We start from the raw sequence: 57,671 nt of genomic DNA on the forward strand, positions 1-57,671 counted from the left end.
GCCTACCCGGGCGAGGACCCCATGAGCCTGCGGACCGCAGAGGACATTATGCCGACCTATCTGTGGCTGATGGGCCCTGACAGCAAGGGCCGCAACGGGGAAGCCTTCGACGCCCAGCCGCCGAGAAGCTGACGTCACAGGCAAGCGAAGCGAGCAACGAGCGTTGCAAAAGGAACGGCGAGCCAATAGGCCCGCCGTTCCTTGCGTCAAACCGCCGAAACTGCCGATCCCGACCCCAGCGCCAGCGAAGCGACGCTCATGGTCGCTCAGCTCGCGCCTCGTGTCGTCGTGCAGCGCCGCCCTGGCCTCGTCGACCTCTGGCTTCCAGCAACGTCTCAGTGGCCTCTCAATGGCCTCTCAACGCCTCTCGGAGTCCTCTCATTGGACTCTCAGGGCCGTTTCAGCGCCTCGAGAACCGCCTCCGCGGTATCGAACCAGCGGTCGGCCGGCCAGTCCCGGTAATCTTCTTCCTCGGCAATGTAGCCATAGCCCACGGCGATAGCCGGCATGCCCGCGGCTTTTGCCGCCTGCATGTCGCGCACGTGGTCGCCTAGATACCAGCACGCCTCGGGCGCGACGTCGAGGCGCCTGGCCGCCTCCAGCAGTGGTTCTGGATGTGGCTTCTTCACCGGCAGGTCGTCTGCGCAGAGCATGACGCCCGGCGCGAGTCCCAGCGCCTCGACCAGGGGCTCGGCATACAGACGTGGTTTGTTGGTGACGATCCCCCAGGGCCGGTCGAGGCCATCCCAGTGGAGCAGCAGACGGTCGAGCGGCGGGAACACCTGGCTGTGTTCGGCCACCGCTTCGGCGTAGAGGTCGAGCAGCTGCTGACGCGCCGCAGCGTGGTCGGGATGCTCGCTTTCGAGCCCCAGCGCCAGGGTGACCAGGGCGCTGCCACCATTGGACACCTGGGCGCGAATGGCAGGGTAGGGCAGCTCGTCCAGACCATGCAGCCGGCGCAATCGATTGGTGGCCTGGGCCAGGTCAGGAGCGGTATCCACCAGGGTGCCGTCAAGGTCGAACAGCAGGGCGCGAGGTAGCGAATCGTTCACGCGGTCTCCTTGCGACAGATCATCAGGTAGTTGACCGAGACATCGTTGGCGGACAGCGAGAAGCGACGAGTGATCGGGTGGTAGACCAGACCGCTTTGCTCCTCGATCTCGAGTCCTGCATCGCGGCACCAGCGGGCCAGTTCGGCTGGTCGGATGAAACGGGCGTAGTCATGGGTACCACGAGGTACCATGCCGAGCACGTATTCCGCGCCGAGAATAGCCAGGGCGTAGGACTTGGGATTTCGATTGATGGTCGACAGCGCGAGCTGTCCGCCGGGCTTGAGCAGGCGAGCGCAGGCACGCACGATGGCTTCGGGATCGGGCACGTGCTCGAGCATTTCCAGGCAGGTCACCACTTCGAAGCGCTCCGGCGCTTCCTCGGCCATGTCTTCGACGCTGATGTAGCGGTATTCGAGAGCGACCCCCTGCTCATCGGCGTGTTGACGCGCAACCGCGAGCGACGCCTCGGCCAGATCGATACCGGTCACCCGAGCGCCGCGGCGTGCCATGGCCTCGGAGAGGATGCCTCCGCCGCAACCGACGTCCAGCACTTCGCGTCCGGCCAGTCCTACTCTGGCGTCGATGAAATCGAGCCTCAGCGGGTTGATGGCATGCAGCGGTTTAAATTCGCCTTCGGGATCCCACCAGCGTTCGGCCAGCGCGGAGAACTTGTCGATCTCGTTGTGGTCCACGTTGGCGGAAGGGGTATCGGATATGCTCATCTGTATCTCCAGGGCGTTCCATGCCGCCGATGTCAGCGGACCGAGTTCGTCTGGTACGCTATTCTACGCATTCCCTGTTCCGAGTCCCATGGCCCAGATCGCCATGGACGACAGCCGAACCCAATTTCGAGAAGAAGGAAGTCTCATGATCCGCAAGGCCGTTCTCCCCGTCGCAGGTTTTGGCACACGGTGTCTGCCGGCGTCCAAGGCCATCCCCAAGGAAATGATCACCATCGTCGATCGCCCGGTGATCCAGTACGTGGTACAGGAGGCCGTTGCGGCGGGCATTCGTGACATCGTGCTGGTGACCCACGGCACCAAGAGCGCCATCGAGAACCACTTCGACAAGCATTTTGAACTGGAGGCCGGGCTCGAGGCCAAGGGCAAGACCGAGCTGCTCGAGGAGCTGCGTGCCATCGTTCCTGCCGACGTCAACATCATCAGCGTGCGTCAGCCTGAACCTCTGGGCCTCGGCCACGCGGTGCTGTGCGCCCGTCCAGTGATCGGTGACGACGAGCCCTTTGCCGTGCTGTTGCCCGACGTACTGGTCGATGATGATGGCCTTGAGCGCAATGACCTTGCCGGCATGATCGACGCCTTCGAGCGCACCGGACGCTCCCAGCTGATGGTGGAAGAGGTTCCACGCGAGCTGGTCTACAAGTACGGCATCGTTGCGCCCAAGGGCGAGTCCCCCGAGCCCGGTGAGTCCTGTGAGCTGTCCGGCCTGGTCGAGAAACCCAAGGTCGAGGAAGCGCCCTCCAACCTGTCGGTGATCGGACGCTACATGTTGCCGGGTCGTATCTTCCCGCTGCTGGCCAAGACCCCGCCCGGCGCCGGCAACGAGATCCAGCTTACCGATGCCATCGAGGAGCTGCGCGTCGCCGAAGGCGTGGACGCCTACCGCATGCAGGGCACCACCTACGACTGCGGCCACCAGCTCGGCTACCTGGAGGCGATCCTGGCCTATGGTCGGCGCCACTCCCGCTATGGCAAGGGCTTCACCGAGCTGCTGAAACGCTACGCCGCCGAGGACTGAAGCCATGAAGGTCGTGATACATGGAAGTGAGCTTTCGGCAGCCACCGCTGCCGCCGCGCTCTCCTGGGTTGGACATGATGTCTGCTGGCAACCGCTGGATCGCCGCTGGAGCGAGCTCAAGGATAGTGACTGGCTGATCCGTGAGCCTTCGGTACTGCAACGCCTGACGGAGGCCATGGAGGCCGGGCACCTGACCCTGGAGCGGAACAGCGAGGTCGACGGCCCTGATATCGACGTGCTGTGGCTGGCCTTGTCACCGACCCAGCGCGACGATGCCAGCCGTCTGGTGGAGGAGAACGCCTCGTGTCTTGCCGACGGTGCCATCATCGTCAACAACGCGACCTTTCCGGTAGGGGACACCGAGCGGCTCGAGTCTGTGCTCGAGGGCCAGAACGTGACCTCGGTGGCGCTGCCTGACACCCTCGAGGAAGGGCGCGCCTGGGAAACCTTTACCCGCGCCCGCAGCTGGCTGCTGGGCTGCGACGATGACCACGCCGAGCGCCAGGTGCGAGAATTGATGCGTGCCTTCAATCGGCGTCACGAGGTGTTCAAGCGGATGCCTCGACGCGCCGCGGAGCTGACCAAGCTGGCCATCAATGGCATGCTGGCGACCCGTATCAGCTACATGAACGAGATGGCCGGGCTAGCCGACACCCTGGGCGTGGACGTGGAGTACGTGCGTCAGGGCATGGGGGCAGATCAGCGCATCGGCTATGAATACCTGTACCCCGGTTGTGGCTTCGGTGGCCCCAATTTCAGCCGGGATCTGGTGGGCCTGGTGGATGTCCAGTCGGCCAGCGGCCGCCACTCCGAGTTGCTCGACCAGGTGCTCGAGATCAACGAGCACAAGAAGGAGACGCTGTTCCGCAAGCTGTGGGCTCACTATCAGGGGCGTCTGGAAGGCCGTACCGTGGCCATCTGGGGGGCTGCCTTCAAGCCCGGCACCGCACGCATCGATCATGCGCCCGTGCTGACGCTGCTGCGCGCCCTGTGGGCCCAGGGTGTGCACGTCAGATTGCATGACCCCGCTGCGCTCCCTGCCGTACGTGCGGTGGTCGGTGACCACCCGCTGTTGAGCCTGCATCAGGACGACCCGCTCGACGCCTGCCATGGCGCCGATGCGCTGATGCTGGTCACCGAGTGGAAGGCCTACTGGAATCCTGACTGGATGGCGCTGAAACGACAGCTGGAGGGCGCCCTGATCCTCGATGGTCGCAATATCTATGACCCCCAGTACGTCGCCGCCCAGGGCTTTCACTATCGCGGCATCGGCCGACGTGCCGACCCGGCAACCTGATATATCGCTCAGGCCCTGACAGCCGAACCATCGGCCCGGCACCGGGTCTGGCCCGTAAAGAGCGCAGTATTCACTGCGCTCTTTACTTTGGTGTCTTGTTCTGTCTTGGCCAGACCAGGCCTGGCCCGACCTGAGCTGCTCGAGGTGTCATCGGTCAATGACAGTCGCCGAGATTCTGGGCGACAAGGTCCCAGTGAATCAGCGGCCAGAGTTGCTCCACCGGAGATTTTCCACAGCCAAGATCCATGACCAGCAGCGGCCTGCCCGATGCGGCATCAAGCCGCTGGCCACGCGCACTGATCGTCAGGCTCATGCCACGGTTGGAGTGCAGCAGCCACAGCCAGCCTGGCTGCCGGCTCCCTTGCTCCAGTTCGTCCTCGACCCGCCCGTGCATCGCCTCTCTCAATCCTGTAAAGGAACCGAACGTCTGTGTCAGTTCCTCGTTCAGTCGACCCTCCGGTGCTGTCGGGCGCGGTAACAGGCAGTGCCAGAACAGGGTAAGGTTCCAGGCTTCGACAGCGTGTTCGAGCACCTCACCATGGGCCTTTGACATTACGTCCTCGAGGGACCTCGTAGCCGTGCCTGACCCGCTCGCCCAACGATTGAGCGCTGTCAGATGACGTTGATGGTCCCCCTGGTAGCGATCCTCGACCCAGGCCTTCGAGAGGTAGGGTTCCAGTTGGTGGCTATCGAAGGGCAGCGCGGGCAATTCAAGGATCATGGGGACTCCGGGGTCGTGAACGTCATGGTGAAGCGAGGTATGGCAGGTGCCCCACAGCAAGGCGTTGATAGGGATAGCGCTAACGCGTTATCCGTCTGCCGTGCGTAAATATGGTAAAAAACCTTACACTATCAGCCAACTTTGGCCGCCAAGGCCCGTGGCACGTGATCGGCCCTGAGCCAGCGATGCCATCCGGTGCCACAGTGCCACACGCTGAACCGCAAGGAGAGTTTCATGGGGCATCCACCGGAAGTCGGCCGTCCGGGCGCTATCGTACCCGATCCAGGAGAGAGTGTATCCGCCGCTCGCTATCGCCGGCCCCCGGCGCCTAGACTTTGGCCGTTATGGCTACTGGTGCTGTTGATTATCTGTGCAGTGGGGGCCGCTGGCTGGCTGGCCTGGCAGGAACGTCAGCGGCTCGAGGGTGAGCTGACCCGCTTGAGAGGGGAGTTGTCCAACATTCATGCGCGGTTCGACGCCGAGCAGGGAGAAGGGGACCTGGTGGCGGACATCCAGCGTCGAGTGGCCGAACTCGAACAGCGGGACGATGCCCTGGCCCAGCGACTCGAGTCGACCGCCGAGAATATAAGAAACACCGTTTCCGAACAGGCACAGACAACGCTGGACCAACACAGCAACAACGCCGACACTCTGCAGGATGTCGAAGAGCGTATCGCCTCCATCGCCGATACGCTGGCGGCGACACGCACATCGCTGGGTGCCGTTGAACGAGCCGGCGACAATGCCCGAGGTGCCCTGGAGGCTCGCATGGACCGCTTCGATGATGCCCGCGAGTCCTTTGCCGGCCGGTTGGGGTCGCTGACCACCAGGGTCGATGAGGTGGTAACGCGCCTGGATACCCGACTGGGCCAGCTATTGCCGCGGTTCGACACCCTGGAGCAGCGGCTTGCCTCCCTGGACGAGGACGTTGAAGGCCTGCGCCAATCGCGCCAAGATGGTGCGGAGGAACGTCGCGCAATGGAAGCCAGGCTCGAGCAGCGCCTGGATGCGCTGGATGACAGCGCCCGGTCGCTTGGCGCCGATCTTCGCGAACTGCGTCAGTCCCAGCTCGCGTTCAGCGCCCAACTGGAGGCGCTGCGTTGATCCAGCACCCACGTCAGGAAAGCCAGTCTATTATGGAAAATCGCGTTCCCGCTCGTTCGGGTCTGGGTCCGTTCGTCCGTCGATCAGGGGCCGCCCTTTGCCTGGTCTCGGTGTCGGTGCCGGCCCTGGGCATGGATGCCGAGATCGTCGGTATCGAAGGGGATATGGCCAACAATGTCGAGGTCTACCTGCAAGGGCTCGACGGCAGCCAGTATCGTGTGGAGCGGCTGCGCAACGAGGTGGTTCGACTGACCCAGGAGGCGATGCGGGTCTACGGCTACTATGAACCGCAGATCGAGATGCGTTTCGACCGCGATGACGAGCCCCAGGAGGTCTTCCTCACCATCGACAAGGGGGAGCCGGTCAAGCTGGAAGTGATCGATTTCACCCTGGAGGGCGACGCCCGCGATGACGCCCCCTTTCAGTTGGCGATCGACGCCTATCCGCAAGAGGAAGGCGACATCCTCAAACACGCCCCCTACGAGAGTCTCAAGGGCAGGCTGCAGGGCCTGACCGTGGAGCGAGGCTACTTCGATTGGCAGTTCACCGATGAGCGCATGGAAATTCGCCCCTGGGCCAACAGCGCTCGGCTGTACCTGGGCATGGACAGCGGGCCGCGCTATCGCTTCGGCAGGGTCAATTTCAAGGGCCATCACATCGTCGAGGAACGCCTGCGCAATCTGGTGCCCTTCGACTACGGCGATCCTTACCTGGCAAGCGACGTCGCCGAGCTCAACAACCAGTTGAGCGAGACCGAATGGTTCGGCTCGCTGACGGTACGCCCTCGCCTGGAACGCCAGAAGGGCTCCCTGGCGCTGCCCGAGAACGACAACTGGTGGTACTCGGTGGACGTCGCGGAGATCCCGACGCCGTACCAGGGGCCGCGGATCAGCCGCGACGCTCTGGCGGTGGCGCTTGGGCTGTATCCGCCGGAATTCCCGACCATGCCGATCGATGTCAGCGTGACGCCGGCGGATCGTCACCAGTTCGAGGCGGGTATCGGCTTCGCCACCGATGTGGGGCCGCGCCTGCAGTTCTCCTGGGAGCAGCCCTGGGTCAACCGCTACGGCCATAGCTGGACCAATCAGCTATACCTGTCGGCACCGGATCAGCAGTTCAGCGGCACCTACAAGATCCCGCTGGAGGATCCGCTCAACGATAGCTACCGACTGCAGTACGGGCTGCGCAAGCAGGACATCGAGGACACCGAAAGCTTCGAGAGTACCGTCGATTTTGGTCGGCACTGGGTGTTCGAGAATGACTGGGAGCAGACGGTCTATCTGCGCGCCACCTACGAGGACTTTACTCAGGGGGAGCAGTCCGATCAGGTGCTGCTGCTGTATCCCGGGGTAAGCTGGTCGCGTACCCGCACGCGCAACCCTCAGTTTCCCACCTGGGGCGATCGCCAGAATCTCGAACTGCAGTACTCCAGCGACGCCTGGGGCTCTGACGCCGAGTTCTTCCGCATGACCGGCGATACCGCCTGGATCCGCAAACTGGGTGATGACAACCGCTTTATCGGCCGGCTGGGTGTCGGCGCGATCAATACCGACGATTTCGAGAAGATTCCCCCTTCGCTTCGCTTCTTTACCGGTGGTGACTCCAGCGTGCGTGGCTACAGCTACGAGTCGCTGTCGCCGGAAGACGAGAACGGCGACCTGGAAGGCGGTCAGCACGAGTTCACCGCCAGCGTCGAGGCCCAGCGCCGGATCACCGGCAAGTGGTGGGGCGCGGCCTTCTTCGATGTCGGTGACGCCTTCTCCGAGTGGTGGCCTGGCGACCTGAACAAGGGCGCGGGTCTGGGCGTGCGCTGGATTTCTCCGGTCGGCCCGATCCGCTTCGATGTCGCCCATCCCTTCGATGACGAAGACGACAATTTCCGGCTGCACTTCGCCATCGGGCCCGAGTTTTGAACCCGATGCTGCTGGCCCCTGACACGAGGCTTCAATGAGAAAAGGACGCGCCCTGTGGGCCCTGACACGTCTGCTGATCTGGCTGCCGTTGACCCTGGTTGGCCTGGTGCTGCTGATTGGCGGCCTGGTGCTGAGTCCCTGGGGCACCCGAATGGCGCTGGATCAGGGCCAGCGCATGGGCTTTCTCGAGTACGAGGCGGTCGAAGGCGCGCTGCTCGACACCTTTGCGCTGGATGGCTTTCGCATGCAGATGGGCAGCCTGCGGCTGTCGGTGGACGCGTTGTCGCTGTCCTGGGCAGAGGACTGCGTTCTTGATGGCCGGCTGTGTCTTGATTACCTGAGGGTGTCGGGTACCGACGTCCGCCTGGGCGAGAGCGAAGCCGCGGAGGAGCCTCCCGTAGAACCCGAGCCGACCAGCGCCGAGCCGGGGCCCCTGGCGCTGCCGTTTCCCGTCGAGATCCGTGAACTGGCGGTCGAGGACGTCGCCGTGCAACTAGCCGACGGCACTCGACTGGCCTGGGACAGCTTCACCACCGCGGCGGTGGCCGAGGGCGATACCCTTAGCGTTCGACCTACGCGCCTGGCGGGTCTTCATCTGACCCTGCCGTTGACGCCCGGCGCCATGCTGGCCCTGAGCGACGCCGAACACGAAGGGCCCATCGTCAGCGCCGAGGCCATCGACGCCGCCATCGCGGTGCGCTCGCCGTTGCCGAGCGAGGCCGCCGCCGAGATGGAAGGGGCCGCAGCCAAGGCCGATGACATCCCGCTGGATGAGCGTGAGCGTCTGGTGCTGCCCGAGGTCACCTTGCCACTGGCCATTGAAGTACCCGAACTGGTGGTCGAGGACACCACCGTCGACGGTGCCTTCGACTACCACGTCGAGCGTCTGGACCTGAGTCTCGATGCCCGCGGTCAGACCGTTACCATCGAGCCCCTGGCGGTGGCCTCCGCCGATGCCGACGCCGAGCTCCAGGCCCGCGCCACGTTGAGCGGCGACTACCCGCTGGAGCTCAATTTTGCCGCCGATCTGTACCTGCCGGAAATCTTCCCGGCGCTGTCCGGCGAGCGGGTCGAGCTGAGTGCAGCCGGCAGTCTGGCCGACCTGGAAATCGACCTGAAGACCTCGGGCCCGGTGGACACCCACCTGGTCGCCCGACTCGACGCCCTCGACCCCACGTTGCCCTTCAGCGCCACCTTCCAGAGCCCCAGACTGCAATGGCCGCTGCCTGGCATGGACAGCCCCCTACCTGAAGGCATCGAAGAGACTGGCGAGGTGAGCGACGCCGAGACAAGCGCACCAGACAATGCTGAAGCTGGCAATGCCACCGCTGCCACGGCCGAGGTGGAGCCGTGGATCGCCCGCGATCTGGATCTCGCCATCGAGGGTTCCCTGACCGGCTATACGCTGCAACTGGCCCTGGCCGCCGAGGGACCGGATGTACCGCCAACCACCCTGGCCCTTCAGGGCCAGGGGGATCTTTCACAGTTTGCCTGGGCGCCGCTTGAGGTCGCACCGGAGGGCGCCGGCGCTCTCAGCACCGAGGGACGTGTCGACTGGTCTGACGGCGTCTCGGTGGAGGCGGCAGCGACCCTCACGGGCCTTAATCCGGAACCCTTCGTCGAAGGGCTCGCGGGGGATATCGACGGCACCCTGCAGGTGGCGTTCACCCAGACCGATGAGGGTTGGCGGGTGGAGGTGCCGGCGCTGGATATCGAGGGTACCCTCGATGGCCGACCGCTGTCGCTGGAGGCCCAACTCGCCGGCAACAGCAATATGCAATGGGACATCGACAGCCTCGATTTCCGCCAGGGCGACAATCGCATCCAGGCCGTCGGCCAGGTCAGCGAGTCCAACCTCGACGTCGACGCCGAGATATCACTGCCGGATATGGCGAGCCTGTATCCGGGGCTTGCCGGCCAGCTATCCGGAGACATCACGGCCAGCGGCAGCCTCCAGGCGCCCCAGCTTGACCTTGCCTTGAATGGCAGCGGGGTAGCGTTTGAGGAAAATCGTGTCGGCGAGCTGTCGCTGTCCGGCCGTGTGGCCGGAATCGACGACCCCGAGCTCGATATTGGTCTTGAGGCAAGACAGGTCGAAGCCGGTGGCCAGCGATTCTCCGATATCGCCCTGGATCTCGATGGGCGGCTGTCGGATCACCGCCTTGAGCTCACCGTGGAGGGCAGCGAGGACGGGCCACTCAACCGTCTGGTGCTGGCCCTTGACGGGGCCATGAACGAGGCCCGCGACCGCTATCAGGGCACCTTGTCGCCGCTGGAAGTTACGCTGCCCCAGGGCGATATCGCCCTCGATGATCCGCTGAGCTTCGAGGCCGACCTGGCCGCGGGGTCGGTCCAGGCCGAGCCCTTCTGCCTGGCACGTCGCCAGGGCGGCGCCGTGTGCATCAGCGAGCCGCTGAGCGCCTCGGCGGACGCCGGCTCGCTGACTCTCGAGATCAATGAGCTGCCCATGGACCTGGTCAACGAGGCCTTGCCTGAGGGCTGGGCCATCGACGGCGACACCGGCGCTCGTGTCGTCGCTGGCTGGTCGGCCGGCGGCAGTCGCTGGCAGGCCGACGTCCAGGTCGACAGCGAGGTCAGCGTGACCGGCGAGGACGCCTATGGCCAGCCTTGGTCGGTGCCTGCCACCAGCATGTCGCTCAGTGCAGACGCCAGCGAGGCCCGCATCGACATGGACCTGGCGCTGTCACTGGCCCAGAGCGGCGATATCGACCTGGCCCTGGCCATCGACGATCCCATGGGACGCGGTGGCCTGGACGGCACCCTGACCATTACCGACGTGCGCCTGGCACCGTATCAGCCATTGGCGGCCGGCCTCGATGAACTCGAGGGCAGTCTTGGCGGCACCATCCGTATCGCCGGCAGCCGCGAGGCACCCGACCTCAGTGGCGACATCAGTCTGACCGGGCTCAGGGTCCACGGTGGTGATATCCCCCTGGCGGTCACCGACGGACGGCTGGATATCGCGCTGTCCGGCGACAGCGCGCGGATTTCCGGCCATGTGGACGCCGAGGAAGGGCGCCTGAATATCACCGGTGACGCCGCCTGGCCTGACGGTAGCTGGGAGGCCAACATGGCGCTGTCCGCGGTGCAGGATCCACTGCTCGCCGCCATGCCGGCCTTCGGCAAGCTGAAGCTGGCCCCGGACCTGACCATCACCGCCAACCCCTCGCGACTGCGGGTACGTGGCGAGGTGCGGATCCCCTGGGCCAGGCTCAAGGTCGGTGACGTCCCGGCGTCCGCGGTCACCCCGAGCGGTGACGAGATCATCATCACCCGCGAGATGGACGAGGAGGCCAAGGAGGCCGAACGGCGTGCCCAGGAAGACCCGGTAGGAGAATCCACCGCCGAGGCCATGGCCGAGGCGGGCATGGCCATCGACATCCGCGTACGGCTGCTGCTGGGACCCGACATGCGCCTGAGCGCCTACGGTCTGCAGACCGAGCTGGAAGGGGATCTGGAGGTGCGCCAGAACAACGGGCCGCTGCAGTTGTTCGGCGACGTCAGCCTGGTCGATGGCCGCTTCCGCGCCTACGGCCAGGATCTGCAGATTCGCCAGGGCAAGCTGATCTTCGCCGGCCCGCCGAGTCTGCCGACGCTGGACTTCGAAGCCATCCGTAACCCGGCCAGCACCGAAGACGGAGTGATCGCCGGTCTCAAGGTCACCGGTACCGCCAGCCAGCCCGATCTGGAGATCTTCTCCGAGCCGTCGATGGACGAGTCTCGGGCGCTGTCCTACGTGCTGCGCGGCCGGGCGCCGGATGACAGCGGCGACTCCAGCGGCGCCCTGACCTCGGCGCTGATCGGCCTGACCCTGGGCAAGACCGGGGGGGCGGTAGGCGCCATGGGTGAGGCCTTCGGCATCCAGGACCTGTCGCTGGATACCTCCGGCAGTGGCGAGAGCAGTCAGGTGGTGGTCAGCGGCCGTCTCACCGACCGTCTGGAGGTGGGCTACGGCGTCGGCATCTTCTCGCCCATCGCCGAGCTGACCCTGACCTACCAGCTGTGGCGGAGCCTCTACCTGGAAGCGGTCTCCGGCGCCGCCCAGGCGGTGGACCTGATCTACACCTGGAGCCTGCCGGGAGATCCTCCGGAACTGCAGTGACCAAGCGCGCAGCACAGCACGCAACACACTGCGTAAACCACAAGAGCCCCGGCCATGGCCGGGGCTCTTGTGTGTACAGGATAGATAGGGAGACTGACGTTGGGTTTGAAACAGTGGCACTGGCCAGTCTCTTATCATTGTATCCTGTAACGTGTCGCGCTACGGTTACCTGATGATCATCAGCTTTCAGCACAAGGGACTTGAGGCATTCTATCGAACCGGCACCACCCGAGGCATCCAGGCCACCCACGCGTCCAAGCTTCGACGCATCCTGGCGCTGCTCGATGTCGCCTGTCGGCCGGAGGATCTCAACCTGCCCTCGTTCAAGTTGCATCAGCTCAAGGGGGCGCTTAAAGGCTGCTGGTCTATCCGTGTCAACGGTAACTGGCGCGTGACGTTTCGCTTCGCGGACGCAAATGTGGAGTTGGTCAATTATCTCGATTACCACTAGGCGCTGTCCGAAAAGCGCCCGTGGCTATCGACGTCTCGGATACTTCCCCGCTTGGGGAACGCCAAGTCTTCAGTTTCTTCAAGATAAGGAGTCAAGAACATGATGAATGAACCTCCGCATCCCGGAGAGCTGTTGCGCGAGGATGTCATCGAGGAGCTTGGCCTATCGGTAAAGGAAACGGCCGAGCGACTAGGGATGTCACGCGTCGCCTTGTCACGGGTCTTGAATGGAAGAGCGGCAATCAGTCCTGAGCTCGCGTTGCGCCTGGAAACCGCAGGTGTCAGCACCGCTTACGCCTGGCTCGCCATGCAGACAAACTATGATTTGGCACAGGCCCGCAAGAAGCCGCAGCCGACGGTTCAGATGTTGCAAGCAGAGACGGATTCACCCTAGTGGCATCATGGGCAGTCCTGCATAACTGCTTAGTCTGGTGTCAGCGACAGCTCCTGCAGGTAGCGCGCCAGCCGTCGGCCAAGCCAAGGGCGAGGGCGGCGAGGGCCTGGCTCCATGAATCCGACATGGCCGCCGCGTTCGGCGACTTCCAGGGTCACCAGCGGCGAGCGAGCCGGGAAGCGCTCGATTAGGTCGGCCGGCATGAAAGGATCGTCACGGGCATGCAGCATCAGGGTGGGAACGGCCACCCGATCGAGCACCGGGCCGCTGGAGGCGCGGGCATAGTAGTCATCGGCGTCCAGGAAGCCGTGCATCGGCGCCGTGATGACGTCGTCGTAGTCGCGCAGGCGCTTAAGCCGGCGCACCTGCTCGACGCTGACCTTGAGGGAAAGCTCACCGCGTTCGAGCCGAGGTATCACCTTGCGCTTGAGCGAGGCCAGCAGGTGGCGTTCGTAGACCCGTGAAAAACCCTCGCCCAGGCGCTGGGCGCAGGCCGCCAGATCCAGCGGCGCGCTGATCACCACCGCGGCGTCGAGCCCCAACGAGTTCGCGTCCTCTTCGGCGACCAGCCGTAGCAGCATATTGCCCCCCAGCGACACGCCACCGGCGACCTTGGCTGCCTCGGGATAGCGATCGCCAAGTACCTCCAGCAACACCCTGGCGTCCCCGGTATCGCCGCTGTGGTAGGCGCGCGGAAGACGGTTGGGGCGAGAGCCGCAGCCACGGAAGTGCATCAGCAAGGCCCGATAGCCCTGGTCTCTGGCCGCCGCCAGCAGATCGTGGGCGTAGGGCGAGGTGATTCCCCCCTCGAGGCCGTGGAAAAGCACAAAGACAGGGGCGCGGGGGTCCTCGGGTTCCGGTCGCACCCAGCTAAGCTCTACCTCGTCACCGTCGGGCAGCGCGAGAAACTCCTGCCGCCAGTCCACCTCGGCGGGGCGGAGCACGCGTGGCAGCAGCGTCTGGACATGCGGATTGGACAGCCAGCGGGCGGCACGAAAGCCGCCCGGTGTTGCTGCATCCGCGCGAAGGCCCGAGGTGGCCTGGGGCAAGCTTGAATGGGCGTCAGGCTGGGGCAAGGCAAGGTCTCCGGGGGCATCGGGGCGTCATGGTTGAGCCTCGGCGTCGAGGGCGTGAGCACACAGCTCCTGCCAGGCGGCGTCGACCGCCGCGCGACGGGTCGAGAGGTGGCGATACAGGCGAATATCGAAGGATACCGTCCAGCGCGGTGGTCCTGCCGCCACCAGCGCGCCGGAGGCCAGCGCCTCGCCCAGGCTGCGCTCGGGCAACCAGCCCAGGCCATAGCCCAGCGCGACCAGTTCTCGGATATTGCCGCTCTGTACGCTCTCGTTGAGCACCGTCAGGGTAGGGGCGTCGCCGAGTCGGTCCAGATGGGAGCGGATGGCGGCATCGATCATGCCCCGGGGATGATAGGCGATCAACGGCAGGGCGCGCCCCTTGCCGCCTTCCAGCGCAAAGCGAGGCTGGCCGCTGGCATCCGGCAGGCACACCGGCATAAAGCGCTCGCGGCCGATGACGCAATAATCGGTGTCCTCGTTGGCCAGTTCCAGCGGATTGCCGCTGGTCGGCCAGTAGCACAGGGCAAGATCGATCTCGCCGGAGGCAAGTCCCTGAAAATAGTCGCCCACCAGCCAGGCGGTGGCACGCAGGTAGGGCTGCAGCGGCGGTGGCGACTGCCAGCCGCTGAGCCACTGGGGCAGGAACTGCGCCAGCAGGCTCTGGGGTGCCCCCAGGCGTAGCTGTCCGGCCTGTTCCTCGGCCATCTGCGCCAGTCGCTGGCGGGTCAGGTCGACCCGCCGGGTGACGTCGTGACACATGGCGAGGAAGGCCTCGCCGGCCGGCGTCAGCGACAGCGGCAGGGTCTGACGGTTGATCAGGGTGGTGCCCATCTCCTCTTCGAGCAGCTTGATGCGCCGGGAGAAGGTGGGCTGAGTCACGTTCTGTTCTTCGGCGGCACGGGAAAAATGACGCGTGCGGGCCAAGGCGAGAAAGTCTTCCAGCCAACGTATTTCCATGGAAGTGTCACCTGTCCTGCGAAACGTCGATTGTGCCAGATAACCCGATGCCGGGCGTACCCGGCGTCGGCGTGTTGCAGGTGAAGGCGATGGGAGGTCAAGGCAGCGGTCAAGACAGACGACCTTCCTCGACACCATGACAGGCGACCTGACCGCCCTCGTCGGTGGCGATCAGACGGGGGATCTCCCGGCGGCAGCGCTCGTTGGCGTGGGGGCAGCGCCCGTGGAACACGCAGCCCGAGGGCAGGTTCACCGGGGTCGGCACCTCGCCCTGCAGGCGCAGGTGCTGGGGACGGTCGTCCTCCAGGCGTGGAATCGCCGACATCAGCGCCTGGGTGTAAGGGTGACGCGGGCGGGCGAACAGCGTCGCCGTGGGCGCCACCTCGCACACGCGGCCCAGGTACATCACCGCCACCCGGGTACCGAAATGCTCCACCACCGCCAGGTCGTGGGTGATGAACAGGTAGGTCAGATGGTGCTCGCGCTGGGCTTCCATCAACAGGTTCAGCACCTGGGCCTGGATCGACACGTCCAGCGCCGAAATCGGCTCGTCGGCGACGATGAACTCCGGATCCACCGCCAGCGCCCGGGCGATGGCGATACGCTGTCGTTGGCCACCGGAGAACTCGTGGCCGTAGCGCGAGCCCCAGTCCGGGGCGATGCCTACCGAGCTCATCACCTCGTGGACCTTGTCGACGACCTGCTGTGGCTTCCAGTCGGGGTGGTGAAGGCGGATCGGCTCTTCCAGCGTCTGCTGGATGGTCATGCGCGGATTGAGCGAGGCGTAGGGGTTCTGGAAGATCATCTGCATGCGCTGACGGAAAGGCAGCAATGCTTTCGAATCGAGATGATCGATACGCTCGCCGTCGTAATGGATCTCGCCGGCGCTGGGCCGCAGCAGGCCCATCACGGTACGCGCTACCGTCGACTTGCCGCAGCCGGACTCGCCCACCACGCACAGCGACTCCCCGCGGCGGATGTCCAGGTCGACCCCGTTGATCGCGTGCACGTGCTGTTGCTCGCGCACGATACGCCCACGCCGGAACTTGAGCTGCTCGAGGAAATCCCCGGACAGTGAAAAGCGCTTTTCCAGCCCGCGGATCTCGAGCAGGCTGTCGCCTCCAGCGGCTGGGTTCATGTCGGCGGGGCCGTCCTGCTGAATCGGCTCGGTCGGCGGTTTGACGGCTGCCTGAGTGGTCTGGCTCATGAGTTGTCCTCCCTGGCCACGATGCGTTCGGCATCCTGCATCTCGGCGACCATATGGCAGGCCACCTCACAGTTGCCGGAGCGCACGAAGGCCGGTACCTCGGTCTTGCAGGGTGTCCGTTCGCTGCCGTCTTGGCGCTGGGTAAAGTCGCAGCGCGGATGAAATGGACAGCCGCTGGGGAGCTGGCTCAACGACGGCATGCTGCCGCGTATCTGGTTGAGCCGCTCGCCCGGGGTCGCCATCTGGGGCAGGGCGTTGATCAGTCCCTGGGTGTAGGGATGCTGCGGATCATTGATGATCTCTCGAGTCGGGCCCTGTTCGATCACCCGTCCGGCGTACATCACCAGCATGCGCTGGGTCACCTGGCTGACCACGCCAAGATCGTGGGTGATCAGGATCAGGCCGACGTTGTGCTTCTCGCACAGCTCCAGCAACAGCGCCATGATCTCCGCCTGAATGGTCACATCCAGGGCGGTGGTGGGCTCGTCGGCGATGATGATATCCGGGTCGAGCAGCAACGCGATGGCGATGATGATGCGCTGACGCATCCCGCCGGACAGCTCATGGGGATACTGGTCCAGGCGTTTTTCCGGCGACGGGATCTGCACCTGCTCGAGCTTGCGCAGCGAGATCGCGCGGGCTTCCTTGCTGGAGATTCGGCGGTGGGCCTTGAGGCATTCCACCATCTGCTCACCGATGGACAGCACCGGATTGAGCGTCATCATCGGATCCTGGAAGATCATCGAGATGCGGTGGCCACGCACCTTGCGCAGGGCGCGTTCACCGAGTCCGGTCAGTTCCTGGCCATCGAAGGTGATGCTGCCACCGGCGATATAGCCCGGCTTGGCGATCAGATTCAGCAGGCTGAAGGCGGCGACCGACTTGCCGGCGCCGGATTCGCCCACGATGCCCAGACGCTCGCCACGATCCAGGCTGAACGACACATCGCGCAGTGCCTTCACGTCGCCCTGTCGCAGGGCGAAGCGCACGTCGAGGTGATTGACGTCGAGTAGTGCCATGATGTCTACCTCAGCCCTTGTACAGTCGTGGATTGAGCACGTCGCGCAGCCAGTCGCCGAGCAGGTTGATCACCAGCACCAGCACCACCAGCACCAGGCCCGGAATCAGGGTGATCCACCAGGAACCGGACTGGATGTAGTCGAAGCCGGACTTGATCAACGAGCCCAGCGACGGCTGGGTCTCGGGCATGCCGAGGCCGAGAAACGACAGCGCCGCCTCGGAAATGATGGCGTTGGCCACCTGCACGGTGGAGATGACGAAGATCGGCGACAGGGTGTTGGGCAGGATGTGACGGAACATGATCCGCCGGCTGCGCAGGCCCATCACCCGGGCGGCGTCGACGTACTCCTTGGAGCGCTCTGCCAGCACCGAGGCACGCACGGTACGGGCGTACTGGGGCCATTCGGCCAGGCCGATGATCAGCACCAGCAGCCACATGGCATAGTCGGAGTAGGTGGCGCCGCCGAAGATCGCCTTGAACAGGGCGCCCACCACGATGGCCACCATCAACGTCGAGAACGACAGCTGGATATCTGCCAGGCGCATCAGAAAGGCGTCGACGCGCCCACCCAGATAGCCCGCCAGTAGACCGAAGCACACCCCCAGGGTGGCCTGCAGCGCCACGGCGCCGAAGCCGATGACCAGCGACACCCGCATGCCGTAGAGGATGGTCGAGAGCAGGTCGCGCCCCTGGGAATCGGTACCCATCAGGTACTGGGGGTCGGCGCCGTCGATCCAGAACGGCGGCAGCTCGGATGCAAGGATGTCGATCTGGGCCAGGTCGTAGGGATCGGCCGGCGCAAGCCAAGGCGCCAGCAGCGCGGCCAGGACCATCACCACGAAGATCAGAAGACTGGTCTGGGCGATCAGGTCGCGTTTGAAACTGTACAAGAGGTAGGAGTCGCGAAACCGCTCCCACCGGCTGCTCGTCGCAGTGCTCTGGGTGCTCATGCGGGCTTACCTGTCAGCTTGACGGTGGGATTGACCAGGCCATAGATCAAGTCGACCAGGGTGTTGGTGATCACGAAGATCAGGCCGACGATCATCAGGTAGGTCACGATCAGGGGGATGTCCGAGCGCTCGATGGCGTCGAGGAACATCAGGCCCATGCCGGGCCACTGGAACACCGTCTCGGTGAGGATGGTGTAGGCCACCAGGGTGCCGATCTGCACGCCGCCGACGGTGATGACCGGCAACATGGTGTTCTTCAGCGCGTGCAGGAAGTAGATGCGACGCATCGAGATGCCCTTGGCCCGGGCGAACTTGACGTACTCCGACTGCATCACCTCGAGCATCTCGGCGCGGATCAGGCGAATGAACAGCGGCAGCATGATCGAGGCCAGCGAGATGGCCGGCAGCACCAGGTAGGTCAGGCCTTCCAGCGAGGCGAAGTTGGTGGTCCAGGTGCCGAACACGTGGATCGGGTCGCCGCGACCGTAGGCCGGCATGCCGCCCTCGGTGGACAGCAGGCCGTTGAGCCAGGCGCCCCAGCCGGTATCGGCGGGGAAGGGCGTGAAGCTCACGCCGATGGCGAACAGCTGGATCAACACGATAGCGGTGAGAAACACCGGGATGGAGATGCCGATGATCGACACCCCCATGAAGAAACGGGACAGCCAGGCGCGGGGCTTGATCGCGCTGTAGACGCCGATCGGCACCGACAGGAAGATGATCAGGAGGGTCGAGGCGAATACCAGCTCGAGGGTCGCCGGCAGGTGTCGCAGGACCACTTCGGTAGTCGGCTCGTTGTAGATGTACGAATAGCCGAAGTCGAACTGGGCGGCGTTGACGGCGAAACGGAAGTACTGCACCAGGAAGGGATCGTTGAGCCCCAGTTCCTCGCGCAGCACCTCGCGCTCGCTCTCGGGCACCGACTGACCCACCATCTGCTGGATGGGATCACCCAGGTTGTCCTGGATGGCGAAGGCGATCACGCTGATGACAAACATCACCAGCAGCGCATGAAAGAGGCGCTTGATCAGAAATGCGATCATGGGGATTGTCCAGGGTACAGGCGCTCGACTCCGCGACCATGTCACGGAGCCGAGGCAGCTGCTGAATGGGAGCTTGCAGGCACCGCGTGGCGGTGCCTGTCGTCTTACTCTTCGTTGATGACCAGATCCCCGAGATAGGGGAAGTTCAGTACGTTGACCACCGGCTCGATGTCGACGTTGGCCGCCGAGGCCCAGGCCAGGTTCTGCCAGTGCAGCGGAATAAAGGCGGCATCGTCGTAGAGGCCCTGCTCGAGCTCACGCAGCATCTCGCCACGCTTCTCCATATCCACCTCGAGGTTGGCGTCGACCATCAGCTGGTCGAGCTCCTCGTTGCAGTAGTTGCCGGCGTTGTACTGGCCGCCACCGCTGTCGGCGTCCGGGCACTCGGTCAGGTACTGGTGGAAGTTGGCGGAGTCTTCGGTATCGGAGTGCCAGCCGATCATCATCATGTCGGCGGCACGATCATCGTACTCGCCCCAGTACTGGGCCTTGGGCAGGGTCTTCAGGTCCACCGTGACGTTGATCCGCGCCAGCATGGCGGCTACCGCCTGGGCGATCTTGGCGTCGTTAACGTAGCGGTTGTTGGGCGCCATCATGCTGACCGAGAAGCCGTCCTCATAGCCCGCTTCGGCCATCAGTTCCTTGGCCCGATCGAGATCGAAGCGCGGCTCGAGATCCGGGTTGTGGCCGGAGTAGCCCTCTGGTGAGAACTGGGCGGCCGGGGTGGCGAAGCCCTTCATCAGACGATCGGCGATGCCTTCCTGGTTGATCGCGTAGTTGAAGGCCTGGCGAACACGCGGGTCCTGGAAGGCCTCGACCCGCTCCTGGTTCATGTGGAACAGGATGATGCGGGTGCCCGACATGGTCACCAGATTGGTGTCCTCGTCGCTCTCGATACGCTCCAGATCGTTGGGCGGTACCGGCGCGATGAAGTCGACGTCACCGGACAGCAGGGCGGCGACGCGGGTGGCGTTCTCGCCGATCGGAGTCAGGGTGATGGCGTCGACGTTGCCCGGGGACTCGCTGTCCCAGTAGTCATCGAAGCGTTCGAAGTCGACCCGAACGCCCTGCTGGCGGTTGGTCACCTGGAAGGGGCCGGTACCGGAGATGTTGCGCGAGGCGTAGGAGTTGCCGTTCTTGACGATCTCGTCCTTGGCCTTGCCGCCGTCGGTCTCGCCGGAATAGAACTGGCTGTCCATCGGGAAAATGTAGGTGGCCATGTTCAGCAGCAGCGGGTTGGGCCGCTTGGAGATGATCTCCACGATGTGCTCATCGACCACGTTGACCGTCTCGATAGGCTCGAAGATCGCTTTGAAGTCCGGGCTGCGCTTGAGGCGCTCGACGGTCCAGGCGACGTCCTCGGCGGTGAAGGGGTTGCCGGAATGGAAGGTGACCCCTTCGCGCAGGCTGATGCGCATGGTGGTGTCGTCGACCTGCTCCCACTCGGTGGCGAGTCTGGGGTCGAACTCGAAGTCCTTGGTCCAGCGCACCAGCGGATCGAAGGCCATGTGCGACAGTTGCAGGATACCGCCGGAGAGCTGCTCATGGATGTCCAGCGACACCGGATCGGCGTCGTAGGCCATGCGCAGGGTGTTTTCGGCCAGTGCGGTCTGGGGCAGGGCAGCCGTCAGCATGGCGGCACCGAGGGCACCGGCCAGAAGGGTCTTCTTGAACATGGAAGGAGTTCCTGCTTGTTGAGGTTGTTGTAATTGCTAGTCGGACGCCTTGGTCAGAGTCGTATGCGCCGGCTAGTCAATGTCCTGCATCAACATAGTGAGGTGTCGCGTTTAAACACAATCGAAATTGTGACAGCACCCATGCGAGGAACGAATATGGGGCGAGATACCACGCGGCACAGCGTGTGAGAGAAAGTCATGCAGCGATAGCACAACGAGTAATCTCTGCCGGCAGTGAATCAGAAGAAGTAGGGTGGAGATAGAGACCCTGACACCAGCACGCCCCCGAACGAGGTTCGGGGGCGTGAAGACATGGCACCAGGAGATGCACGAAAAGAGCGCCAACACTGGGCAACGCGGCTCGTCGCCTTCCTGGATGTGCGGCGCTGTTCAGATCGGCTATTGGCCCTGGGGCGGGCAGACGCGATCGATACGATAGAGCTGGGCGACCTGATCCAGGCCGTGGACGCTGCATTCCAGGTCGGTGACGCGACCGTCACTGAGGCCATAGACCCAGCCATGCACCGACAGCGCCTGGCCGCGCTGCCAGGCACGCTGGACGATCTTGGTACGACACAGCGTCTTGACCTGTGACTTGACGTTGAGCTCGCACATGCGATCCACCTGTTCGTCCAGCGGCAGATGCTCGAGTTCCGAGCGATGCATGCTGTAAAGCTCGCGCACGCTGTGCAACCAGTTGTCCACCATACCGTTTTCGCCGCCGGTGACCGCAGCGCGCACGCCACCGCAGTTGTAGTGGCCGACGATCATGATGTGACGTACCTTGAGCACGTCCACCGCGAACTGCACCACCGACAGGGCGTTCATGTCATTGTGGTAGAGCAGGTTGGCGACGTTGCGGTGGACGAACACCTCACCCGGGGGAAGGTCGATGATCTGGTTGGCCGGCACGCGGCTGTCGGAACAACCGATCCACAGATACTCCGGGCTCTGCTGCTGCGCAAGACGGGTGAAGAAATCAGGGTCTTCCTGGCAGATTCTGTCGGCCCAGGCCCGATTATTGGCGAGCAGATTGTCGATATCACTCATGAACTTTCCCCGTGCAAGCAGTGGATGGCTAAAGTGGTGCATGTTTTTACCCCCCTCGGTCAAGGTGGTCAAGCACCCTCCCGTGTTAGCCAGCCCGCTGGTATTATGGGAAGGTTTCCCATCCTGGTGGGCCTCGAGGCAGGTCCCTGGTAGGCCAGGCCCCTAATGATCCGAAAGCGGTCCCGACAACAAGGGCCCCAGCAACAGAATCAGGAGACGCAAGTGTCACAATTCGACTATGACCTCTTTGTCATCGGTGCCGGCTCCGGTGGTGTCCGCGCTGCCCGTACCGCGGCGGCAACCGGGGCCAGGGTGGCCGTCGCCGAGGATCGCTACCTCGGCGGTACCTGCGTCAACGTGGGCTGCGTGCCCAAGAAGCTCTACTCCTACGCCGCACACTTCCACGAGGCCTTCGACGACGCTCGCGGCTTCGGCTGGCAGCTCGACCAGGCGCCGAGCTTCGACTGGGCGACCCTGCGCGACAACAAGATCGGTGAGATCAAGCGACTCAACGGCATCTACGGCAAGCTGCTGGACAACGCCGGGGTGCGCCTGATAAACGGTCGCGCCAAGGTGGTGGACGAACACCGTGTCGAGGTTGGCGGCGAGACCATCAGCGCCGAGAAGATCCTGGTGGCGGTGGGTGGCTGGCCCTGGGTGCCGCCGTTCCCCGGCAGCGAACTGGCCATGAACTCCAACCAGATCTTCGACCTGGACGAGTTTCCCAAGCGCTTTCTGGTGCTTGGCGGCGGCTATATCGCCGTGGAGTTCGCCAGCATCTTCAACGGCCTGGGCGCCGACGCCCACCTGCTGTATCGCGGCGACCTGTTCCTGCGCGGCTTCGACCAGGAGGTGCGCGAGTTCACCCGCGACGAGATGGCCAAGAAGGGCGTCAACCTGCACTTCAACACCAACATCGAGTCCCTCGAGAAGGTCGAAGGCGGGATCAAGGCCACCCTGACCAATGGCGAGACCCTTGAGGTGGATGCGGTGCTGTCCGCCACCGGCCGCAAGCCCCATCTGGAAGGCCTGGGTCTGGACCAGCTCGACATCGCGCTCAACGAGAACGGCTCCATCCAGGTCAACGATCGCTTCGAGACCTCGGTGCCCTCGATCCTGGCGCTGGGCGACGTGACCGGCGGTCCTGAGCTGACGCCGGTGGCCCTGGCCGAGGCCATGCATCTGGTCGCACACCACTACGGTGACGCGCCCAAGGCGCCGATGAACTACGACAACATCGCCACTGCGGTGTTCTGCCATCCCAACATCGGCACCGTTGGCCTGTCCGAAGAGAAGGCCCGCGAGGTGTGCAAGGCGGTCCGCGTCTACAGCGCCGACTTCCGTCCCATGAAGCACACCCTGTCCGGCAGTGATGAACGCTGCCTGATGAAGCTGATCGTCGACGACGAAAGCGACGTGGTGGTAGGGGCGCACATGGTCGGCGAGGAAGCCGGTGAGGTGATCCAGGGCATCGCCATCGCGGTGCGTGCGGGCCTGACCAAGGCAGATTTCGACGCCACCGTGGGCATCCACCCGACCGGCGCCGAAGAGTTTGTCACCATGCGCACGCCGACCCGTACCTGAGACCTGCGTCACGATACGACAAGGGCACCTGTGGGTGCCCTTTTTTGTGGCCTTTTCTCGCCGATCCGAAAGGTCCGACTATACTGCTTCAGGCGGACGAAATCGTCTCGTTGGAGAGGCAATCGATTACGCCAAAGGGATAGGGGAGGTGAGCGGCAGCGATCGCTCCGAGCCGCCATGAGACGTGGCCTGGCGCCGTTCGCATAATTTTTTTTTATGCTTCCAGGGGTTAAGAATAATCCAGATTTTGAAATGTCATACTCGACTGTTATAATGGTTGTCCAAATTCGCTACAGCGAAGCATAACGAACATGACCGCAAGCACTGAGCCCTTCACACCATCCGCCGACCTCGCCAAGCCTACGGTGGCCGACGCGGTGGTGGGTCACGAAGCGGCGCCGCTGTTTATTCGCAAGTCCACTCCCGAGGATGGCTGGGGCATCTACGAGCTGGTCAAGTCCTGCCCGCCCCTGGACGTCAACTCCGCCTACGCCTACCTGTTGCTGGCCACCCAGTTCCGTGACAGTTGTGCCGTTGCCACCAACGAGGAAGGCGAGATCGTCGGCTTTGTCTCCGGCTACGTGAAGTCCAATGCTCCGGACACCTACTTTCTGTGGCAGGTCGCGGTGGGCGAGAAGGCCCGCGGTACCGGTCTGGCCCGCAGACTGGTCGAAGCCATCCTGACCCGCCCTGAATTTGCCGAGGTCCACCACCTCGAGACCACCATCACACCGGATAACCAGGCCTCCTGGGGCTTGTTCCGCCGCCTGGCCGATCGCTGGCAGGCGCCGTTGAACAGCCGCGAGTACTTCTCTACCGACCAATTGGGTGGAGAGCACGATCCGGAAAACCTGGTGCGCATCGGTCCCTTCGACACGACGCGTATCTAACGGCTTCCAGGGTGGTGACAGGGCGCCAGCGTCCGTCGCCACCGATACCCGATAACTTCCCCTACGAACCCGACAGGAGGTCGCAATGCAGACCCAGATCCTCGAACGCATGGAATCCGAAGTTCGTACCTATTCCCGTTCCTTTCCGGTGGTCTTCACCAAGGCGCAGAACGCTCGCCTGACCGACGAGGAAGGCCGCGAGTACATCGACTTTCTGGCCGGTGCCGGCACCTTGAACTACGGCCATAACAACCCGCACCTGAAGCAGGCGCTGGTCGACTACCTGGCCACCGACGGCATCATCCACGGTCTTGATTTCTGGACCGCCGCCAAGCGCGACTATCTGGAGACCCTGGAAGAGGTGATCCTCAAGCCGCGTGGTCTCGACTACAAGGTCCACCTCCCGGGGCCGACCGGCACCAATGCCGTCGAGGCTGCCATTCGCCTCGCTCGTGTGGCCAAGGGTCGTCACAACATCGTGACCTTCACCAATGGCTTCCACGGCGTGACCATGGGAGCGCTGGCCACCACCGGCAACCGCAAGTTCCGCGAGGCGACCGGCGGTATTCCGACCCAGGGTGCAGCCTTCATGCCCTTCGATGGCTACATGGGTAGCGAGACCGATACCCTGGACTACTTCGAGAAGCTGCTTGGCGACAAGTCCGGCGGTCTCGACGTGCCCGCCGCGGTCATCGTCGAAACGGTCCAGGGCGAGGGCGGCATCAACGTGGCCGGCCTGGATTGGCTCAAGCGTCTCGAGGGCATCTGCCGCGATAATGACATCCTGCTGATCATCGATGATATCCAGGCGGGCTGCGGTCGTACCGGTAAGTTCTTCAGCTTCGAGCATGCCGGCATTACGCCGGACATCGTCACCAACTCCAAGTCGCTGTCCGCACTCGGCCTGCCGTTCGCCCACGTGCTGATGCGTCCGGAGCTCGACAAGTGGAAGCCGGGTCAGTACAACGGTACCTTCCGTGGTTTCAACCTGGCCTTCGTCACCGCTACCGCTGCCATGCGCAAGTACTGGAGCGACGATACCTTCGAGCGTGACATCCAGCGCAAGGCGCGGATCGTGGAAGAGCGCTTTCAGAAGATCGCAGCCTGGCTCAGCGACAAGGGGTATCCGGCTTCCGAGCGTGGCCGCGGCCTGATGCGTGGCATCGACGTGGAAAGCGGCGATATCGCCGACAAGATCACCGCCAAGGCCTTCGAGAACGGCCTGGTGATCGAGACCAGTGGCCAGGACGGTGAGGTGGTCAAGTGCCTGTGTCCGCTGACCATCACCGACGAGGATCTGATCGAAGGTCTCGATATCCTCGAGCGCAGCACCCACGAGGCGCTGAGCTGAAACAGGATACGCCCGCAGGCTATCTGCGGGCAGGCGCCAGCAGCAAGGTGCCGCTGATCCTGCCCTGAGCAATATGTAAAGCGAGGGCCCGCCCTCGCTTTTTCTGCGGACGCCACCAGCGCTCGAAGCCTCGCACAGGGCCTTTCGATGCCCGGCACCGCCGACGCCCCCGACACCCGACAACGGAGAATTCGATGATCGTTCGCAACCTGGAAGAAGCCCGTCAGACCGACCGCCTGGTAAAGGCCGAGAACGGTAACTGGGACAGCACCCGCCTGATGCTCGCCGATGACGGCGGTCAGTGTTCCTTCCACATCACCCGTATCTTCGAGGGTACCGAGACCCACATCCACTACAAGCATCACTTCGAGGCGGTGTTCTGCATCGAGGGCGAAGGCGAGGTGGAGACCCTGGCCGACGGCAAGATCTGGCCGATCAAGCCGGGCGACATCTACATCCTGGATCAGCATGACGAGCACCTGCTGCGTGCTTCCAAGACCATGCACCTGGCCTGCGTGTTCACTCCGGGCCTGACCGGCAAGGAAGTGCACCGCGAAGATGGCTCCTACGCGCCCGCCGGCGAGTAAGGGTGTACCGCCAGGATTGAACAGGAACTCGCTTCCCGCACCCGACAACGGCGCCCCTTGGGGCGCCGTTGTCGTATCTGGCCAATCGACCGAAGTAGTCGCAGGACGCTGGAGGTAGACGTCACGGGAAGAGCAGCAGGGGACGTGGGGGCATAGGAGGCAGGCACGTCAAAATTGTGCCCAAAAGTCTGGAGCGCTACCTATACTTTGCAGCAAACTCCTCAATGGAACCGTCCCCATGGCCATTTGTCGCCCCCGACTCCTGACCTCCGGTATGTATCACTACCTGCTGGCAGCGCCGATCCTTGGTGCAGCACTGCTGGCCCCAGCGACGGCTCATGCCTCGGAAGGCGGCAGCAGCATCTATGTACCGGGCGCCTATAACGACTTTGCCGCAGGCTTGGCTCCGCCACCCGGGGTCTATGCACGCAACGACCTGGTGCGCTACGAGGGCGATATCGGCGCGCGCCCCCTGGGCGGGCGGCTGTCGGCGGGTCTCGACCAGACGCTGTGGTTCAACCTGCTCAAGCTGACCTGGGTGACCGACGTCGAGTGGCTCGGTGCCACCTACATCGCCGGGATCAATCTTCCCTACGTGTTTGACGTCAGCGTCGATCTCGAGGCCAGCATCCCGGGCCAGGAACGCTTCAACACCGGAAGCAACAGCGGCTTCGGTGATCCGTACCTGGTGCCTGTCGCCCTCAACTGGGCCAACGGGACTCACCACACCACGGCGGCGGTGGGTATCAATATTCCGGTGGGGCGCTACGACGAGGATGATCGGATCAACCTGGGGCGGCACTACTGGTCGATCGATCCCACCATTACCTACAGTTGGCTGCCCGAAAGCGGATGGGACCTGTCGATGACCGCGGGCATCCTGTTCAACTTCAAGAACGATGCCACCGACTACACCACCGGCGACGAGTTTCACCTGGACGTGCTGGCGGCGAAGTACCTGACGCCAAGCTTCGGACTGGGTCTGGCCGGGTACGTTTACGAGCAGCTCGAGTCGGACTCGGGCCCGGTACCGGATCGCCTGGAAGATGGTTTTCGCAGTAGCGGGGCAGGAGTAGGGCCGGCCTTCATGAAGAGCGTCTCACTGGGCCAGGCGCCGGTCACCTTGATCGGCAAGTGGCTTCACGATGTGTCATCCGAAAATCGCTTCGATGGCGATACGGTGTCGCTGTCGGCGGCCTGGGCCTTCTAGCCACCTCCCGACCAGCGCCCGATCCGATGATTCGGGCGCGCCGCCTCGATCCTTCCCCTGAACGAATCTCCGCCATGTTCTCGGGCGCTCAGCGGCGCCCGATTCTCCCGTTATTCTGCATCGATATTGTCTGCGCTGAATGTCTTTAACAGCCGAGGCCTTGCACGTCCCACGAGACTTCCTGCCGCCTATGCAGCTCAGGCGGCACAGGGACACAGCGGGCCACGCGTCACGCCTGAAATTGACAGCATTTTACAAATAAACTGCCGCTGCAGCGGGGCGTCTTTGCACCAGGAACAGGTTTCGGACAGGTCGTTATTGCCTGCGAATAAAGAGCTTTTCCGAAAAATGTCGATCATGTTGGCCGCCTTGGCTAACACACCTCGACAGTGGCATTGCACTTTAGTCAAAAAGTGTTAGGAAGGGGTTGCAGCCAGGAAGTCCTCTCTTCTACTTTGTCATACATAGTATGCCATGGTTTCCAGAAAACGGCTCAGGCCATCGCCATGTGATGGCAGTACGAGAGGGCCGGACACTTGCCCAACCGGGTATGACAACAACGCCAACAAGGTCAACCAGAGGACTCACCATGAATCCCGCCGCTTCACGCAAGCTCACCCGCGCCATCCATCTTGCCGGCCTGGCCGCGACCACCGCCTTGCTGGCAACGCCAGCCCTGGCCGAACAGTGGCGCGGCTGGAACATTCATCCTCCCGAGTACCCCAACAGCATTGCGCTGGAGACCTTCGCCAAGGAGGTGGACGAGCGAACAGAAGGGCGCATCACACCAAAGGTCTATCACAACGCCGTGCTGGGGGATCAGCCTGATGCCATCGAGCAGACCCGCAACGGTGCTCTGGATTTCGGCAACTTCAACATGGGCCCCATGGGTCCGATGGTGCCGGCGGCCAACGTACTCTCGCTGCCTTTCATCTTTGAAAGTGAAGAGCGCATGTACGAACTGATGGATGGCGAGATCGGCGAACGCTTCGCCGCAGCGATGGAGGAGCAGGGCCTGGTCGCGCTGGGTTGGTTCGGGGCAGGCTCGCGCAGCCTCTACAACACCGACCATCCGGTCGAGACTCCGAAAGATGTCGAGGGCATGAAGGTCCGGGTCATGAACAACGACCTCTACGTCGACATGATCGATGCGCTGGGTGGCAACGCCACCCCCATGGCCTACGGTGAGGTCTACCAATCGCTGACGACCGGAGTGATCGACGGCGCCGAGAACAACTTCCCGTCCTACGAATCCAGCGGCCACTACGAGGTTGCCGGCTACTACTCACTGACCAACCACCTGGTCATTCCCGAGTGCCTGTGCATGGCCCGCAGTACCTGGGACGAGCTGTCCGAAGAGGACCAGGCGGCGGTCCGGGAGGCCGGGCAGGTCGCCACCGAGCAGCAGCGTGAACTGTGGGAAGAGCGTACCGCGGCCAGTCGGCAAACGGCGCTGGATGCAGGCGTCGAGATCAATGAGGTTCCGGACAAGTCAGAATTCCAGGCGCTGATGCAACCGGTCTATGAGGGCTTTCTTGCTGAGAACCCGGACCTGGCCTCGCTGGTCGACGACATTCGCGCGGCTCAGGCCGACTGATCCCATTGATACGAGAGCCCCGTCCCCGGTGCCGGGGGCGGGCGGGGAGGCTGATGCGTGAACGCACCCACCGACACCTCTGACGTCGGGTCCGAGCAAACCGAGTCAGAGCAAGAGGGCGCCACGGTACGCCGTGGTGCCTTTCCTCCGGCATCGCCGGAGTCACGAAGCATACGCTACAAGCGTGAAACACCCAGCCGACTGGACCGCATCCTCGACAGTATCGCCCATGGTTGCATCATGGTGGCCGGGGTGCTGCTGGTGTTGCTGATCATCACCTTTGGCTGGCTGGTATTTGGCCGCTACGTGCTCAATGACACCCCCACCTGGGTCGAGCAGACGGCGCTTCTGAGCGTGGCCTACATCACCTTTCTCGGCGCCGCTGCCGGCGTTCGTCACAACAGCCACCTGTCCATCGACCTGCTGCGCGACAACATGCCGGCGCCCATCAAGGGTCTGATGCACCATCTGGCGGATCTGTTCGTGGTGGCCTTTGGCGGCTTCATGGCCTGGCAGGGCTGGCAGTTGATGATGACCAACCTGGCACGACCTATCCCGATGCTCGGACTCTCCGAAAGCTGGCGTGCCGCGCCGCTGGCGATCTGTGGCGCGCTGATGGTGCTGTTCGCTGTGGCCAACATTGTCAAGCGGCTTGGCGGCCGGCACAACCCGACCCAGGAGGACTGAGCATGGGACTCGCTATCGTTTTTGGACTCTTTGCCCTGGGACTGGCGGTCGGCGCTCCGGTGGCCTTTGCGGTAGGACTGGCAGCAGTAGGGGGCTTTCTCTATGAGGGACTGCCGCTGTTCGTGGCATTCCAGCGCATCCTCTCGGGCATTTCGGTGTTTTCCCTGCTGGCCATTCCGTTCTTTATCTTCGCCGGCGAGCTGATGCTGCACGGCGGTATTTCCCAGCGCCTGGTGCGCCTGGCCTCTGCCGCAGTGGGCCGAGTGCGCGGAGGGCTCGGGGTGGTCAATGTGACCTCTTCGATGCTGTTCGGCGGGATTTCCGGTTCCGCGGTGGCGGACACCTCAGCGCTCGGCTCCATCCTGATTCCGGTGATGAAGGAGAAGGGCTACGACGCGGACTACGCGGTCAACGTGACGGTGACCTCGTCGGTGGCCGGGGTGGTGATTCCGCCCAGCCACAACATGATCCTCTACGCCGTGGCGGCCGGTGGCGGCCTGTCCATCACCAAGCTGTTCATGGCGGGCATCGTGCCGGGCATCCTGATGTGTGGCCTGCTGGCCCTTGCCGCCTATCTGGTAGCGGTCAAGCGTGGTTACCAGGGCGAACACTTTCCGGGCTGGCAGGCGCTGGCGATCAGCTTTGCCGCCGCACTGCCAGGGTTGCTGACCGCGGTCATCATCGTGGGCGGCGTGCTGTCTGGCGTGCTGACGGTGACCGAGTCAGGCGCCTTCGGGGCCATCTACGCCATCGTCGTCACCGCGCTGGTCTATCGCGAGCTGCACTGGGCATCGTTCAAGCAGGCGGTCTACCAGTCGGTGCGCACCACCGCGCTGGTGATGATCCTGGTCGGCTGCGCCTCGGCGTTCTCCTATCTGCTCGCCCTCTATAGCGTGCCGGAGTTGCTGTCCAACACGCTGCTCGGGATCACCGACAATCCGCTCGCCATCCTGCTGATGCTGAACCTGATCCTGCTGGCACTCGGCATGATCATGGACATGGCGGCGCTGATCCTGATCTGCACGCCGATCTTTCTGCCGATTGCCGCCCAGTTCGGCATGGATCCGATCCAGTTCGGCATCATGATGATGATGAATCTGGGGCTCGGGCTGTGCACGCCGCCGGTGGGTGCCTGCCTGTTTGTCGGCAGCGTGGTCGGCAAGATCAAGATCGAACAGACCGTTCGCACCATCTGGCCGTTTTACCTGGCGTTGTTCGCCGCTCTGATGCTGGTGACCTACGTTCCGGCACTGTCCATGGCGCTGCCCAACATGCTGGAGTGATGGCGACCATGCCAAGCCCCCTTCGACGAGGCGCCACACACCGCTGACCACCTACAGGAAAAGAGGCACACCGATGAAGATCGCCAGGGTCGAGACCCATCTGCTGGATCATCCCCTTGAACAGGCCTTCGAAAGTGCTTCCATGCGCTTCGAACGCCGCCAGCACTGCCTGGTGGAGATCACCTGCGAAGACGGCACCGTCGGCTGGGGGGAGTGCCTCGGTCCGGCCCAGGCCAACGCCGCGGTGGTGGCCACCTACGCCGACACCCTGATCGGCGCCAACCCGCTGGAGCATGAAAGACTGTGGCTCGTGCTCTACAACCGGCTGCGTGACCAGGGCCAGCGGGGGCTGACCATGACCGCCCTCAGCGGCATCGACATCGCGCTGTGGGACATCAAGGGCAAGCACTACGGTGCCAGCGTGTCGGAGCTCTTGGGAGGGCGTTTTCGCGAACGCGTCCAGGCCTACGCCACCGGCTCCTTTCGTCGCGATGGCGTGGACCGGGTCAGTGATATCGCCGCGGAGGTGGCGGGCTACGCCGAGGAAGGCTTTCACGGGGTGAAGATCAAGATCGGCTTCAACGTCGAGGAAGATCTTCGGGTCATCGCCGCCGTGCGCGAGGCCATCGGTCCCGATCGGCGTCTGATGATCGATGCCAACCACGGCTATGACCTGCTGGAGGCCCTCGAGGTCGGCAAGCGGGCGGCGGCTTACGACGTCGACTGGTTCGAGGAACCGGTACTACCGGAGCAGATTCATACCTATCGCGCGGTGCGCGATGGCCAGCCTCTACCGGTCGCCAGTGGCGAGAACTGGCATGGCCGCTACGCCATGCAGGAGCCGCTGGCCAGTCGCGCCATCGATATCTGCCAGCCCGACATATGCGGCGTCGGCGGCTTCACCGAGATGCGGCGCGTCGTGGATATGGCGGCGCTTCATGGCGTGCGCCTGATTCCCCATGTGTGGGGCACCGCCGTGTGCATCGCCGCCAGCCTTCAGGCCATGGCGGCGCTGCCGCCCAATCCGCCGAGACGTGAGCCGATCGAACCCATCATGGAGTTCGATCGGACCCACAATCCCTTCCGCCAGGCAATTGTTACCCAGCCGCTGGAGCATCATCAGGGCTGGGTCGATATCCCTGACGGCCCTGGACTGGGCATCGAGATCGATCGCGACGCCCTGACACGTTTCGCCCTCAAGGAGACAAGACAGTGATACCGGCCAATACCCGTCCGCTGGAAGGGCGCGCGCCCAGGCTGAAGGCACCCGCCGGCGCCACCGATTGCCATATTCATCTCTTCCTCGATGGCTACAAAGGCCAGCCAGGCGGGCCGCCGATCAAGGAGTTGGCAACCGTCGAGGATCTCCGGCGCTTCCAGCGCTGGATGGGGCTCGACAGGGTGGTCGTGACCCAGTCCAACGCCTATCAGTTCGACAATGGCGCCTTGCTTGCTTCGCTCGATCAACTGGGCCTGGACAAGGCCCGCGGGGTCGCCGCCGTCAGTCCTGACACCCCTTTGAAAACCCTCGAAGACTGGCATGGCCGAGGTGTACGCGGCGCACGCATCATGAACCTGGGCGGAGGCGCCATGCCGTTGGCTCGCCTGCCCGAGGTCGAGCCGTTGATCGCGCCCCTGGGCTGGCACCTGATGGTACAGTTCAATGGCCGCGAGCTCGACCAGCACCTGCCGATGCTGGAACGTATCGAGTGCCCGTACATCATCGATCATATCGGCAAGTTCATCGATCCGGTGCCGGCCGATGATCCTCGCGTCGATGCCATTCTCAGGCTGCTTGACCGCGGCAACGCCTGGTTCAAGGTCTGCGCCGGTTACGAGACCAGCCTGAGCGGAGGGCCCGACTACGACGACGTCGGCGCCATCGCCCGGCGGGTCATCAACCACGCACCGGAACGCATCCTCTGGGGCAGCAACTGGCCCCATGTTGGTGTCCCGCGAGATCAGTACCCCGGCGACCCTGACCAGCTCGACGTACTGCTGGCCTGGGCCAATGAGCAGCAGCGCCAACGCATCCTGGTCGACAATCCCGCCGAACTGTACGGCTTCGGTCGCTGAAGGCGCGTATCACGAGACACGAGACACGACACCCGAGAAGGAATTCTGACATGTTGAATCGACTGCTGGTCACCGGCGCCGCCGGGGGCCTGGGCACCGCTCTGAGACCTCATCTGAGTCGCCTGGCGAAGGAGGTCCGCCTGTCCGACATGGTCACCGTCGACCAGGACGTGACCCACGACACCCGCCATGAAGAGATCGTCACGGCAGACCTGACCGACGTCGATGCTGTCGCTCGCCTGGTGGAAGGCTGCGATGGTGTTGTCCACCTGGGCGGTGTATCGGTGGAGCGCTCCTGGCAGCAGATCCTGCCGGCCAACATCATGGGCACCTATCACCTCTATGAGGCGGTGCGCCGTCATGACAAGCCGCGGGTGGTATTCGCCAGTTCCAACCACGTCATCGGCTTCTACCCACAGCATCAGCGGCTGGACGCCAAGGTGCCGAAACGCCCGGATTCGCTCTATGGCGTGTCGAAAAGCTTCGGCGAGGACCTCGCCAGTCTGTACTTCGACAAGTTCGGGGTCGAAACCCTGGCGGTGCGTATTGGCTCCTGCTTCCCTGAGCCCGCCGATGCCCGCATGCTGGCTACCTGGATGAGCGTCGAGGATTTCATGGCGTTGCTCGAGCGCGCCTTCTGCGTCCCTGAACTGGCCTACACCGTGGTCTACGGCGCCTCCAACAACGCCGAACAATGGTGGGACAATCGCGAAGCAGGCTTTCTGGGCTGGGTGCCCAAGGACAGCTCCGAACCCTGGCGTACCGAGATCGAGGCCAGGGGAGGGCGGCTGGCTCCCGATGACCCTTCGGTGCGCTTCCAGGGCGGCAAGTTTGCAGGCCAGGGCCATCCTGACGATGAATAGCCACTGAATCGTCGCGGAAAGCCACCAGGCATCCGTCTCCGACACTGGCAGAGGGATAGAGGGATAGAGGGATAGAGGATCGAGCAGCCTGACACCGGGGACCTGACGCCATCGCCTTGATACACTGGCGTCCTGATAGTCAGTGCTGATATACAGCCCTGATAAATAGCCCTGAAAAATAGCGCTTTGCGGCACGTCGCGTCATCGCCACGCGAACTGAAGAGGAATCGACCATGGCAGCCAAGCCAGCACCCCGCACGGAACCGGCACCGCTAAACGTCAAGAAGCTGACGCGTGAAGGCAGTCTGTCGATGAACGTGGCCGACCAGCTGGAAGGTCTGATCACCGCCGGAACCATCGCCGTCGGCGAGAAGCTGCCGACAGAAAGCGGCCTGTGTGATTCCTTCGGTGTCAGCAGGACGGTGATCCGCGAGGCGGTGGCTCACCTCAAGTCGCTGGGCCTGGTCGAGGCACGGCGTGGCGTCGGCACCACGGTGATCCGGGCCGCACCGGCCGAGGCCATGCCCGCCAAGCGGATTCGTCCAACCACCGTCGAAGACATCCTGCATGTCATCGAACTGAGGCTTAATCTGGAGCCCGCTGCGGCGGCACTGGCCGCCGAGCGCTTCGAGGCCGACGACGAGACTCGCCTGCGTGACACCCATGCGGCCTTCGTCAAGGCTCGTCAGCAGCGTAGCCAGGCGCGTAACGAGGACTTCGAGTTCCACCACGCGATTGCCAGGGCCACCCACAATCCATTCTTCCCTCAGGCGCTGGAGCAGCTCAACCTGAGAGCGATTCCACGCTCGAAGCTGGCGACCAGCGAGGTCAACACCGACTCCACCAGCACCTATCTCAAGCGCGTGGAAGCCGAGCACCAGGACGTGCTCGACGCCATCCTGTCACGCCAGCCCGACGCCGCCAGAGCCGCCATGGCGCGCCACCTGGAACGCGCCCGGGAGACTTACCAGCGGTTCAAAGAAAAGGGGTGAGTCAGTGCCGGCCGCCAGTACGTCAGTTGTCATCGGTTGACGCAGGCAGCTCGACAGGACTGCCAGTTCGGTGATCTGAATCCGTTGGGCTCGGTGGGAAGCTACCGCCGAGTTCGAGGTAAGTTCGAGGTAGATAAGGACAGCGATTGATGCGGGGTTCTGGTGACAAGAGGCTGTTATCAGCCTTCACAAGCTTTCATGACCCATGGTTCGCATAATCTATATTATGTTAAATGAGGTGTTTGCCGGTTCTCCCGGACAAGCCTCTGCGCTCTGCATCATCCCTATCGATGGACGTTAATGATACGTGCCGGCTTTCTGTCCCATCCATCCGGCTCCCTCTGCCGACACTCTCATCGCCGCTTGCACCTCTGGCGGTTCAGGATAAAAACGCCGGATCATACGTGACCTCCCCGGTCGGCATGCTGCTGCCGCGGTCACCCAACGGCAGCGCCAGAAAGGCGTCCTCCGGGACCTGGGCCAGCCATAGCCCCGGATGTCGCGAAAAGCCGAAGCGCCCGTAGTACTCGGGCTCACCCAGCACCACCACACCAGCGGCGCCTTGCTCTTGCATGCGTCCAAGTCCTTCGCGGATCAGGCGTGCGCCGATCCCCTTGCGGTGACACGCCGGCGCTACTGCTACAGGGCCGAGCCCAAACCAGGCTGTCGCCTCGCCATCGATCAGCACCGGCGACAGACACAGATGCCCGACGATCATGCCCTGGTCGTCCGCCACCAAGGACAGCGTCAGGCGTTCGCTTGCCCTCAGCGCTCTGACGATCAGGTGTTCGGTAGGCCTTGCGCCCGGTGCATGCTGGGGATGGCCGTCGAACGCCGTAAGAATCAATGCTTCGATGGCGTCGTGATCCCTTGGAGCTTCTTCACGGACAATCATTGGCGATCTCCGATGGCGCGCACATACCCAAGACCGACACGGTTGCTGCCGCCAACGGGTTCGAACCAAGGCTACCTGCGGTCGAACTCACGCTCGATCTCACGTTCGATTTCACATCGTGCCACACCGTCGTCTGAAACCCGTCCTCCGGCATCCAGGCAGGCGTCCTGGAGATGCCAGAGCTGGTAACGGCTTCCTGCGTAGAACCCCATGACGAGTCCGGCGACCAGCGCCGTGGTGACGATAATCGCTATCGTGCGTCTTCCCTGACGATGTCTGGCTGCCATGGTGATGTCCGGATAGAAAAGATCTTGCTGACCGACGGTGATCAGTCGCCCAACGCTTCCAGCACCAGTTCGGCCACGCGTCGGCCCGAGGCTGGATTTTGCCCGGTGACCAGCCGCTCATCGACTACGGCGAATGGCTCCCAGGCGCGATCCGCCTTCAAATAGAGCCCGCCACGCTCGACAAGCTCCGTTTCGGTAAGAAACGGCACGATGTCGTCGAGCTTGGCCAGGTGCTCCTCGTGATTGGAAAAGCCGGTCACCTTCATGCCCTTGATCAGGTATTCCCCATCATCCCGGGTCACATTGAGCAAGCCCACGGCACCGTGACACACAGAGGATACGATACCGTCTGCCTCGTGGATGTCCCGACACAGGCGTTGGAGCGTCTCGTTGCCCGGAAAGTCCCAGATGACCCCATGCCCGCCCGCCAGATAGATTGCCCGATAGTCCGCTGCGTTGACCTCGTCCAGGGCCAGCGTCGTACCCAGGCGGTTCATGAAGTCCTTGTTCTGATAGTAGTCCCAGTCAATCGCCTCGGCGGCCGCCAGACTGTGGGGATCGATGGGCGTATAGCCCCCCTTGGGGCTTGCGATGTCGCAGGTCCAGCCAGCCTGTTCGACATGATCGATGAAATGCACGGCTTCACCTAGCCACAGACCCGTGGCTCGATCATGATTGGGATACTTGGCGTGACTGGTCACTACCACAAGAATCTTGTTATCCATGGCGAGGGCTCCGACGAGAACGTTGAACCTTGTAGTCGACTCTGTCGCTATCTTGTTGCGTTATTGTAGTCAGCCTCGTGCTAGCTTCAGCAAAGCACGAAAGGTTCTGCATAGTAGAAGTGGAATGCCCAAGGGCGCGTATAGGGACTTGTGTAGCCGACAATACTCAGGCAACTCCTTGGTTCTATTGTCCCGATTCCTGATGAGGTAGATATGAGCCCCGCCCAGTAGACACCCTAGCGCTTTTCCAGGGGTGCGGGCTCGGGATTGTAGGCGGTTCTCAGCAGTACAGCGGAGCACCTGAGGCGTGATCAACCCGGCCCCAGCATGGACAGCGCTGGCGTCGCTCCTTATCATCGCTTCAATTTGTCTCGTTCGATGGGCTTCTTCGGGAGCGATCTTTGCGAGTCTCACCATTTTTGTCGATGCCGATACAAGGACGCTAGCGTCATGCCCCTCCGACCGACTTGTTTTCTTTCCTTGGCCGCCGCCGCGATGCTCGGTGGTTGTGCACTGGCACCGGTCGACGCTCCGCCCCCCCCCGAACCTCTCACGCCTTCGGAATTCCACGCCGAGATCCGAGGGCTCGAGACGCGCCTGGCGGGACGCTGCGACCTGACCCACGACATGCTCAGTGAACAGGCAGCGCAGGATCGCCGCATGACCGCCGATATCCGCGAAGTCGGTAGCCTGCTGCGCGGCGTACGCCAGGATCTGGCCGGGCTCGAGCGCGGCAGCGCGGAGCCCGGTCCTCGGACGACGCAGTGTGAGGCCAGCACCGAGTCCGGTATCGACAACAAGGAACTGCTGGGACGCAGCGAGTGGGTTGGCTTGCCCGATGTGGGCACCTATCTCAAGGCGCGGATCGACTCCGGGGCCAATACCTCATCGCTGTCCGCTACCGATGTCACCACCTTCGAACGGGATGGTGACGAATGGGTGCGCTTCAAGCTTGGCCTCAATGAAGAGGATTCGGTGGTCGAGGCCGTGCGCGATGAATGGATCGAGGCACCGGTAGAACGCAAGGTGACCATCGTCCAGGCCAACGGTGAAGAAAGCCGCCCTGTGGTCAGCCTGCTGATGACCCTCGGCCCGCTGCGTGAACAGGTTGAATTCACCCTGAACGACCGCACCCACCTGAGCTATCCCGTCCTGCTTGGCCGTCGTTTCCTGTTGGATATCGCCGTCATCGACGTGGCACGCCACTACCTGCACGACCGTCCCGAATTCCCAGGAGGGGAATCGGCCAGCGAAGCCGCCGACGAGGAAGCGGCCGATCGTGATGATCAGGAACAGCCCTGAGATAACGCTGTGTGCCGACGCCCCGGGGCGTCGGCCTTTCGCTCCCGATTAAGGAAGACCCATGTCCAGACTGCCCTTTTATCTGATCGTCGCCCTGCTGATGGTGGTTGGCATCGCGATGAGCATTCACCGCCACGTGGAATTCGAGGTCCCCTGGACGCCGGGTGAACAGCGCCAGGTCTGGGAAATCGAGGCTCAGGTCACCTTCGATGGCCAGGGCGAGCCGGCCAAGGTGGACATGGCCCTGCCCTCCTCTCAGGCCGGTTTTCGGGTGCTGACCGAGCACACCGCCTCGCCGGGTTATGGCCTGGCGTTCCTGCAGGAAAACGGCGCACGTCGCGCCGAGTGGTCCACCCGCGAGGCGGTGGGCGATCAGCGCCTCTACTACACCGCCCAGGTACTGGTGACCGAAGGTGCCCGCAAGGCAACTGCTCCGCCCCCGCCGCCGCCGGTGACCGATGTCGCCTGGGAGCGTCCCTACGACACCGCCGCCCAGCAGGTGATCGACCGCGCCTGGGCACGCTCGTCCGACGCCTTTACCTTCGCCCGTGAATTGCTGAGCGAATTCGCCGATGACCGCCAGGGGGAAAATGCCAGGCTACTGCTGACCCAGTTCGATCGTGTGCCGCTGGCCGTGCGCCTGTTGAACCAGGCCGGCGTTGCCGCCCGTGAGGTCAGTGGCCTGATGCTCGACAGCGGCCGTCGGCGCCAGAGCCTGACCTCGTGGATACAGGTCTATGACGGCGACAAGCGCGCACTGTTCAATCCGGCCACCGGCGAACAGGGCAAGCCCGACAACCTGTTGATGTGGGAAAGCGCTGGCAATGCCGTGCTCGAGGTGGAAGGCGGTCGCGATTCACGTATTTCCTTCTCCATGCTGGTACGCAATCAGCCCGCCGCGGCGGCAGTGCGCAGCCAGCTCGCCGAGGACAGCGATACCCTGCTCAACTTCTCGATTCACAGCTTGCCGCTCGAGGAGCAGGCGCTGTTCCAGACGATCCTGCTGATCCCGATCGGTGCGCTGGTGGTGGTGCTGCTGCGGGTGCTGATCGGCATCAAGACGTCCGGTACCTTCATGCCGGTACTGATTGCCCTGGCCTTCATCCAGACCACCCTGCTCACCGGCCTGGTCGGGTTTCTGCTGGTGGTGGCCGTCGGTCTGGTCATCCGCAGCTATCTGTCACACTTGAATCTATTGCTGGTGGCCAGGGTGACGGCGGTGATAATAACGGTGATAGCGATCATCTCGATCTTCACCGTGCTGTCCTATCGCTTTGGCCTCAATGCGGGCCTGACGATCACCTTCTTCCCGATGATCATCCTGTCCTGGACCATCGAACGGATGTCGATCCTGTGGGAAGAAGAAGGCCCCAAGGAGGTGCTGATCCAGGGCGGCGGCAGCCTGCTGACCGCGGTACTGGCATATCTGGCGATGAACAATCCGTGGATTCGCCACATCACCTTTAACTTCCTCGGCCTGCAGCTCATCCTGATGGCGCTGATCCTGCTGCTGGGCAACTACACCGGTTACCGGCTGCTAGAACTGCGTCGTTTCAAGCCGGTCACGGAGGACTGAGCCATGCTCAACTGGACCAGTCCCGGCAAGCTCAAGGCCAAGGGCATCATCGGCATGAACCGGCGTAACATCCGTTACATCGGTCGCTACAACAGTCGCAAGCTGTATCCGCTGGTGGATGACAAGCTCAAGACCAAGCTGCTGGCACAGGAATACGGCATCACCACGCCGGAGCATATCGGTACGGTGTCGACCCAGTTTAGTGTCAAGCACATCAGCGAGATGCTGGCGGGCCACAACGGTTTTGTGATCAAGCCGGCCAAGGGCAGCGGCGGCAAGGGCATCCTGGTCATCGAGCGAGTCGAGGGCAAGCACTTCATCAAGCCCAGCGGCGCGGAGCTGGATATCGAGGATGTCGAACGCCACGTCTCCAATATCCTTTCGGGGCTCTATTCGCTTGGGGGCTCCCCGGACGTTGCCCTGGTCGAGGGGCTGATCAACTTCGATACCACCTTCGCTGCCTATACCTACGAAGGCGTGCCGGATATCCGTGTCATCGTGTTCAAGGGCTACCCGGTGATGGCGATGATGCGGCTGTCCACCGCCGCCTCCGACGGCAAGGCCAACCTGCACCAGGGTGCGGTGGGCGTCGGTATCGATATCGCCAGCGGGCGCGCCGTACGAGGTGTCCAGTTCGATCGTTCGCGCACCGACCATCCCGATACCGGCCACGAACTGGCCAGCCTGCAGATCACTGGCTGGACCACCCTTCTTGAACTCGCCTCCGGCTGCTACGAGATGACCGGGCTTGGCTATCTCGGCACCGACATGGTGCTCGATCGTGACCGCGGCCCCATGTTGCTCGAGCTGAACGCCCGCCCTGGCCTGGCGATCCAGATGGCCAATGGCGAAGGCTTGCGGCGACGCCTCGATCTGATCGAGGCGCAGACCGAGGAGCGCAGCGCTGCCGAGCGGGTGGCCTTCGCCCAGCACCATTTCGCCCGCCAGGGCGAGCTGCAGGAAGCCCCGGCAGAAGCCATTTGACAGTTTCGCGTGTCTGGCCCGCCGGCGGGCCAGCGCGTAGACTAGGTTGCCGCTTCGTGAATATTGGACCCCATGACCGAAACCGCCCTGCTACAACAGGCTGAAGCTCACTGCGCACATCGTGGCGTGCGCTTCACCCCCATCCGGCGACGTGTACTGGAACTGATCGGTGAGGCCAGCGGTGGCCTCAAGGCTTACGATCTGCTGGATCGGCTAGCCAAGGATCACGCCGCCGCGCGCCCCCCGACGGTGTACCGTGCGCTGGAGTTCCTGATCGAACAGGGGCTGGTACATCGCATCGAGTCGCTCAATGCCTACGTCGCCTGCCCCTGCCCCGAGCATGCCCATCGCTTCCAGTTGCTGATCTGCCGGGACTGCGGGCGCGTCGAGGAATTGCACCTCGACGAGATCAACGAGCAACTGGCAAGCCGTGCCAGGACGCTGGGCTTCCAGGTACAGCGCCAGACCATCGAACTGCTTGGCCTGTGCCAGGCCTGCCAAGGCGGCAGCAACGATGGTGCGGAGGAGCGTGCCGACGCCACCGCTGATCCAGTCAATACATCCTCTTCCACCCCCAAGGACGCCACCTGAGCCCCATGACCGACCTGCTCAAACGCCTCGAGCGCGAACCCTGCGATAGCCGTCATTCTCTCGAAGAGGTGCTGGCCAATGTGCGATTCAACGGCGATGGTCTGCTGCCGGCCATCGCCCAGCAGCACGATAGCGGCGAAGTGCTGATGATGGCGTGGATGAACCGGGAGGCACTGGAGGAAACACTGCGCACTGGCCGGGTATGCTACTACTCCCGCTCCCGCGCCAAGCTGTGGCGCAAGGGCGAGTCTTCCGGCCAGCAGCAGCATCTCAAGAGTGCGTCGCTGGACTGTGACGGCGATACCCTGCTGCTGCAGGTCGAGCAGACCGGTCCGGCCTGCCATACCGGCCGTCGTAGCTGTTTCTATCTGTCCCTGGAGGCTGACAGCGCCCGCATCAGCAGCGCTGCGCTGATCGATCCCGATGAGCTCTACACCAAGGGATCCTGAGTCATCGGCGACGGCCGAGGCTGACAGCGGCCGTGGTCGCGATGATCGATCGCCCCCCGCGCAGGAGCCATCACTCCGAGGGCGCGGACCGAAGCGCTGGCTGGCATGGCCGTTACTGGCGCTGATTCGCCTCTACCAGGGTGTCATCAGCCCATTGCTGGGCCCACGCTGTCGCTACTGGCCAAGCTGCTCGCACTACAGTCACGAAGCCATAACGGTTCACGGCCCGATACGGGGCGGTTGGCTAGCGCTCAAGCGTATTCTGCGCTGCCATCCTGGCGCCAAGGGCGGCATCGATCCTGTGCCTGGCGGGCCCAGCGAGAGGCTTTGCCGCCAGGATCCGGAGCTCGACGAGCGGTTTGAGGTGCGCGGCGACAGCGACTCGAGATCAGCGGACTGACGCGGGCGCCTCGTCGACGCCCAGGTTTCAAGCATCAGGCAGCTTCCTGCTCCGCGACGCGATAGATGCGCTCGAGCATGGCGTTGAGGCCATTGCTGCGGGTCGGCGACAGGTGCTTGTCGAGACCCAGGTCCTTGAGAAAATGCGGACTGGTGGCGAGGATGTCGCTGGGCTTTCGATCGTTGTAGATGCGCATCAGCACGGCGATCAGCCCTGACACGATGGCGGCGTCCGAGATGGCGGCAAAGTGCAGGGTGTCGCCCTGGCGCTCGTGGTGCATCCACACATTGGACTGACAGCCCTGAATCTTCAGCTCGTCACGCTTGTGCTCATCGGGGAAGGCCGGCAATGCCTTGCCCATGTCGATGATGTACTGATAGCGGTCCATCCAGTTGTCGAACAGTTCAAACTCTTCCAGCAGCTCCTGCTGGGCCTGTTCTGCGGTACTCGTCGTGGTCATGGTGACTCCCTAGAATGCTGCCAGGATTATACCTGCCTGGCCCCGCCGTCGTCCTCCCCCGGTCAGCCCCGGTTCGGAGAACCCGGCCAGGCGTCATGCTAGAATTCGCCCTGAGCGGGTGACAACGGAGCACTCGCTGTCGCTCGCCGCCTAAGCTACATAAAGAGATCGACATGCAAGCGCCAGACCCCCAAGGACAGGGCCCGCATCGCTCACGTGATAGACGACTCGATGCACTGGAAAAGGAGCTCGACCAGTATCTGGGCTCGTCACGGGCCGACAAGACCGGCACGCCGGCCTCCGAGCGAGGCCTGACGCAGCAGCAGCTGGAAGAAATCATCGCTCACCTGGCCGCCCAGCGCCGGGCCAAGCGAGCGGCCATCCTTACCAATCTGCTGGATCTGGCGGATCGCGCGGGCACCACCGTCGGCGCGCTTTCGCTGATTGCGCTGTTCTTCGCCGACAAGGATAGCTCGGGGGCGACGCTGGTGGTGGCCAGCACGGCCAAGCCGCTTTGGGGCGCCTTCGTTGGCTTTGGTCTGGCTCTCGTGGCATCCTATGCCAAGGCCCTGCTCACCTGGAGGGACAAGTGATGACATTCCATATCGCCATGCTGATCATGCTGGGCGCCACCTTGGCGCTGGCGGTGGCTGCCTACCGACTCGACCGTGGCTACAAGTCCGACGTCAAGGCGCTCACCGAGCACGCCAATCGTTATATCGCCCGAAAGCGCGGCCCCCTCGAGCACTAGGCTTGCCTGGTTGGCTCCATTGGCGGGTTCTACTGGTCGGCTCTGCTAGCCGCCCCCAGCCAGAAACCTGTCCAGGGGGGCTGTTTCTTCATTCCTTATTCTCCCCCCTTCCCTTGCCCCCATTTTGGTCCCTCTGCCTGGCCAAGGCCGTGCAGCGACTGCTGGCGATGCCACTCCTCGTCTTCGGTGTGAAGGTAGCGTGACGTCGTCTCCAGGCGTGAGTGACGTGCCGACTGCGCCAGATAACGAAGCTCCACGCCCGCCTGGGCCTGATGGGTCAGAGCGGTATGCCTGAGCCAGTGCGGCGTAGCCTGTCGTATCCGTGCCACCGCCTGGGGATCTCCGCCCTGCTCTTCCAGGCAGTCCGCGGCCTGGCTGAAGGTCGTGCGTATCAGTCGGTACAACTGGTTGTCACCCAGCGCGGTCTTACCATCCAGGCGTCTCAACAGTGGCGCTGGATCCCCGGCGGGATCGGCCGGCTCGCCGTAGAGCGTCCGCGCCTCCCGGACCAGCTCGATCATGTCGGGTGGCACCGGAATCTCGGCAAACTTGCCGCCCTTGCCGACCACCTGCCACCACCAGCGCCCTTCCCGCCTCACCAGATCCTCCATGCGCGCCTGGCTCATCTCGTTGATCCGCGGGGCCAGCAGGTAGGCAAAGCCGAACACCAGTCGCCGCCTGGTCCAGAGAAATCTGGCTCGTCGGTCGGCACCTGACTCCAGTGGCTCATTGAGCCAGGCCCACAACCAGTCCCACAGCGGACGTTCCAGATAGCGCTCGACACGCCGCTGGCCATTGTTGAGTCGCCTGCGCTTGTCGCGCATCAGTCGAAACGGGTTGCGCGACAACCAGCCCGCCTCCACCAGCCAGTCCATCGTGCCTTGCAGGATCACCAGACTCTGGCGTCGACTTGACGGCGACAGTGGGCCACGAAACGGCCGCCAACGAGGATCCTGACGCGGCCTGACCGGTCCTACCCACTGCTCGCGGGGGCGTGGGTCGGCGAGAAAGGCCTCGAACTCATCCAGGTGAGCCCGGGTCATCTGGGCCAGCGAAAGGCGGTGCTCTTCAAGCCACAGCAGCAGCCGCTCGGCCTCGCGGCGGTAGGCGCGCTGGGTCTGCGCGCTGCCGGCGTATTCGGCAAGCCAGTGGGCCACCGCCTGCCAGTCATCTTCCGCCTCGATCAGGGCCTGCGGGGACGACGAAGACGGTAATTCGCCCTCGACCAGGGTGCCCCCCGGCGTGCTGCCGACGACCGCCCTGCCGTCCTGTGCCTGTATCGGAGGTATCTTGCTCATATGACCTGCCCATTGGCTTGCGCCATTGCGTGTCGTCGCTTGGCGCGGCTGAATAGATAAAAAGTGCTGCTGACCAGCTGGCCGCTCAAGACACCAATGGCCACATCCGGTTGTGCGCGGCCAATGTGCGAGAACGCGATAGCGCGCAGCCTGGTTGCGCCGGTATCTGGGTGTCTCGGGTATGCTGACGTATGAACGACAGGGAGCCGTCGAGATCGATCATGAGCACAACCAGCATTTCGCTGCCCGTGGCTTCGGGGACTTCGTTGATCGGGTTGGTGCCACCATCGTGGCACTCAGTGTCATGGGCGGCCTGTTCACGTCTCAGATACCCCCACTCCTTTCGCTCGCGGGGGTGCTGCTGGGGATTGGCTGTGCAGCTCTCGGAATCACTACTAAGAAGAGGTTTTTCTCTGAGGAGGACGTATGACACCGGATATTCTCGAATCCCTGAAGACGTTCCTGTTCGTGGCTTCGCCGCTGATCATTCTGGCGCTTGGAACGGCAGCTTATGCCAAGTGGCGTGGGCATAACCCCTGATGCCCTGCTGTCAGGGTGGCTTGACCGCTACTCACCTGCCCGCCCTCTCCCGCCCTCGTGCTTCTCTACTTTTGCCGCTCTCTATTCTGGCCTTTCCCTGCTGCTCTAGCTCTTCTCTAGCCATTCTCCGCTCTCGCTTTCCCCGGGCTGGCCCTTCTCTGCTCTAGCTCATCTCTTTTCGAACCGTTCTCCGCTCTCGCTTTCCCCGGTCTGGCGCTGCCATGCCCGCGCTCTTTCCTGGTCTCGTTTTTCCCTGCTCTAGCCTAACCCAAAACCGTCCCGCCGGGCGAGCAAGAAATCTTGTAACGCATTGATTTTAAACTAGACATTATCCAAAGAAGAACTTCTCCCTAGACGTTCTCTACCCGCCCTTGTTCGACATCAACGAGAAATCACGCCGTTTCTACCGCTGCAACCAACTCGCCGCAGCCCTTCCCGCGCCATACGACGCCAGCTTCTCCCATGCATCCGCAGCGAGTGCTGATCGTTTTAGTCTGCCCCTGTAGGTGCGTAAATTCAAGATAAGACGCGTAATCTTGATTTATTGTCGCATATCATAAATATTCCTACGTATTTACGCTTTATGTAATTACACGTACTATCGCCTTTGCTTAATGGAAATGATGGCTGGCGGCACCAGCCGCCCCCTCACGGAGCAGGCAGGGGTTCGCAGGAATGTGAGCACCGCTCACGTGACGACACCGCAAGGCAGTGTCAACGGGTGTCACAGAAAGCGAACCGGAGCATGGCGAGCGAGGGGGCATTCAGGCATGATCAGCCGCTGGCGGAATCGACCACCGCACAAGGAGAGCTTCATGGCCCGTACCGGGATCACCTACGACGACGTTCAACGAGCGGTGGATACTCTGCTCAAGCAGCAGGAAGCCCCCAGCGTTCAGAAGGTCCGAGAGATACTCGGCACCGGCAGCTTCACCACCATCAGCGAACATCTGCGCGAATGGCGTTCACGCCGGGAAGAGCGACGAGACGTTCCGCCACCCCAGGGGATGCCCGTGGAGCTTCAGGGATTGGCCGAAGAGCTCTGGAGCAAGGCCCAGGAGGCAGCGGCGGAAAACCTGGCCCACTATCGCCAGGAGGCCGATCGCAACGTGGAAGGCGCGCTTGAAAAGGTGGCCGCCGCTGATCGTCGCGCCGAGGACGCCGAACAGCGCGAAAGCGCCCTGTCGGCCCATCTGTCATCCATGGAGCAGCGCCTGCAGGAGGCGGCCTCGGAATCGGCACGACTGGCGAGCGCCAATCAAGCGCTGGAGCAGCAGCTCATCAAGGAAGGCGAACGCGCCACCCAGCTCGAAGCTCAGCTTGATCGTCTGCAGCAGGACAAGGAGCGTGAAGGCAGGGAGTACCAGCAGGCGCTGGATGACCAGCAGAAGCAGCATCGCGAGCGCCTGGCCCAGGAAGAACAGCGCCACGAGGCCGCCGAGGCGCGGCTGATGGCCATGCTGGACGAAGCACGCCAGGAACGACAAAGTGCGGAAAAGGCTCATGCCCAGCGCCTCAAGCAGGCCGATCAGCGCCAGGAGGTGTTGCAGCAGCAGCTTCAGGCACTGCGGGGCGAACTGTCAGAAGAGGAAAAGCGCCATCGCGAGACGCAGATGGAGCGCTCGCGAGCCGAGGAGAACCTGCGCGCTCGAGGCCACGAGGTTGACCTGCTCAACGAGCGTATCGAAGAGCAGAGGCGCCTGCTGGCAAATCAGTCAGAGCGACTCAAGGCGCTCGAGGCCAAGCTTGACGAGAAGATCTGGGCGCTGGCCAGACAACAGCGCGAACGCCCCGATGACAACGAAGGCACATCCAGCGGAAACGCCAAACAACAGACCTCTTCGCCCTAGGGCAGCGCCTCCAGGATTCAGCCAGCGGCCTTGCCGTGTGATTGCATAGGGTGGCGTTCACACGGCAAGCCCGGGATCCAGCGCAGCGGCACTGCAAACCACAAGCCGCCATTCAGGGCCCAAGCGACGTGCACCGCCTCCTTCAATGCCCGGTTTGCGGTGTTGCCAAGGCACAGCTTGCTCGACATGTCGTTTTCCTGCGTAAGCCCTTTCTGAAAACGCCTTTCCCCTGCTGCCCGGGCCCCGTCCCGCCGGTAAGATCCTCCAGATTCGGACTGACGGAATCGTTCAGGGCGGAACCGCCATGCCATCTGCTCCCCATCATTTGCGCTCATTACTGCGTCTTCCATCGGCGCCCACCGAGTGGGCACGTTTGGCAGGAGGATGCTGAGCATGGACGACCCCTCCTGGTCCTCGTATCGCCCAAGCGACCTGCTCGGAGCCTTTGACGTCACACTGAGTCAGGATCAGCGCCTGCTCAAGTTTCATCTGGCCGGGCAATCGCTGATCCCTCATCGCCTGGTCGGTGAAGAGGCCATTTCGCGCCCCTTCTGCTACACCCTCGACGTGATCTCCCAGCGCGGCGACATCGAACTCAAGTCGCTGATCGCCCAGCCGGCATTGATCGAGATCCGCCAGGCCGACGGCGGCTACCGTCCGCTCTCTGGCCTGGTCGACTCCGCCGCCCTGCTCGGCGAAGACGGTGGCGTCTACTACTACCAACTGGTGCTGGTGCCCTGGCTATCCCTGTTGAGCCTCGGTCGTGACAGCCGCATCTTCCAGGACAAGAACGTCACCGAGGTGATCGAGGCGGTATTCCAGGGCCACGAGATCGCCAAGGGGCGCTACCGCTTTGATCTTCGTCGCGACTACCCCACGCGCAGCTACTGCGTGCAGTACCGAGAGAGCGACTTCCACTTCGTCAACCGGCTGATGGAACAAGAAGGACTGTTTTTCTATTTCAGCCATGGCGAAGGCGATCACTGCCTGGTGATCACCGACAGCGTAGATACCTGCCCAGCGGTCACCCCCCAGGCCATCCGCTTCCATCGCCAGGCCGCCACTGAGGCCGAGGACGCACTGACCCAGTGGGGTGGGCGCCGTCAGCAGCAGCCCACCCGCGTAAGCCTCGCCACCTTCAACTACAAGCAGCCTCGCCACCCCAGCGACATCGCCCAGGACACCATCCGTGACCAGGGTCACCTGCCGGACACCGAGGTCTACGATTATCCAGGCGAGTACTACTACCCGGACCACCGTCGCGGTGAACGACTGGGGGTCAATCGTCTGGAAGCCCTGGAGTCCCGCGCCAAGCGCTTCCATGGCGCCGGTGGCGCCCGCCAGCTTCAGGTAGGCGGCCACTTCACCCTGACCCAGCATGGCCAACATGAGCGCGGCGACGACAGCGAGCGCGAGTTCCTGGTGCTGGGCCTCAGCGTGCATGCCGAGAATGCCCTGCCGGTATCGGCGCATCTGTCGACCCTGCCCGGAAGCTTGCAGGAACAGCTCGATCAGGCGCGTCGCGCCCACGGGCTGGGTCTCTCGGATAAAGGCTCCAGCCTCCACCGTGACGATTACCAGCGCGCCGGCACCGGCCACTATCTGGTCGACATCGAGACCCAGCGCCTGTGCCTGCCCTATCGCTCGAGCCTCGACCATCCGCGCCCGGTGATGGGTGGCCCCCAGACCGCCACCGTGGTGGGGCCGGAAGACGAGGAAATCCACACCGACGGGCTCAACCGGGTCAAGGTGCAGTTTCACTGGGACCGGCTGGGTCACCACGACGCTGGCTCGAGCTGCTGGCTGAGGGTCAGCGAGCCCAATGCCAGCGCCGGCTGGGGCGCGGTCTTTGTCCCGCGCATCGGCCAGGAGGTGATCGTTGACTTCCTCGAGGGCGACCCGGATCGCCCCTTGATCACCGGTCGGGTCTACAACGGCGATGAACGTCCGGAATGGCATTCCAACGGCCTGCTGTCGGGCTTCAAGTCGAAGACCTATCGCGGCGGCAAGTACAACGAGCTGGTGTTCGATGACGCCACCGACCAGGAGCGGGTGCGGCTCAACTCCGAGCACGCCAAGAGCCAGTTGAACCTCGGCTATCTGATCCACCAGCACGGCAATACCCGCGGCGACTTTCGCGGCACCGGCTTCGAGCTGCGCACCGACGCCTACGGCGCCGTGCGCGCCAACCAGGGCCTGTTGATCAGCAGCTGGGGACAGCTTGGTGCCAACGGTGAGCAGCTCGACATGCGCCCCGCCTGGCGCGAACTACAAAGCGCCTGGCAGCTTGCCGACAGTCTCAGCGACAGCGCTGTCGACCACGACGCCGAGGCGCTTGCCAGCCGCACCGACCTGCACAAGGCCAGCGACGACGCCCAGGGGCGCCACGGTAGTGCCGACTCTGCCACAGCCTTCGACGGCAGCAGTGCGACAACGGCAAGCAAAGGTGGGCGTGGCGAGGCCGCGCGACTCAAGGAGCCCTGGCTGCAATTGGCCTCCCCGGCGGGCATCGCCATCAGCACCCCCCAGTCCACCCACCTGGCCCAGGGCAAGTCACTGAGCGTCACCGCAAGCGAAGACATCAACCTGGCCGCCGGCAAACGCCTGGTCGCCAGCATCGCCGACCGGCTGTCGCTGTTTGTCCAGCGCGCCGGGATCAAGCTGTTCGCCGCCCAGGGCAAGGTCGAGGTGCAGGCCCAGAGCGACGAGATGGCGCTCACAGCAGAGAAAAAGCTCAGCATCACCTCCACCGAAGACGCCGTGCACATTGCCGCTGCCGAGGAAGTGCTGCTGACCTGCGGTGGCGGCTATATCCGACTCAAGGGCGGCGACATCGAAATTCACGCCCCCGGCACTATCGACGTCAAGGGCAGCCAGCACCTGTTTGGCGGGCCCACGAGTCTGAGTTATCCGCTGGACAACCTTCCGCAAACCGAACCCTCCAACCTGGATCTTGAACACCTCTATGGCAACGGTCGGCCGGTGCCCGGCGCCCGCTATCGCGCTTTCCTCGCCGATGGCTCGGTACGCCAAGGGGTGCTGGACGCCGCCGGCAAGGCAACGCTGTCTGGGCTGCCTCTGGGGGGTGTCCAGGTCGAGTACTTCCAGGACCCGCGAGAAATCGACAAACGGCCCCAGGCATGGCCCGTCAAGGTGCCGATCAAGCCAACGTACGCCACCTCGTCCAGCGACACCCAGACTGCTGTGTCAGGCAGCTCCAGAGATCAGGGATCGCCTCCCCAAGCGCCCAGCCTCCTTCAGTCTCCCGGCTGGACAGGTGGTACGCCTGGAGGAAGGCCAAGCACTTCCAGCGCGGGTCTATCGTCGCCAGGTTGGCCCAAGGGGCCTCCGTTGCCAACCATCCCAGGTGACATTCCGAGCGATCTTGCGGGGCGAGTCGAGCAGCAAGCGAGGACACAACTCGAAAAGATCGCGCAGCAGAAGCTTCAGGAGCAGCTCCCAGGGCTTGGCAATACCGAGCTGTCATCACCCGGTTGGAAGGGTGACGTCCCCACCAGGCCGACATTCGGCGACCTCAAGGACACCCCTCACGCTCAGGACACCGACCTGATGTCGCCAGGCTGGCCTGGTGGATCACCGAAGAAACGCTCCTGAGTCGACAGGCCAATATCGCCAAGGGGCTCGGTGGGTAGCGGTCAATACCTCACTGAATGCATCAGGGATGGCGCCCTCTTGTGGGGACATAAGGAAGGAAACTTAGCATGGCCGCGAGAACAAGCTGGGGCAACCACGTCATTCCAGGTTTGGACCACGATCCTCTGAAAGAGGCACTCAACCATCGCCGGGTGATCACCGCCGAGCCCTACAGCGAAGGCGAGACCCCGGAAGCCGTGATCATGATGGACGTGGAGGAAGATTCCGTCACGGTACTCGACGTGGTCGTCCAGGCCGCCTACATGCTGCCGGTGGTCGGTAACGTCATGGCCATCGGCGACGCCGCCCGCGACGTGGTTGACCTCGATGGCAACGACGCAGACGGCACGCCGAACTACCAGAACGTCTGGCTCTGGGCGGTGCTGGTGATCGACGCCATCGGTCTGGTGCCCGCCTTTGGCAACGCCTCCCGACCTGCACGTGCGGGGATCCGCGAAGTCATACAGGCGTTTGCCCGCGGTGAAGGCGTCGACATCGTCGCTCAGATTCTGGTCAACCAGGCCAGCGGTGCGGCGATGGATTTTCTGGCAGAACTCGAATCCAAGCTCGAGGAACAGAAACCGAAGCTGTTGCGCGAAATTGACACCATCGTCGGCAAACTCGCCGAGTTCATCAACAACCCGGTCGATGCCGCCACACAGCTCAAACTGATCGACGAGAACCCCGAGTGGTGGAACCTTCTCGAGAAAGGCAAGCGTGTCGTATTCATTGCCTTTGACCGCCTGCTCGAGGCCTTTGGTGACGACCGTCAGCGCCTCATCGCCTTTCTCAGCCAGCTCGGCGGGATGGCCAGGTCCATGGTCAACGCCGGGTTCGAGCGCCTGTTGCCGATGATACGCGACCTGGCCCAGGCGACTCGCCGCCGGTCGTCGCAACGTGGGGACGTCAATCACCAGGGCACCGCCGTCACCGGCCAACGTACGGTCCACTACCTGTCGGCAGACAATCGCCAGACCACCCGCCACGAAGCCGAGCCAAGCGCCACTCCGGCCGGCTGCGTGTGCTCGCTGCATCGCCCCACCCCCACCAGTCCCAACCCTGTGGACTATGTGATGGGTGACGAGAACCTGTGGCACACCGACTTCAGCGTACCGGGGCTGATCGACGTCGAATGGACCCGCTACTACCGCTCCAGCATCGACGAACTCGATGACAGCGAGCTGGGCGCCCGCTGGAGCAGCCCGTTCCATACCCGCTTCGAGGCCCTGGGCGAGCAGTTGACCTTTATCGACAGCCTGAACCGTGCCCTTCCCATCGCCCCCCCCTCGAGGTGGGCGGCAGCCGCTTCCTGCCGCGTGAAAGCGTGACCCTGGAACACCCCGACAGCGAGCACTACCGGCTTCACTACCTCGACGGCAGTCAGGAGCTCTACCGCCGCATCGGCAAGTCCGGGCGGGGCGAGCGCGTCCACTTCCGCCTGGTCGAGCAGCGCGAGCGCGACGGCCGCGCCCTGCACCTGAGCTATCGCCAGGGCCGACTGGACCGGCTGACCGACGGCGCCGCCCTGCTGCTGCGCTTTCACTACAGCAGCGCGGGGCTGCTGGCCAAGGTGGTGCGCCACTATCCCGCTGCAGACGTCGGCAAGGACATCGGCAAGGGCGTCGCCAGGCACAGCGAGGCCCCCGCCGAGGCGCACGAGCCCGAGGTGCTGGTCCGCTACCTGCACAGCGCCGACGGTGATCTGATCGAAAGTCGTGATATGCGCGGCTACACCCGCGAGTACCAGTACCAGCACCATCTGGTCACCCGCTACACCCACCGCAGTGGCCTGGCGGTGGAGCTCGAGTGGGACTGGCCGGGCAAGGCCGAGGGCGCCCTGCCCGCCGCTCACGACGCGCGCTGCGTACGCAACCGCCTGGAAGACGGCAGCGAAGACACCCGCTTCGAGTACCATCGCGGCCTGTGGTACACCCGCGTCACCGACGCCGACGGCGTGGTGACCTTCTACCGCTACAACTATCACAACCAGATCGAGTCGATCACTCACCCCTTCCACCCGGCGCTGGGCAGCGAGCACTGGCGCTGGGACGAGCACGGCCGGCTGATCCGCCATATCGACGGCGAAGGACGCACCACCCACTATCGCTATGACGACCAGGGTCGGCTGATCGAGACGGTCGATCCCCAGGGCCTGAGCACCCGCATCGACTACGACGCCCAGGGCCTGCCGGTGCGCGTCACCGAGCCTGACGGACGCGAACGCTCGCTGCGCTTCGATGAACGCGGGCTGCCGCTGCAAGAAATCGCCCCGAGCGGGCGTGTCACCACCTTCCGTCACAACGCACGCGGCCTGCCCACGGCGATGACCGACGCCGCCGGCAACACCTACCAGTACCGCTGGAACGACCAGGGTCGGCTGACCAGTGCCAGCGACTGTTCACGCAAGACCACCCAGTTTCGCTACGACCACCGCGGCTGGCTGATCGAGCGCCGTGACGCCGCCGGGCATCGCACCCATTACACCCGCGACGCCACCGGCCTGCTGTTGAGCGTCGAGCACCCCGACGGCGCCATCGAGCACTTCTCCCACGACGGCGAAGGCCGGCTGACCCAGTATCTCGATCCTACCGGGCAGCGCACCCGCTATCGCTACAATGGCAAGGGCCAGCCGATCGAGCGCCGCGACCCCATGGGCCAGCGTTTCGCCTACCACTACGACCGCCTGCTGCGGCTCTCGGCACTGACCAACCAGAACGGCGACCGCTGGCAGTTCCGCTATGACGGCGGTGGACGACTGATCGAGGACACCGGCTTCGACGGGCGCACCCGCCACTACCGCTACGACGATGGCGGTGCCCTGATCGAGCGTCGCGAAGGTGAGCTGGTCACCACCTTCACCCGCGACGCCATGGGCCGGGTGCTGGAGCGCGAGAGCCAGCGACCGGGCCAGCCCGCCCTGACCACCCGCTACGGCTACGACCCGCTGGGACGCCTGACCCGCGCCGCCAGCCGCCACAGCGAGACGCGCTTTCACTTCGACACCGCCGACAACCTGATCGCCGAGGTGCAGCGTCATCAGCTGCCCAACGGCGGTGACTACTCCAGCGTCACCCGCCACACCCACGACGCCCTGGGCAACCGCGAGACCACCACCCTGCCCGACGGCCAGACCCTGGCCTGGCTGCGCTATGGCTCCGGCCATGTCCACGCCATGACCCTGGACCAGCGCGAGCTGATGGCCTTCGAGCGCGACGACCTGCATCGCGAGGTGCGCCGTCACCAGGGCAGCCGCGAGGTCGAATCACGCTTCGATCCGCTGGGACGCCTGATCGAGCAGCACATCCGCACCCTCGAGGACGCTGTCGAGGACCGCCCCCGACACCCCACCGTCAGGCGCCAGTGGCACTACAGCGCCAACGGCCTGCTCAGCCAGGTGGACGACAACCTGCGTGGCACCACCCGCTACGGCTACGACCCGTTGGGCCGGCTGCGCCAGGCAAGCGCCCCCGGCCTCGAGGAAGTGTTCGCCTTCGACCCGGCCGGCAATCTGGTCGATCCCGTGCCGCCAGAACGAACCAGCGAAAGCGGCAGCAGCACCCCGCCCTCCGACGCCACCCGCTGGCGACGCGAGCGCCCCCGCGATCACCTCGACCACGGGTCCGAGGAGCGCATTCGCCTCGATTACCCAGGCGCACCGGCCAGCCTGTCGCCGGCCATGGGCAACCTGCTCAAGCGCTACGCCGGCACCCACTACCACTACGACGCCAGCGGCAACCTGACTCGACGCATCGCCCCCGGCAGTGAGACCTGGCACTACCAGTACGACCCCGAACACCGGCTGATCGAGGCCAGCTACTACCCCCATGCCCCCGCCGCGGGCGATGACACCCTGCCGCGCATGCGCGCCCGCTACGCCTACGACGGCCTCGGCCGACGGGTGTGGAAAGAGGTGAACCGCCAGGGCCAGCCCAGTGAGCTGACGGTGTTCAACTGGGACGGTGACCTGCTGCAAAGCGAAGAGCACTTTGTCGGTGGCCTGCCGCCGCTGTTTCGCCCCGAACGGCTCGAACTGGCCCGCGAGAACCCCGAGCGGCCTCACTCGCTGCCCATCGCCCAGCGCTGCCATCGGCTCGAGTACCCCGGCCTCACCCCCGAACGGCGGGTGATCTATCTGTTCGAACCCGACAGCTTCGTGCCCGCCGCCAAGCTCGAAAACCGCTTCGAGGCCGTCCACACCCGCAGCGGCACCGGCGCGGTGCTCTACACCGAATACCAGTCAACCGAGCCGACGCTCTACAGCATCCACACCGACCACCTCGGCACCCCGATGGAGCTGGCAGAATGCGACGGCAAGTCCAACGGCAAGCTCGCCTGGGTCGGCCACTACCGCGCCTGGGGCAAGCTCATCCAGGCCAGTGACGGCCACGGCAATCCCAGCACCACCGACAATCCGCTGCGCTTCCAGGGTCAGTACCTGGATGAAGAAACCGGGCTGCACTACAACCGCCATCGGTACTATGATCCAGAGACGGGACGCTTCACCACCCAGGACCCGATAGGCCTGGCCGGCGGCGAAAACCTGTACATGTACGCCCCCAATCCGACAGGATGGGTGGATCCGCTGGGGCTGAGTCGGTGTTGTGAGGAATCTCGCGGCAGTAGACCGAGGACAAAAACGGCTAGGATCAAAGATGCTCAGTTGCCAACCTCAGGAAGAATTCGATATGTACCTCCAGAGAGTTGGGATGGTTCAACTCCAATTCCAAGGGGCCCCAACCGAGGCTATCTTGATCGATTTGGGAACGAGTGGACTAAAGGCCCTTCTCGAACAGCCGGAGAGCCCTTTGAATGGGATGTCCAGTTATCAAGAACTGGTCGCGAGCAGATAGGATGGACGACAAGAGACGGAACACACGCTAATGTTTCGCTTGATGGAAAAATTACTCACAGGTGATCCAGTTTTGAAAGGAATAGTCAATCTTCATGTTTTTACTGAGGCTGCAGATGTGGAGCAAGCGCGTGCAGCAGGTGATATTCTACTCCAGAAACTAGAGGCGTATAAAGAAATAGAGTTGTGTCGACTAAAAAGGTATTGGAAGATTCCAGAATATTATGAATTCTCGATAGAAATCGGCAGTCCAATTATATCGAAAAACACACCCCAAGAAATATCCAAAATTTTAGGTGGGAGGTGGAAGAAAGCTGGAGATAGCTTGATTCTATACCAAACAAAGGGAAAGCCATTTTCCATGCCAAATATAAAATGGGCCAGCTTAGAGTACATAGATTTATGATTTTACATGTACGCTCCGAATCCGACAGGATGGGTGGATCCGCTGGGGTTGAGTGGGTATTGTGCAAATGTGAATGCTCAGGCAGCTTTAAGAGCTAAGCTATCAGGACTACAAAAAGCACAGCAAAATGCCGCTACAACTCGCACTCTCCCTGATGGAAGAGTACGCTACTACACTCAAGAAGTTCCTGCGCGTACAGAGGGTCCGACTAAGGGGCATTTTTTGTAACAGAGTATAATCAAAATTCTGGTTCGGTGAGGCAATGGATGGAAGGTCTTGATCAGTCTGGATCAGTAATTCGGGTACACCCGAAGAGCATTAATGGGAAGACGTTAGACTCCCAAAGCTCCCAACACTCCCCCCCGACCGGCTACGAACTTAAGAACTGGAGCAGAAATGAGTGATTCCCACATTGCGAAGGAGCTCAAAAAAGTATGCCCTGGAAAATACGATGCACATGCTATATCTAGAGCTGCATTTATCATACACCAACAAAGTGATATTTATATATCCTCAAAAACAGAGAACATACTTCTCACATTGATGGCAATGGATATGGGCGAAGAGTTTGAGTTAAGCGAGCAGGAATTCTGTGACCTACTATCCGAGTTGCCAGAAAGTTAGGGATCTGCGAAGTTGGATGTAAATTGTATCACAGAGAGCATCTGTGACATCATGATGTCTCCACCGGCCAACGCACCCGCTATCATCGCACCCGATATCATCCTGGCGCACCGGCTAGCCTGTCGCCGGCCATGGGTAACCTGCTCAAGCGCTACGCCGGCACCCACAACCACTATGACGCCAGCAGCAACCTGACCCGACGCATCGCCCCCAGTGGTGAGACCTGGCACTAGCAGTACGACCCCGAACACTGGCTGATCGAGGCCTGTCACTACACCCATGCACCCGCCGCGGGCGATGACACCCTGCCGCGCATGCAAGGACCAGCCCATCGAACGCCGTGCCCCCCATGGTCCAGCTCTTATTATTTATATTCGAGCTACCACTACGACTGCCTGCTGCGGCTCTCGGCGCTAACCAACCAGAACAGCGACCGCCGGCAGTTCCGCTATGACTTCGGTGGATGGCTGTTCGCAGACACCGGCTCGACAGGGGGTGCCTATCGCTCCCCAACCAGTCTCGCGCGCCCCTACCCCTAATGGTTTACCCAAACACCACAACGCCGCTCCATGGAGCGGCGTTGTTGATTCACCTTTGATCCTGAGGGCGGAACCTCAGTGCGCCAGTCGGCGCGGTTGAACGTCAACGGTAGTAGGCGTTGGTGGTGTCGGTGTGGTCGGTGACGTCGCGGATGCCGGCAAGTTCCGGGATGCGCTCCATCAGCGTCTTCTCGACGCCTTCCTTGAGGGTCAGGTCCACCGCGGCGCAGCCCTGACAGCCGCCGCCGAAGGCCAGCACCGCCACCTGGTCGTCGGTCAGCTGCATCAGCTTGATCTCGCCACCGTGGGCCGCCAGGCCCGGGTTGATCTCGCTGTAGAGGATGTAGTTGATGCGATCCTCGAGCGGGCTGTCGGCGTTGACCTTGGGCATCTTGGCGTTGGGCGCCTTGATGGTCAGCTGGCCGCCCATGCGGTCGGCGTTGAAGTCGACCACCGCCTCTTCCAGGAACGGAATGCTGTTGGCGTCGAGATAGACGGCGATCTTGGAAAGCTCCAGGCGCTCGTCGCTGGGCTCTTCCTCGCCCGGCCGGCAGTACGCCAGGCAGGTCTCGGCGTAGG

52 protein-coding genes (2 of these 52 running past the window's edge) are annotated in these 57,671 nt (G+C 63.3%); 34 read left to right on the forward strand and 18 right to left on the reverse strand.

Features of this window, described 5'->3' with window-relative positions; all coding sequences use genetic code 11:
- Window positions 1-132, forward strand: partial view of a YciK family oxidoreductase gene (locus EBB56_RS15180; RefSeq protein WP_045992050.1) — the 3' end only. Its footprint begins 633 nt before the window's first position; the window shows 132 of its 765 coding nt (coding positions 634-765); the start codon falls outside the window, past its left edge; its stop codon occupies window positions 130-132.
- 257 nt (window positions 133-389) lie between these two features.
- Here the strand turns inward: EBB56_RS15180 and EBB56_RS15185 are convergent, their stop codons facing one another.
- Together EBB56_RS15185 and ubiG are read right to left on the reverse strand one after the other, a co-directional pair.
- The gene (locus tag EBB56_RS15185) at window positions 390-1,052 is read right to left on the reverse strand and encodes an HAD family hydrolase (protein WP_045992051.1); all 663 of its coding nucleotides are present in this window, start codon (window positions 1,050-1,052) and stop codon (window positions 390-392) included.
- Window positions 1,049-1,774, reverse strand: coding sequence for a bifunctional 2-polyprenyl-6-hydroxyphenol methylase/3-demethylubiquinol 3-O-methyltransferase UbiG (ubiG, locus tag EBB56_RS15190; RefSeq protein WP_108133608.1), 726 nt, complete (start codon window positions 1,772-1,774; stop codon window positions 1,049-1,051). The genes EBB56_RS15185 and ubiG overlap by 4 nt, the downstream gene beginning before the upstream one ends.
- 145 nt (window positions 1,775-1,919) lie before the next feature.
- On the opposite strand from ubiG, the gene galU reads away from it, so the two are divergent.
- Both galU and EBB56_RS15200 read left to right on the forward strand, forming a co-directional pair.
- Window positions 1,920-2,810, forward strand: a complete 891-nt coding sequence (galU, locus tag EBB56_RS15195; protein WP_045992053.1) for a UTP--glucose-1-phosphate uridylyltransferase GalU — start codon at window positions 1,920-1,922, stop codon at window positions 2,808-2,810.
- Window positions 2,811-2,814: 4 nt separating this feature from the next.
- A complete protein-coding gene (locus tag EBB56_RS15200) occupies window positions 2,815-4,107 on the forward strand; it encodes a nucleotide sugar dehydrogenase (protein WP_045992054.1) in 1,293 nt (430 codons plus the stop codon).
- Between the two features lie 154 nt (window positions 4,108-4,261).
- On the opposite strand, the gene EBB56_RS15205 is transcribed toward EBB56_RS15200, so the two are convergent.
- Window positions 4,262-4,828, reverse strand: a complete 567-nt coding sequence (locus EBB56_RS15205) for a Fe-Mn family superoxide dismutase (RefSeq protein WP_083970298.1) — start codon at window positions 4,826-4,828, stop codon at window positions 4,262-4,264.
- Window positions 4,829-5,062: 234 nt separating this feature from the next.
- On the opposite strand from EBB56_RS15205, the gene EBB56_RS15210 reads away from it, so the two are divergent.
- The 5 genes from EBB56_RS15210 to EBB56_RS15230 all read left to right on the forward strand — a co-directional run bounded on the left by EBB56_RS15210 (window position 5,063) and on the right by EBB56_RS15230 (window position 12,812).
- Window positions 5,063-5,932, forward strand: coding sequence for a hypothetical protein (locus EBB56_RS15210; protein ID WP_124804730.1), 870 nt, complete (start codon window positions 5,063-5,065; stop codon window positions 5,930-5,932).
- Window positions 5,933-5,964: 32 nt separating this feature from the next.
- On the forward strand, window positions 5,965-7,845 hold the full coding sequence (locus tag EBB56_RS15215; protein WP_124804731.1) for an autotransporter assembly complex family protein: 1,881 nt from the start codon (window positions 5,965-5,967) through the stop codon (window positions 7,843-7,845).
- Window positions 7,846-7,879: 34 nt separating this feature from the next.
- Window positions 7,880-11,968 (forward strand): translocation/assembly module TamB domain-containing protein, encoded by a 4,089-nt coding sequence (locus EBB56_RS15220; protein ID WP_045992056.1) that lies wholly within the window; start codon window positions 7,880-7,882, stop codon window positions 11,966-11,968.
- 172 nt (window positions 11,969-12,140) lie between these two features.
- Window positions 12,141-12,419: a type II toxin-antitoxin system RelE/ParE family toxin gene (locus EBB56_RS15225; protein WP_045992057.1), complete on the forward strand. Its 279-nt coding sequence runs from the start codon at window positions 12,141-12,143 to the stop codon at window positions 12,417-12,419.
- A 99-nt stretch (window positions 12,420-12,518) separates the two neighbouring features.
- Complete coding sequence (locus tag EBB56_RS15230; RefSeq protein WP_045992058.1) at window positions 12,519-12,812, forward strand: HigA family addiction module antitoxin; 294 nt, start codon at window positions 12,519-12,521, stop codon at window positions 12,810-12,812.
- Between the two features lie 29 nt (window positions 12,813-12,841).
- Here the strand turns inward: EBB56_RS15230 and EBB56_RS15235 are convergent, their stop codons facing one another.
- The 8 genes from EBB56_RS15235 to can form a co-directional block, all read right to left on the reverse strand.
- Window positions 12,842-13,888, reverse strand: coding sequence for a hydrolase (locus EBB56_RS15235; protein ID WP_239452523.1), 1,047 nt, complete (start codon window positions 13,886-13,888; stop codon window positions 12,842-12,844).
- A gap of 27 nt (window positions 13,889-13,915) precedes the next feature.
- A complete protein-coding gene (locus EBB56_RS15240) occupies window positions 13,916-14,845 on the reverse strand; it encodes a LysR family transcriptional regulator (RefSeq protein WP_045992059.1) in 930 nt (309 codons plus the stop codon).
- Window positions 14,846-14,954: 109 nt separating this feature from the next.
- A complete protein-coding gene (locus tag EBB56_RS15245) occupies window positions 14,955-15,983 on the reverse strand; it encodes an ABC transporter ATP-binding protein (RefSeq protein ID WP_045992090.1) in 1,029 nt (342 codons plus the stop codon).
- A 65-nt stretch (window positions 15,984-16,048) separates the two neighbouring features.
- On the reverse strand, window positions 16,049-17,071 hold the full coding sequence (locus tag EBB56_RS15250) for an ABC transporter ATP-binding protein (protein WP_045992060.1): 1,023 nt from the start codon (window positions 17,069-17,071) through the stop codon (window positions 16,049-16,051).
- A 10-nt stretch (window positions 17,072-17,081) separates the two neighbouring features.
- A complete protein-coding gene (locus EBB56_RS15255; RefSeq protein WP_045992061.1) occupies window positions 17,082-18,023 on the reverse strand; it encodes an ABC transporter permease in 942 nt (313 codons plus the stop codon).
- The gene (locus tag EBB56_RS15260) at window positions 18,020-19,066 is read right to left on the reverse strand and encodes an ABC transporter permease (RefSeq protein WP_045992062.1); all 1,047 of its coding nucleotides are present in this window, start codon (window positions 19,064-19,066) and stop codon (window positions 18,020-18,022) included. The genes EBB56_RS15255 and EBB56_RS15260 overlap by 4 nt, the downstream gene beginning before the upstream one ends.
- A gap of 104 nt (window positions 19,067-19,170) precedes the next feature.
- Entirely contained in the window at window positions 19,171-20,742 is a 1,572-nt protein-coding gene (locus EBB56_RS15265) for an ABC transporter substrate-binding protein (RefSeq protein WP_124804732.1), read from the reverse strand.
- Between the two features lie 399 nt (window positions 20,743-21,141).
- Window positions 21,142-21,792 (reverse strand): carbonate dehydratase, encoded by a 651-nt coding sequence (gene can / locus EBB56_RS15270; protein ID WP_108447937.1) that lies wholly within the window; start codon window positions 21,790-21,792, stop codon window positions 21,142-21,144.
- Between the two features lie 222 nt (window positions 21,793-22,014).
- Between can and gorA the strand changes: the two genes are divergently transcribed.
- The 12 genes from gorA to EBB56_RS15330 all read left to right on the forward strand — a co-directional run bounded on the left by gorA (window position 22,015) and on the right by EBB56_RS15330 (window position 34,912).
- Complete coding sequence (gene gorA / locus EBB56_RS15275; protein WP_240184148.1) at window positions 22,015-23,376, forward strand: glutathione-disulfide reductase; 1,362 nt, start codon at window positions 22,015-22,017, stop codon at window positions 23,374-23,376.
- 311 nt (window positions 23,377-23,687) lie between these two features.
- Complete coding sequence (ectA, locus tag EBB56_RS15280; protein ID WP_045992066.1) at window positions 23,688-24,266, forward strand: diaminobutyrate acetyltransferase; 579 nt, start codon at window positions 23,688-23,690, stop codon at window positions 24,264-24,266.
- Between the two features lie 85 nt (window positions 24,267-24,351).
- Window positions 24,352-25,617 (forward strand): diaminobutyrate--2-oxoglutarate transaminase, encoded by a 1,266-nt coding sequence (gene ectB / locus EBB56_RS15285; protein WP_045992067.1) that lies wholly within the window; start codon window positions 24,352-24,354, stop codon window positions 25,615-25,617.
- 194 nt (window positions 25,618-25,811) lie between these two features.
- Window positions 25,812-26,204, forward strand: coding sequence for an ectoine synthase (locus tag EBB56_RS15290; protein WP_045992068.1), 393 nt, complete (start codon window positions 25,812-25,814; stop codon window positions 26,202-26,204).
- Window positions 26,205-26,442: 238 nt separating this feature from the next.
- Entirely contained in the window at window positions 26,443-27,414 is a 972-nt protein-coding gene (locus tag EBB56_RS15295) for a transporter (protein WP_052704298.1), read from the forward strand.
- A gap of 589 nt (window positions 27,415-28,003) precedes the next feature.
- The gene (locus EBB56_RS15300) at window positions 28,004-29,011 is read left to right on the forward strand and encodes a TRAP transporter substrate-binding protein (protein ID WP_045992069.1); all 1,008 of its coding nucleotides are present in this window, start codon (window positions 28,004-28,006) and stop codon (window positions 29,009-29,011) included.
- A 57-nt stretch (window positions 29,012-29,068) separates the two neighbouring features.
- A complete protein-coding gene (locus EBB56_RS15305) occupies window positions 29,069-29,698 on the forward strand; it encodes a TRAP transporter small permease (RefSeq protein ID WP_231498708.1) in 630 nt (209 codons plus the stop codon).
- A gap of 2 nt (window positions 29,699-29,700) precedes the next feature.
- Complete coding sequence (locus EBB56_RS15310) at window positions 29,701-30,981, forward strand: TRAP transporter large permease (protein WP_045992070.1); 1,281 nt, start codon at window positions 29,701-29,703, stop codon at window positions 30,979-30,981.
- A 73-nt stretch (window positions 30,982-31,054) separates the two neighbouring features.
- Window positions 31,055-32,197 carry a mandelate racemase/muconate lactonizing enzyme family protein gene (locus EBB56_RS15315; RefSeq protein WP_045992071.1) on the forward strand — a complete coding sequence of 381 codons (1,143 nt, stop codon included), beginning with the start codon at window positions 31,055-31,057 and terminating at the stop codon, window positions 32,195-32,197.
- Entirely contained in the window at window positions 32,194-33,057 is an 864-nt protein-coding gene (locus EBB56_RS15320; RefSeq protein ID WP_083970299.1) for an amidohydrolase family protein, read from the forward strand. Before EBB56_RS15315 ends, EBB56_RS15320 begins: the two co-directional genes overlap by 4 nt.
- Before the next feature lie 50 nt (window positions 33,058-33,107).
- The gene (locus EBB56_RS15325; RefSeq protein ID WP_045992072.1) at window positions 33,108-33,920 is read left to right on the forward strand and encodes an NAD(P)-dependent oxidoreductase; all 813 of its coding nucleotides are present in this window, start codon (window positions 33,108-33,110) and stop codon (window positions 33,918-33,920) included.
- Between the two features lie 233 nt (window positions 33,921-34,153).
- Window positions 34,154-34,912, forward strand: a complete 759-nt coding sequence (locus EBB56_RS15330; protein ID WP_045992073.1) for a FadR/GntR family transcriptional regulator — start codon at window positions 34,154-34,156, stop codon at window positions 34,910-34,912.
- Between the two features lie 379 nt (window positions 34,913-35,291).
- On the opposite strand, the gene EBB56_RS15335 is transcribed toward EBB56_RS15330, so the two are convergent.
- From EBB56_RS15335 to EBB56_RS15345, 3 genes are all read right to left on the reverse strand, one after another.
- Complete coding sequence (locus EBB56_RS15335; RefSeq protein WP_124804733.1) at window positions 35,292-35,807, reverse strand: GNAT family N-acetyltransferase; 516 nt, start codon at window positions 35,805-35,807, stop codon at window positions 35,292-35,294.
- Between the two features lie 71 nt (window positions 35,808-35,878).
- Entirely contained in the window at window positions 35,879-36,094 is a 216-nt protein-coding gene (locus tag EBB56_RS15340) for a hypothetical protein (protein ID WP_124804734.1), read from the reverse strand.
- Between the two features lie 41 nt (window positions 36,095-36,135).
- Window positions 36,136-36,819 carry a type 1 glutamine amidotransferase domain-containing protein gene (locus EBB56_RS15345; RefSeq protein WP_124804735.1) on the reverse strand — a complete coding sequence of 228 codons (684 nt, stop codon included), beginning with the start codon at window positions 36,817-36,819 and terminating at the stop codon, window positions 36,136-36,138.
- 450 nt (window positions 36,820-37,269) lie between these two features.
- Between EBB56_RS15345 and EBB56_RS15350 the strand changes: the two genes are divergently transcribed.
- The 6 genes from EBB56_RS15350 (at window position 37,270) to yidD (ending at window position 42,121) form a co-directional block, all read left to right on the forward strand.
- The gene (locus EBB56_RS15350; RefSeq protein WP_124804736.1) at window positions 37,270-38,121 is read left to right on the forward strand and encodes an ATP-dependent zinc protease; all 852 of its coding nucleotides are present in this window, start codon (window positions 37,270-37,272) and stop codon (window positions 38,119-38,121) included.
- A 61-nt stretch (window positions 38,122-38,182) separates the two neighbouring features.
- Complete coding sequence (locus EBB56_RS15355; protein WP_108447945.1) at window positions 38,183-39,697, forward strand: inactive transglutaminase family protein; 1,515 nt, start codon at window positions 38,183-38,185, stop codon at window positions 39,695-39,697.
- 3 nt (window positions 39,698-39,700) lie between these two features.
- On the forward strand, window positions 39,701-40,681 hold the full coding sequence (locus EBB56_RS15360; protein ID WP_045992077.1) for an alpha-L-glutamate ligase-like protein: 981 nt from the start codon (window positions 39,701-39,703) through the stop codon (window positions 40,679-40,681).
- Window positions 40,682-40,753: 72 nt separating this feature from the next.
- Window positions 40,754-41,272 (forward strand): Fur family transcriptional regulator, encoded by a 519-nt coding sequence (locus tag EBB56_RS15365; RefSeq protein WP_045992078.1) that lies wholly within the window; start codon window positions 40,754-40,756, stop codon window positions 41,270-41,272.
- 5 nt (window positions 41,273-41,277) lie between these two features.
- Complete coding sequence (gene hisI / locus EBB56_RS15370) at window positions 41,278-41,721, forward strand: phosphoribosyl-AMP cyclohydrolase (RefSeq protein WP_045992079.1); 444 nt, start codon at window positions 41,278-41,280, stop codon at window positions 41,719-41,721.
- Window positions 41,722-41,821: 100 nt separating this feature from the next.
- Complete coding sequence (gene yidD, locus EBB56_RS15375; RefSeq protein WP_197037158.1) at window positions 41,822-42,121, forward strand: membrane protein insertion efficiency factor YidD; 300 nt, start codon at window positions 41,822-41,824, stop codon at window positions 42,119-42,121.
- Between the two features lie 34 nt (window positions 42,122-42,155).
- Here yidD and EBB56_RS15380 read toward each other — a convergent pair whose 3' ends face one another.
- A complete protein-coding gene (locus EBB56_RS15380) occupies window positions 42,156-42,581 on the reverse strand; it encodes a SufE family protein (RefSeq protein WP_045992080.1) in 426 nt (141 codons plus the stop codon).
- Window positions 42,582-42,754: 173 nt separating this feature from the next.
- Here EBB56_RS15380 and EBB56_RS15385 point away from each other — a divergent pair, with 173 nt between their 5' ends.
- Window positions 42,755-43,174, forward strand: coding sequence for a hypothetical protein (locus EBB56_RS15385; protein ID WP_045992081.1), 420 nt, complete (start codon window positions 42,755-42,757; stop codon window positions 43,172-43,174).
- Window positions 43,174-43,332, forward strand: a complete 159-nt coding sequence (locus EBB56_RS21915; protein WP_156088610.1) for a hypothetical protein — start codon at window positions 43,174-43,176, stop codon at window positions 43,330-43,332. Before EBB56_RS15385 ends, EBB56_RS21915 begins: the two co-directional genes overlap by 1 nt.
- Before the next feature lie 95 nt (window positions 43,333-43,427).
- Here the strand turns inward: EBB56_RS21915 and EBB56_RS15390 are convergent, their stop codons facing one another.
- Complete coding sequence (locus EBB56_RS15390) at window positions 43,428-44,630, reverse strand: site-specific integrase (protein WP_124804737.1); 1,203 nt, start codon at window positions 44,628-44,630, stop codon at window positions 43,428-43,430.
- Window positions 44,631-45,985: 1,355 nt separating this feature from the next.
- Here EBB56_RS15390 and EBB56_RS15395 point away from each other — a divergent pair.
- On the forward strand, window positions 45,986-47,020 hold the full coding sequence (locus EBB56_RS15395) for a DNA-binding protein (RefSeq protein WP_181248715.1): 1,035 nt from the start codon (window positions 45,986-45,988) through the stop codon (window positions 47,018-47,020).
- 17 nt (window positions 47,021-47,037) lie between these two features.
- Here EBB56_RS15395 and EBB56_RS21920 read toward each other — a convergent pair whose 3' ends face one another.
- Window positions 47,038-47,208 carry a hypothetical protein gene (locus tag EBB56_RS21920; RefSeq protein ID WP_185696457.1) on the reverse strand — a complete coding sequence of 57 codons (171 nt, stop codon included), beginning with the start codon at window positions 47,206-47,208 and terminating at the stop codon, window positions 47,038-47,040.
- 205 nt (window positions 47,209-47,413) lie between these two features.
- Between EBB56_RS21920 and EBB56_RS15400 the strand changes: the two genes are divergently transcribed.
- From EBB56_RS15400 to EBB56_RS15420, 5 genes are all read left to right on the forward strand, one after another.
- On the forward strand, window positions 47,414-50,635 hold the full coding sequence (locus EBB56_RS15400; RefSeq protein WP_124804739.1) for a type VI secretion system Vgr family protein: 3,222 nt from the start codon (window positions 47,414-47,416) through the stop codon (window positions 50,633-50,635).
- A 107-nt stretch (window positions 50,636-50,742) separates the two neighbouring features.
- Window positions 50,743-52,002, forward strand: coding sequence for a DUF6531 domain-containing protein (locus EBB56_RS15405; RefSeq protein ID WP_124804740.1), 1,260 nt, complete (start codon window positions 50,743-50,745; stop codon window positions 52,000-52,002).
- Complete coding sequence (locus tag EBB56_RS15410; RefSeq protein ID WP_124804741.1) at window positions 51,999-55,589, forward strand: polymorphic toxin type 17 domain-containing protein; 3,591 nt, start codon at window positions 51,999-52,001, stop codon at window positions 55,587-55,589. Before EBB56_RS15405 ends, EBB56_RS15410 begins: the two co-directional genes overlap by 4 nt.
- On the forward strand, window positions 55,555-55,929 hold the full coding sequence (locus EBB56_RS15415) for a hypothetical protein (protein WP_124804742.1): 375 nt from the start codon (window positions 55,555-55,557) through the stop codon (window positions 55,927-55,929). The genes EBB56_RS15410 and EBB56_RS15415 overlap by 35 nt, the downstream gene beginning before the upstream one ends.
- 396 nt (window positions 55,930-56,325) lie before the next feature.
- A complete protein-coding gene (locus EBB56_RS15420) occupies window positions 56,326-56,553 on the forward strand; it encodes a hypothetical protein (RefSeq protein WP_124804743.1) in 228 nt (75 codons plus the stop codon).
- 642 nt (window positions 56,554-57,195) lie between these two features.
- Here EBB56_RS15420 and nfuA read toward each other — a convergent pair.
- On the reverse strand, window positions 57,196-57,671 hold the 3' portion of the coding sequence (gene nfuA / locus EBB56_RS15425; RefSeq protein ID WP_045992189.1) for a Fe-S biogenesis protein NfuA. Its footprint extends 115 nt past the window's final position; only the last 476 of its 591 coding nucleotides appear in the window; its start codon lies off the right edge, out of view — the gene reads right to left on this strand; it ends in the stop codon at window positions 57,196-57,198.

The sequence above is a fragment of the Halomonas sp. YLB-10 genome, assembly GCF_003856855.1.
Taxonomy (GTDB): domain Bacteria; phylum Pseudomonadota; class Gammaproteobacteria; order Pseudomonadales; family Halomonadaceae; genus Halomonas; species Halomonas litopenaei.

Bases quoted from the DNA above. Each gene is read 5' to 3' on its own strand.
- EBB56_RS15310 (WP_045992070.1), top strand. From the start codon at position 29,701: ATGGGACTCGCTATCGTTTTTGGACTCTTTGCCCTGGGACTGGCGGTC.
- EBB56_RS15260 (WP_045992062.1), bottom strand. From the start codon at position 19,066: ATGATCGCATTTCTGATCAAGCGCCTCTTTCATGCGCTGCTGGTGATG.
- hisI (WP_045992079.1), top strand. From the start codon at position 41,278: ATGACCGACCTGCTCAAACGCCTCGAGCGCGAACCCTGCGATAGCCGT.
- EBB56_RS15420 (WP_124804743.1), top strand. From the start codon at position 56,326: ATGAGTGATTCCCACATTGCGAAGGAGCTCAAAAAAGTATGCCCTGGA.
- EBB56_RS15365 (WP_045992078.1), top strand. From the start codon at position 40,754: ATGACCGAAACCGCCCTGCTACAACAGGCTGAAGCTCACTGCGCACAT.
- EBB56_RS15300 (WP_045992069.1), top strand. From the start codon at position 28,004: ATGAATCCCGCCGCTTCACGCAAGCTCACCCGCGCCATCCATCTTGCC.
- EBB56_RS15385 (WP_045992081.1), top strand. From the start codon at position 42,755: ATGCAAGCGCCAGACCCCCAAGGACAGGGCCCGCATCGCTCACGTGAT.
- galU (WP_045992053.1), top strand. From the start codon at position 1,920: ATGATCCGCAAGGCCGTTCTCCCCGTCGCAGGTTTTGGCACACGGTGT.
- can (WP_108447937.1), bottom strand. From the start codon at position 21,792: ATGAGTGATATCGACAATCTGCTCGCCAATAATCGGGCCTGGGCCGAC.
- ubiG (WP_108133608.1), bottom strand. From the start codon at position 1,774: ATGAGCATATCCGATACCCCTTCCGCCAACGTGGACCACAACGAGATC.
- EBB56_RS15265 (WP_124804732.1), bottom strand. From the start codon at position 20,742: ATGTTCAAGAAGACCCTTCTGGCCGGTGCCCTCGGTGCCGCCATGCTG.
- EBB56_RS21915 (WP_156088610.1), top strand. From the start codon at position 43,174: ATGACATTCCATATCGCCATGCTGATCATGCTGGGCGCCACCTTGGCG.
- EBB56_RS15325 (WP_045992072.1), top strand. From the start codon at position 33,108: ATGTTGAATCGACTGCTGGTCACCGGCGCCGCCGGGGGCCTGGGCACC.
- EBB56_RS15215 (WP_124804731.1), top strand. From the start codon at position 5,965: ATGGAAAATCGCGTTCCCGCTCGTTCGGGTCTGGGTCCGTTCGTCCGT.
- EBB56_RS15360 (WP_045992077.1), top strand. From the start codon at position 39,701: ATGCTCAACTGGACCAGTCCCGGCAAGCTCAAGGCCAAGGGCATCATC.
- EBB56_RS15230 (WP_045992058.1), top strand. From the start codon at position 12,519: ATGATGAATGAACCTCCGCATCCCGGAGAGCTGTTGCGCGAGGATGTC.
- EBB56_RS15390 (WP_124804737.1), bottom strand. From the start codon at position 44,630: ATGAGCAAGATACCTCCGATACAGGCACAGGACGGCAGGGCGGTCGTC.
- EBB56_RS15295 (WP_052704298.1), top strand. From the start codon at position 26,443: ATGGCCATTTGTCGCCCCCGACTCCTGACCTCCGGTATGTATCACTAC.
- EBB56_RS15210 (WP_124804730.1), top strand. From the start codon at position 5,063: ATGGGGCATCCACCGGAAGTCGGCCGTCCGGGCGCTATCGTACCCGAT.
- EBB56_RS15395 (WP_181248715.1), top strand. From the start codon at position 45,986: ATGGCCCGTACCGGGATCACCTACGACGACGTTCAACGAGCGGTGGAT.
- EBB56_RS15315 (WP_045992071.1), top strand. From the start codon at position 31,055: ATGAAGATCGCCAGGGTCGAGACCCATCTGCTGGATCATCCCCTTGAA.
- ectA (WP_045992066.1), top strand. From the start codon at position 23,688: ATGACCGCAAGCACTGAGCCCTTCACACCATCCGCCGACCTCGCCAAG.
- ectB (WP_045992067.1), top strand. From the start codon at position 24,352: ATGCAGACCCAGATCCTCGAACGCATGGAATCCGAAGTTCGTACCTAT.
- EBB56_RS15335 (WP_124804733.1), bottom strand. From the start codon at position 35,807: ATGATTGTCCGTGAAGAAGCTCCAAGGGATCACGACGCCATCGAAGCA.
- EBB56_RS15345 (WP_124804735.1), bottom strand. From the start codon at position 36,819: ATGGATAACAAGATTCTTGTGGTAGTGACCAGTCACGCCAAGTATCCC.
- EBB56_RS15400 (WP_124804739.1), top strand. From the start codon at position 47,414: ATGGACGACCCCTCCTGGTCCTCGTATCGCCCAAGCGACCTGCTCGGA.
- EBB56_RS21920 (WP_185696457.1), bottom strand. From the start codon at position 47,208: ATGTCGAGCAAGCTGTGCCTTGGCAACACCGCAAACCGGGCATTGAAG.
- EBB56_RS15220 (WP_045992056.1), top strand. From the start codon at position 7,880: ATGAGAAAAGGACGCGCCCTGTGGGCCCTGACACGTCTGCTGATCTGG.
- EBB56_RS15355 (WP_108447945.1), top strand. From the start codon at position 38,183: ATGTCCAGACTGCCCTTTTATCTGATCGTCGCCCTGCTGATGGTGGTT.
- EBB56_RS15200 (WP_045992054.1), top strand. From the start codon at position 2,815: ATGAAGGTCGTGATACATGGAAGTGAGCTTTCGGCAGCCACCGCTGCC.
- EBB56_RS15250 (WP_045992060.1), bottom strand. From the start codon at position 17,071: ATGGCACTACTCGACGTCAATCACCTCGACGTGCGCTTCGCCCTGCGA.
- EBB56_RS15415 (WP_124804742.1), top strand. From the start codon at position 55,555: ATGTTTCGCTTGATGGAAAAATTACTCACAGGTGATCCAGTTTTGAAA.
- EBB56_RS15350 (WP_124804736.1), top strand. From the start codon at position 37,270: ATGCCCCTCCGACCGACTTGTTTTCTTTCCTTGGCCGCCGCCGCGATG.
- EBB56_RS15240 (WP_045992059.1), bottom strand. From the start codon at position 14,845: ATGGAAATACGTTGGCTGGAAGACTTTCTCGCCTTGGCCCGCACGCGT.
- EBB56_RS15380 (WP_045992080.1), bottom strand. From the start codon at position 42,581: ATGACCACGACGAGTACCGCAGAACAGGCCCAGCAGGAGCTGCTGGAA.
- EBB56_RS15205 (WP_083970298.1), bottom strand. From the start codon at position 4,828: ATGATCCTTGAATTGCCCGCGCTGCCCTTCGATAGCCACCAACTGGAA.
- EBB56_RS15340 (WP_124804734.1), bottom strand. From the start codon at position 36,094: ATGGCAGCCAGACATCGTCAGGGAAGACGCACGATAGCGATTATCGTC.
- EBB56_RS15225 (WP_045992057.1), top strand. From the start codon at position 12,141: ATGATCATCAGCTTTCAGCACAAGGGACTTGAGGCATTCTATCGAACC.
- EBB56_RS15330 (WP_045992073.1), top strand. From the start codon at position 34,154: ATGGCAGCCAAGCCAGCACCCCGCACGGAACCGGCACCGCTAAACGTC.
- EBB56_RS15290 (WP_045992068.1), top strand. From the start codon at position 25,812: ATGATCGTTCGCAACCTGGAAGAAGCCCGTCAGACCGACCGCCTGGTA.
- EBB56_RS15405 (WP_124804740.1), top strand. From the start codon at position 50,743: ATGGCCGCGAGAACAAGCTGGGGCAACCACGTCATTCCAGGTTTGGAC.
- EBB56_RS15255 (WP_045992061.1), bottom strand. From the start codon at position 18,023: ATGAGCACCCAGAGCACTGCGACGAGCAGCCGGTGGGAGCGGTTTCGC.
- EBB56_RS15245 (WP_045992090.1), bottom strand. From the start codon at position 15,983: ATGAACCCAGCCGCTGGAGGCGACAGCCTGCTCGAGATCCGCGGGCTG.